Annotated in this window: 55 protein-coding genes, 1 tRNA gene and 1 riboswitch (1 of these 57 cut by a window edge); of the genes, 27 read left to right on the top strand and 29 right to left on the bottom strand. The window is 70.8% G+C overall.

Annotated features, from left to right (window positions below; genetic code table 11):
• Window positions 1-410 carry the 5' portion of a hypothetical protein gene (locus AB0K82_RS11950; RefSeq protein WP_364395626.1) on the bottom strand. 184 nt of this gene lie to the left of the window's left edge, so the window shows 410 of its 594 coding nt (coding positions 1-410); the start codon lies at window positions 408-410; its stop codon lies beyond the left edge, outside the window.
• A gap of 210 nt (window positions 411-620) precedes the next feature.
• Between AB0K82_RS11950 and AB0K82_RS11945 the strand changes: the two genes are divergently transcribed.
• Together AB0K82_RS11945 and AB0K82_RS11940 are read left to right on the top strand one after the other, a co-directional pair.
• Complete coding sequence (locus tag AB0K82_RS11945) at window positions 621-1,139, top strand: peptidylprolyl isomerase (protein WP_364395739.1); 519 nt, start codon at window positions 621-623, stop codon at window positions 1,137-1,139.
• A gap of 50 nt (window positions 1,140-1,189) precedes the next feature.
• A complete protein-coding gene (locus tag AB0K82_RS11940) occupies window positions 1,190-2,071 on the top strand; it encodes a rhomboid family intramembrane serine protease (protein ID WP_364395625.1) in 882 nt (293 codons plus the stop codon).
• Between the two features lie 210 nt (window positions 2,072-2,281).
• Here the strand turns inward: AB0K82_RS11940 and AB0K82_RS11935 are convergent, their stop codons facing one another.
• Entirely contained in the window at window positions 2,282-2,539 is a 258-nt protein-coding gene (locus AB0K82_RS11935) for a cell division protein CrgA (protein ID WP_345366451.1), read from the bottom strand.
• 146 nt (window positions 2,540-2,685) lie between these two features.
• Between AB0K82_RS11935 and AB0K82_RS11930 the strand changes: the two genes are divergently transcribed.
• From AB0K82_RS11930 to AB0K82_RS11920, 3 genes are read left to right on the top strand one after another with little or no spacing between them, the layout of a single operon-like run.
• On the top strand, window positions 2,686-3,438 hold the full coding sequence (locus AB0K82_RS11930; RefSeq protein ID WP_364395624.1) for a DUF881 domain-containing protein: 753 nt from the start codon (window positions 2,686-2,688) through the stop codon (window positions 3,436-3,438).
• On the top strand, window positions 3,419-4,072 hold the full coding sequence (locus tag AB0K82_RS11925; protein ID WP_364395622.1) for a class E sortase: 654 nt from the start codon (window positions 3,419-3,421) through the stop codon (window positions 4,070-4,072). Before AB0K82_RS11930 ends, AB0K82_RS11925 begins: the two co-directional genes overlap by 20 nt.
• On the top strand, window positions 4,072-4,278 hold the full coding sequence (locus tag AB0K82_RS11920) for a hypothetical protein (RefSeq protein ID WP_364395620.1): 207 nt from the start codon (window positions 4,072-4,074) through the stop codon (window positions 4,276-4,278). Before AB0K82_RS11925 ends, AB0K82_RS11920 begins: the two co-directional genes overlap by 1 nt.
• 215 nt (window positions 4,279-4,493) lie before the next feature.
• Here the strand turns inward: AB0K82_RS11920 and pknB are convergent, their stop codons facing one another.
• The 7 genes from pknB to AB0K82_RS11885 are packed head-to-tail and all read right to left on the bottom strand — an operon-like array spanning window position 4,494 to window position 13,485.
• Window positions 4,494-6,281 carry a Stk1 family PASTA domain-containing Ser/Thr kinase gene (gene pknB, locus AB0K82_RS11915; protein ID WP_364395618.1) on the bottom strand — a complete coding sequence of 596 codons (1,788 nt, stop codon included), beginning with the start codon at window positions 6,279-6,281 and terminating at the stop codon, window positions 4,494-4,496.
• Window positions 6,282-6,323: 42 nt separating this feature from the next.
• A complete protein-coding gene (locus AB0K82_RS11910) occupies window positions 6,324-7,754 on the bottom strand; it encodes a serine/threonine-protein kinase (RefSeq protein ID WP_364395616.1) in 1,431 nt (476 codons plus the stop codon).
• 2 nt (window positions 7,755-7,756) lie between these two features.
• Window positions 7,757-9,205 (bottom strand): penicillin-binding protein 2, encoded by a 1,449-nt coding sequence (locus AB0K82_RS11905; RefSeq protein WP_364395614.1) that lies wholly within the window; start codon window positions 9,203-9,205, stop codon window positions 7,757-7,759.
• Window positions 9,202-10,698, bottom strand: coding sequence for an FtsW/RodA/SpoVE family cell cycle protein (locus AB0K82_RS11900; protein ID WP_364395612.1), 1,497 nt, complete (start codon window positions 10,696-10,698; stop codon window positions 9,202-9,204). Before AB0K82_RS11900 ends, AB0K82_RS11905 begins: the two co-directional genes overlap by 4 nt.
• Window positions 10,698-12,251 carry a PP2C family serine/threonine-protein phosphatase gene (locus tag AB0K82_RS11895; protein WP_364395610.1) on the bottom strand — a complete coding sequence of 518 codons (1,554 nt, stop codon included), beginning with the start codon at window positions 12,249-12,251 and terminating at the stop codon, window positions 10,698-10,700. The genes AB0K82_RS11900 and AB0K82_RS11895 overlap by 1 nt, the downstream gene beginning before the upstream one ends.
• Window positions 12,248-12,733, bottom strand: coding sequence for an FHA domain-containing protein (locus AB0K82_RS11890; protein ID WP_364395608.1), 486 nt, complete (start codon window positions 12,731-12,733; stop codon window positions 12,248-12,250). The genes AB0K82_RS11895 and AB0K82_RS11890 overlap by 4 nt, the downstream gene beginning before the upstream one ends.
• 11 nt (window positions 12,734-12,744) lie before the next feature.
• Complete coding sequence (locus AB0K82_RS11885; protein WP_345366472.1) at window positions 12,745-13,485, bottom strand: DUF3662 and FHA domain-containing protein; 741 nt, start codon at window positions 13,483-13,485, stop codon at window positions 12,745-12,747.
• A gap of 107 nt (window positions 13,486-13,592) precedes the next feature.
• Between AB0K82_RS11885 and AB0K82_RS11880 the strand changes: the two genes are divergently transcribed.
• Both AB0K82_RS11880 and AB0K82_RS11875 read left to right on the top strand, forming a co-directional pair.
• Window positions 13,593-13,675 (top strand) — tRNA-Leu (locus AB0K82_RS11880).
• A gap of 323 nt (window positions 13,676-13,998) precedes the next feature.
• Window positions 13,999-14,505, top strand: coding sequence for a serine hydrolase (locus AB0K82_RS11875; RefSeq protein ID WP_364395606.1), 507 nt, complete (start codon window positions 13,999-14,001; stop codon window positions 14,503-14,505).
• A 165-nt stretch (window positions 14,506-14,670) separates the two neighbouring features.
• Here AB0K82_RS11875 and AB0K82_RS11870 read toward each other — a convergent pair whose 3' ends face one another.
• Window positions 14,671-15,435 (bottom strand): NYN domain-containing protein, encoded by a 765-nt coding sequence (locus AB0K82_RS11870; protein WP_364395604.1) that lies wholly within the window; start codon window positions 15,433-15,435, stop codon window positions 14,671-14,673.
• Between the two features lie 189 nt (window positions 15,436-15,624).
• Between AB0K82_RS11870 and AB0K82_RS11865 the strand changes: the two genes are divergently transcribed.
• Both AB0K82_RS11865 and AB0K82_RS11860 read left to right on the top strand, forming a co-directional pair.
• Complete coding sequence (locus AB0K82_RS11865; protein WP_364395602.1) at window positions 15,625-16,143, top strand: RICIN domain-containing protein; 519 nt, start codon at window positions 15,625-15,627, stop codon at window positions 16,141-16,143.
• A 29-nt stretch (window positions 16,144-16,172) separates the two neighbouring features.
• On the top strand, window positions 16,173-16,718 hold the full coding sequence (locus AB0K82_RS11860; RefSeq protein ID WP_364395600.1) for an RICIN domain-containing protein: 546 nt from the start codon (window positions 16,173-16,175) through the stop codon (window positions 16,716-16,718).
• A gap of 5 nt (window positions 16,719-16,723) precedes the next feature.
• Here the strand turns inward: AB0K82_RS11860 and AB0K82_RS11855 are convergent, their stop codons facing one another.
• The 3 genes from AB0K82_RS11855 to AB0K82_RS11845 form a co-directional block, all read right to left on the bottom strand.
• Complete coding sequence (locus AB0K82_RS11855) at window positions 16,724-17,731, bottom strand: winged helix-turn-helix domain-containing protein (RefSeq protein ID WP_364395598.1); 1,008 nt, start codon at window positions 17,729-17,731, stop codon at window positions 16,724-16,726.
• Between the two features lie 116 nt (window positions 17,732-17,847).
• A complete protein-coding gene (locus AB0K82_RS11850; RefSeq protein WP_364395596.1) occupies window positions 17,848-19,533 on the bottom strand; it encodes an AMP-binding protein in 1,686 nt (561 codons plus the stop codon).
• A complete protein-coding gene (locus tag AB0K82_RS11845; RefSeq protein WP_364395594.1) occupies window positions 19,530-20,240 on the bottom strand; it encodes a sulfotransferase family protein in 711 nt (236 codons plus the stop codon). Before AB0K82_RS11845 ends, AB0K82_RS11850 begins: the two co-directional genes overlap by 4 nt.
• A gap of 100 nt (window positions 20,241-20,340) precedes the next feature.
• On the opposite strand from AB0K82_RS11845, the gene AB0K82_RS11840 reads away from it, so the two are divergent.
• Entirely contained in the window at window positions 20,341-21,174 is an 834-nt protein-coding gene (locus AB0K82_RS11840; protein ID WP_364395592.1) for a sulfite exporter TauE/SafE family protein, read from the top strand.
• A gap of 32 nt (window positions 21,175-21,206) precedes the next feature.
• Here AB0K82_RS11840 and AB0K82_RS11835 read toward each other — a convergent pair whose 3' ends face one another.
• Complete coding sequence (locus AB0K82_RS11835; protein ID WP_364395590.1) at window positions 21,207-22,304, bottom strand: alpha/beta fold hydrolase; 1,098 nt, start codon at window positions 22,302-22,304, stop codon at window positions 21,207-21,209.
• A gap of 105 nt (window positions 22,305-22,409) precedes the next feature.
• Window positions 22,410-23,378, bottom strand: a complete 969-nt coding sequence (locus AB0K82_RS11830; RefSeq protein WP_364395737.1) for a CapA family protein — start codon at window positions 23,376-23,378, stop codon at window positions 22,410-22,412.
• A 161-nt stretch (window positions 23,379-23,539) separates the two neighbouring features.
• Here AB0K82_RS11830 and AB0K82_RS11825 point away from each other — a divergent pair, with 161 nt between their 5' ends.
• Complete coding sequence (locus AB0K82_RS11825; protein WP_364395588.1) at window positions 23,540-24,400, top strand: DNA-formamidopyrimidine glycosylase family protein; 861 nt, start codon at window positions 23,540-23,542, stop codon at window positions 24,398-24,400.
• A 163-nt stretch (window positions 24,401-24,563) separates the two neighbouring features.
• Here AB0K82_RS11825 and AB0K82_RS11820 read toward each other — a convergent pair whose 3' ends face one another.
• Entirely contained in the window at window positions 24,564-25,109 is a 546-nt protein-coding gene (locus AB0K82_RS11820) for an SSI family serine proteinase inhibitor (RefSeq protein WP_364395586.1), read from the bottom strand.
• A gap of 63 nt (window positions 25,110-25,172) precedes the next feature.
• Here AB0K82_RS11820 and AB0K82_RS11815 point away from each other — a divergent pair, with 63 nt between their 5' ends.
• Together AB0K82_RS11815 and AB0K82_RS11810 are read left to right on the top strand one after the other, a co-directional pair.
• The gene (locus AB0K82_RS11815; RefSeq protein ID WP_364395735.1) at window positions 25,173-25,490 is read left to right on the top strand and encodes a rhodanese-like domain-containing protein; all 318 of its coding nucleotides are present in this window, start codon (window positions 25,173-25,175) and stop codon (window positions 25,488-25,490) included.
• Window positions 25,491-25,513: 23 nt separating this feature from the next.
• Window positions 25,514-25,630: riboswitch (TPP riboswitch) on the top strand.
• The gene (locus AB0K82_RS11810) at window positions 25,621-26,985 is read left to right on the top strand and encodes a cytosine permease (protein ID WP_364395584.1); all 1,365 of its coding nucleotides are present in this window, start codon (window positions 25,621-25,623) and stop codon (window positions 26,983-26,985) included. It overlaps the preceding riboswitch by 10 nt.
• A 51-nt stretch (window positions 26,986-27,036) precedes the next feature.
• On the opposite strand, the gene AB0K82_RS11805 is transcribed toward AB0K82_RS11810, so the two are convergent.
• Window positions 27,037-28,317: a serine hydrolase domain-containing protein gene (locus tag AB0K82_RS11805; RefSeq protein ID WP_364395582.1), complete on the bottom strand. Its 1,281-nt coding sequence runs from the start codon at window positions 28,315-28,317 to the stop codon at window positions 27,037-27,039.
• Between the two features lie 403 nt (window positions 28,318-28,720).
• On the opposite strand from AB0K82_RS11805, the gene AB0K82_RS11800 reads away from it, so the two are divergent.
• On the top strand, window positions 28,721-30,586 hold the full coding sequence (locus tag AB0K82_RS11800; protein WP_364395733.1) for a PAS domain S-box protein: 1,866 nt from the start codon (window positions 28,721-28,723) through the stop codon (window positions 30,584-30,586).
• A gap of 140 nt (window positions 30,587-30,726) precedes the next feature.
• Window positions 30,727-31,233: an ATP-binding protein gene (locus tag AB0K82_RS11795; protein ID WP_364395731.1), complete on the top strand. Its 507-nt coding sequence runs from the start codon at window positions 30,727-30,729 to the stop codon at window positions 31,231-31,233.
• Window positions 31,234-31,263: 30 nt separating this feature from the next.
• Here AB0K82_RS11795 and AB0K82_RS11790 read toward each other — a convergent pair whose 3' ends face one another.
• Window positions 31,264-32,457, bottom strand: coding sequence for an arginine deiminase (locus AB0K82_RS11790; RefSeq protein WP_364395580.1), 1,194 nt, complete (start codon window positions 32,455-32,457; stop codon window positions 31,264-31,266).
• A 131-nt stretch (window positions 32,458-32,588) separates the two neighbouring features.
• Between AB0K82_RS11790 and AB0K82_RS11785 the strand changes: the two genes are divergently transcribed.
• On the top strand, window positions 32,589-33,236 hold the full coding sequence (locus AB0K82_RS11785; protein WP_364395578.1) for a hypothetical protein: 648 nt from the start codon (window positions 32,589-32,591) through the stop codon (window positions 33,234-33,236).
• 56 nt (window positions 33,237-33,292) lie between these two features.
• On the opposite strand, the gene AB0K82_RS11780 is transcribed toward AB0K82_RS11785, so the two are convergent.
• The 6 genes from AB0K82_RS11780 to AB0K82_RS11755 form a co-directional block, all read right to left on the bottom strand.
• On the bottom strand, window positions 33,293-34,294 hold the full coding sequence (locus AB0K82_RS11780; RefSeq protein WP_364395576.1) for a CU044_5270 family protein: 1,002 nt from the start codon (window positions 34,292-34,294) through the stop codon (window positions 33,293-33,295).
• Window positions 34,291-34,938, bottom strand: coding sequence for an RNA polymerase sigma factor (locus AB0K82_RS11775; protein WP_364395574.1), 648 nt, complete (start codon window positions 34,936-34,938; stop codon window positions 34,291-34,293). The genes AB0K82_RS11780 and AB0K82_RS11775 overlap by 4 nt, the downstream gene beginning before the upstream one ends.
• 57 nt (window positions 34,939-34,995) lie before the next feature.
• Window positions 34,996-35,664: a helix-hairpin-helix domain-containing protein gene (locus AB0K82_RS11770; RefSeq protein ID WP_364395573.1), complete on the bottom strand. Its 669-nt coding sequence runs from the start codon at window positions 35,662-35,664 to the stop codon at window positions 34,996-34,998.
• Between the two features lie 264 nt (window positions 35,665-35,928).
• Window positions 35,929-37,464: a long-chain-fatty-acid--CoA ligase gene (locus AB0K82_RS11765; RefSeq protein ID WP_364395571.1), complete on the bottom strand. Its 1,536-nt coding sequence runs from the start codon at window positions 37,462-37,464 to the stop codon at window positions 35,929-35,931.
• A gap of 45 nt (window positions 37,465-37,509) precedes the next feature.
• Window positions 37,510-37,677, bottom strand: coding sequence for a hypothetical protein (locus AB0K82_RS11760; RefSeq protein ID WP_345366530.1), 168 nt, complete (start codon window positions 37,675-37,677; stop codon window positions 37,510-37,512).
• 449 nt (window positions 37,678-38,126) lie between these two features.
• Window positions 38,127-38,696, bottom strand: a complete 570-nt coding sequence (locus AB0K82_RS11755; protein WP_364395569.1) for a hypothetical protein — start codon at window positions 38,694-38,696, stop codon at window positions 38,127-38,129.
• 63 nt (window positions 38,697-38,759) lie between these two features.
• On the opposite strand from AB0K82_RS11755, the gene AB0K82_RS11750 reads away from it, so the two are divergent.
• From AB0K82_RS11750 to mptB, 3 genes are read left to right on the top strand one after another with little or no spacing between them, the layout of a single operon-like run.
• Window positions 38,760-39,095, top strand: coding sequence for an STAS domain-containing protein (locus AB0K82_RS11750; RefSeq protein WP_252785280.1), 336 nt, complete (start codon window positions 38,760-38,762; stop codon window positions 39,093-39,095).
• A gap of 20 nt (window positions 39,096-39,115) precedes the next feature.
• Window positions 39,116-39,844, top strand: coding sequence for a glycosyltransferase (locus AB0K82_RS11745; RefSeq protein WP_364395567.1), 729 nt, complete (start codon window positions 39,116-39,118; stop codon window positions 39,842-39,844).
• Window positions 39,831-41,432, top strand: a complete 1,602-nt coding sequence (gene mptB / locus AB0K82_RS11740; RefSeq protein ID WP_364395565.1) for a polyprenol phosphomannose-dependent alpha 1,6 mannosyltransferase MptB — start codon at window positions 39,831-39,833, stop codon at window positions 41,430-41,432. Before AB0K82_RS11745 ends, mptB begins: the two co-directional genes overlap by 14 nt.
• Here mptB and AB0K82_RS11735 read toward each other — a convergent pair.
• A complete protein-coding gene (locus AB0K82_RS11735; protein ID WP_364395563.1) occupies window positions 41,317-43,353 on the bottom strand; it encodes a hypothetical protein in 2,037 nt (678 codons plus the stop codon). The two genes, mptB and AB0K82_RS11735, sit on opposite strands and share 116 nt — an antisense overlap.
• On the opposite strand from AB0K82_RS11735, the gene AB0K82_RS11730 reads away from it, so the two are divergent.
• The 4 genes from AB0K82_RS11730 (at window position 43,343) to pheA (ending at window position 46,592) form a co-directional block, all read left to right on the top strand.
• Window positions 43,343-43,618 carry a hypothetical protein gene (locus AB0K82_RS11730; RefSeq protein WP_364395562.1) on the top strand — a complete coding sequence of 92 codons (276 nt, stop codon included), beginning with the start codon at window positions 43,343-43,345 and terminating at the stop codon, window positions 43,616-43,618. The genes AB0K82_RS11735 and AB0K82_RS11730 overlap by 11 nt on opposite strands.
• Window positions 43,619-43,825: 207 nt before the next feature.
• Window positions 43,826-45,076: a glycosyltransferase 87 family protein gene (locus AB0K82_RS11725; protein ID WP_364395560.1), complete on the top strand. Its 1,251-nt coding sequence runs from the start codon at window positions 43,826-43,828 to the stop codon at window positions 45,074-45,076.
• Window positions 45,073-45,528 (top strand): DUF4446 family protein, encoded by a 456-nt coding sequence (locus AB0K82_RS11720; protein ID WP_364395558.1) that lies wholly within the window; start codon window positions 45,073-45,075, stop codon window positions 45,526-45,528. The genes AB0K82_RS11725 and AB0K82_RS11720 overlap by 4 nt, the downstream gene beginning before the upstream one ends.
• 89 nt (window positions 45,529-45,617) lie before the next feature.
• Window positions 45,618-46,592, top strand: a complete 975-nt coding sequence (pheA, locus tag AB0K82_RS11715) for a prephenate dehydratase (protein ID WP_364395556.1) — start codon at window positions 45,618-45,620, stop codon at window positions 46,590-46,592.
• A gap of 54 nt (window positions 46,593-46,646) precedes the next feature.
• Here pheA and AB0K82_RS11710 read toward each other — a convergent pair whose 3' ends face one another.
• Both AB0K82_RS11710 and AB0K82_RS11705 read right to left on the bottom strand, forming a co-directional pair.
• The gene (locus tag AB0K82_RS11710) at window positions 46,647-47,078 is read right to left on the bottom strand and encodes a hypothetical protein (protein ID WP_364395555.1); all 432 of its coding nucleotides are present in this window, start codon (window positions 47,076-47,078) and stop codon (window positions 46,647-46,649) included.
• A gap of 202 nt (window positions 47,079-47,280) precedes the next feature.
• Entirely contained in the window at window positions 47,281-48,105 is an 825-nt protein-coding gene (locus tag AB0K82_RS11705; RefSeq protein WP_364395554.1) for an inositol monophosphatase family protein, read from the bottom strand.
• Between the two features lie 130 nt (window positions 48,106-48,235).
• On the opposite strand from AB0K82_RS11705, the gene AB0K82_RS11700 reads away from it, so the two are divergent.
• The 3 genes from AB0K82_RS11700 (at window position 48,236) to AB0K82_RS11690 (ending at window position 52,090) form a co-directional block, all read left to right on the top strand.
• On the top strand, window positions 48,236-49,879 hold the full coding sequence (locus AB0K82_RS11700) for a hypothetical protein (RefSeq protein ID WP_364395553.1): 1,644 nt from the start codon (window positions 48,236-48,238) through the stop codon (window positions 49,877-49,879).
• Window positions 49,880-50,039: 160 nt separating this feature from the next.
• On the top strand, window positions 50,040-51,299 hold the full coding sequence (gene serS / locus AB0K82_RS11695; protein WP_364395551.1) for a serine--tRNA ligase: 1,260 nt from the start codon (window positions 50,040-50,042) through the stop codon (window positions 51,297-51,299).
• Window positions 51,296-52,090, top strand: coding sequence for an HAD family hydrolase (locus AB0K82_RS11690; RefSeq protein ID WP_364395550.1), 795 nt, complete (start codon window positions 51,296-51,298; stop codon window positions 52,088-52,090). The genes serS and AB0K82_RS11690 overlap by 4 nt, the downstream gene beginning before the upstream one ends.
• A 75-nt stretch (window positions 52,091-52,165) precedes the next feature.
• Here the strand turns inward: AB0K82_RS11690 and AB0K82_RS11685 are convergent, their stop codons facing one another.
• Window positions 52,166-52,702 carry a bacterial proteasome activator family protein gene (locus tag AB0K82_RS11685; protein WP_364395548.1) on the bottom strand — a complete coding sequence of 179 codons (537 nt, stop codon included), beginning with the start codon at window positions 52,700-52,702 and terminating at the stop codon, window positions 52,166-52,168.
• A gap of 13 nt (window positions 52,703-52,715) precedes the next feature.
• Complete coding sequence (locus AB0K82_RS11680; RefSeq protein WP_364395547.1) at window positions 52,716-53,675, bottom strand: NAD(P)H-quinone oxidoreductase; 960 nt, start codon at window positions 53,673-53,675, stop codon at window positions 52,716-52,718.
• An 82-nt stretch (window positions 53,676-53,757) separates the two neighbouring features.
• On the opposite strand from AB0K82_RS11680, the gene AB0K82_RS11675 reads away from it, so the two are divergent.
• Window positions 53,758-55,827: an AAA family ATPase gene (locus AB0K82_RS11675; protein WP_364395546.1), complete on the top strand. Its 2,070-nt coding sequence runs from the start codon at window positions 53,758-53,760 to the stop codon at window positions 55,825-55,827.
• Window positions 55,828-55,923 lie beyond the last annotated feature (96 nt).

Below are 55,923 nucleotides of genomic sequence, written 5' to 3'. Positions count from 1 at the left end.
CGCGGCTTCGGCGGCTCGAGTCGGGTGGCCATCTGGCGCATCATCGAGCCGACCCGGGGGGCGAGCTCCTTCTCGATGTACGCGCCGGCGCGGTCGAGGCGCGGCGCGCCCCAGGTCCGGGCGTTGTACAGGCCCGTCGCTGCCATGTCGCGAGCCTGACCGGCCGGTGGGCCGAGCCGGTCAGCGGTCCGCTGCGCGGCGTTCTGGGCGGTCTGTGCCGCGGTCTGGGCCGACTGTGCGGTCCGCTGAGCGGTTTGCTGTGCCGATCGCATGGCACGCTTCTGCGCCCGGCTGAGCTCGGAGAGGCGCAGCTGCCGCGCGCTGCGCATCGCGCGCTTCTGCGCCCGGGTCAGCTGTGAGCCGCTGAGCTTGACCTGCGGCTTCTTGCGAGTCGTCGATCGTAGGGACATGTATACCCCTCCGTTATGTGCGGTCTCGACCAACCTCTTCCCCCAGTAAGCGATGTCAATCACCGGATCGGTGAGGACGCCGTTCGGCCGTCGGCGCCGCTGGTGGAGGGTCGTTCGGAGGACCGGTGGAGGCCAGTAGCGTGGGCTACCTCAGTGACGTATCCGAACACGCCCACCGAGGGCGTACTCCGAAACGAGGAGGCGGTCTTCATGGCCGGAGAGCTCATCGCGACCCTGAGCACCACCATGGGTCCCATCGTCATCCGCCTGTTCCCCGAGCAGGCGCCCAAGACGGTCCAGAACTTCGTCGGCCTCGCCGAGGGAACGATCGAGTGGACGCACCCCGCGACCGGTCAGCGGTCGCGGACCCCGCTCTACAACGGCACGATCTTCCACCGGGTCATCGACGAGTTCATGATCCAGGGCGGCGACCCGCTCGGCCAGGGCATCGGCGGCCCGGGCTACGAGTTCGAGGACGAGATCGACAAGACGCTGCGGTTCGACCGGCCGTACCTCCTGGCGATGGCCAACGCCGGGCCCGGCACCAACGGCTCGCAGTTCTTCGTGACGGTCGTCCCCACGCCGCACCTGAACGGCCGCCACACGATCTTCGGTGAGGTCGTGCAGGGCAGCGAGGTCGTCGACGCGATCGCCAAGACCAAGACCGGGCGTAACGACCGTCCGATCGAGGACGTCGTCCTGGAATCGGTGACGATCGAGCGTCGTTAGACGGGTATCCGGACCTAGACGGGTATCCGGCCACAGACGAGAAGGCGACGATGAGCACCGATCCGGCGCAGGCCCCGGCCCCCGAGGCACCGATGTGCTACCGGCATCCGGGCCGGGAGACGTACGTCCGCTGCACGCGGTGCGACCGGCCGATCTGCCCGGACTGCATGCGCGCGGCCTCGGTCGGGCACCAGTGCCCCGAGTGCGTCCACGAAGGCAACCGCACGGTGCGCGAGCCGCGTACGGTGTTCGGCGGCCGGGTGCGGGGCCGCCCGGCGATCACGCTGACGCTCATCGCCCTCAACGTCCTCGCCTACCTCGGGGAGCTGGCCTCGCCGGCGTTCGTCGACCGCTTCGAGATGGTGGGCGGAATGCCCGCGCGCGGCCGGTTCCCCGGGATCGGCGTCGCCGACGGCGAGTGGTACCGCCTGATCACCGGGGCGTTCCTGCACGTGCCGATGAACGCCGGCGGGCTCGGCATCACCCACATCCTGTTCAACATGTGGGCGCTGTGGGTGCTCGGCCCGCAGTTGGAGCACGTGCTGGGCCGGGTGCGGTTCACCGTGCTGTACGTCCTGTCGGCGATCGGCGGGAACGTCCTGCTCTACCTGGTGGCCCCGCTGCAGCCCGCCGTCGGCGCGTCCGGGGCGATCTTCGGGCTGTTCGCGGCGTTCTTCGTCGTCGGTCGCCGGCTCGGTGTCGACACGCGCGGCATCGTCTTCCTCATCGTGATCAACCTGCTGTTCACGTTCACCTTCTCCGGGATCTCCTGGGAAGGGCACGTCGGCGGACTGGTCACGGGCGCGGTGCTCGCGGTCGCGTTCGCCTACGCCCCGCGCCGGCGGCAGAAGGCCGTCCAGGTCGCCGCGTCGGCGGTCGTCGCCGGGGTTCTCGTGATCCTCACCGCCGTGGCCACCGCGCTCGCGTCCTGACCCGCGCGCGACACGGCGGGAAGAGCACACCGCATCGACGTCCCCACGCGTACGTGACGCGCGAGGGAACTCACTCCGCCGACGTCAGCGCACGCGCAGGCGGCCACGGACGTGCCCGCCCGCGGCGCACGGCACGAGAGAAGGCTGGGGACTACTCCTGTGGATAACACACAGGGCAGTCCACAGGCTGTGGATAACCGTGTGGGGAAGTCAACGCCAGCGCGTCGACAGCACCACGCCGACCACGATCACGCCGAACCCGATCAGCAGGTTCCAGTTGCTCAGCGACGTGATCAGCGGCACCGTCGCGCTGACGCTGGCCGTGATGTAGTAGACGGCGATCCAGGCCAGGCCGAGCAGCCAGCAGCCCACCATCGTCGGCACCAGCCACCTCGGGCTGACCGAGACCTTCTGCGAGCGCTGCGGCGGAGTGTAGACGGCCTTCTTGCGTACCTTCGACTTGGGCACGGGGTCTCTCCTCGGGCGGAACGCGGCCGCACGCCGGGTCCGCGCATGGGTCAATTTGTCAGTTAGCGTAGTCGCTGGTGAGCAGCGTACGACCTTATTGGGGGCGGTGGGGTGTCGCGATGCGGCGAAAACCCGGTAATGGCGGGATGACCGGAGGCGGCCGGCCGTGGCGTTACGCGATCCCCGCCCTGACGATCTTCGCCGGCACCCTGTTCGCGGCCAGCGGAAGCACCGCGCACGGAACGGACCTGCGGGGCGGCGGCCGTACGAAGGTCACCGAGCTCATCGCCCAGGAGCAGCGGCAATACCAGGGCTCCCAGGCGAGCTACCGCCACCTGCGGCGGCAGGTGGAGGGCCTCGTACGGGCGGTCGCGCAGCGCGACGCCCGGGTCAAGGCCGCGCAGGAGAACGCCGACCGCCTCGCGGCCCGTACGGGGTTCACCCCCCTCACCGGACGCGGCCTGCGCGTCACCCTCGACGACGCGCCCACCGGCCGGCGGATCGCCGGCGACCCCGGCCCGGACGACCTCGTCGTCCACCAGCAGGACGTCCAGGCCGTCGTCAACGCGCTGTGGACCGGCGGTGCAACGGGCGTGCAAATCATGGACCAACGTCTGATCTCCACCAGCGCCGTGCGTTGCGTCGGCAATACGCTCATCCTCCAGGGCGTCGTCTACTCGCCGCCGTTCCGGATCACCGCGATCGGAGATCCGGGCCGGCTGCGAGCCGCCCTGGACGCCTCACCGGCCATTCAGGTCTACCGGCAGTACGTCGCCGAATACGGACTCGGGTACACCGTGACAACCCTCAAGAAGACCAGGTTGCCCGCCTACACGGGCAACGTGCAGCCCAAGTACGCCACCGCGCTGGAGCCCGACGGTGCGAACACTCATCCGTAGCCTCGGCGAGCTGTTCATCACCGCGGGAGCCGTCCTGCTGCTGTTCGTCGCGTACGAACTGTGGGGCACGGGCGCGTACACGCAGGCCGCGCAGCACAAGCTCGACGGCGAGCTCACCCGCGCCTGGGCCGCGCCGCCGCCGCGCAAGGCGCCGGGCGCCGTGACCGCCGAGCGCGTCAGCCTCGGCCACGGCCTCGCCCTGATCCGGATCCCCCGGCTGGGCAAGGGCTTCCACTACGTGATCATCGAGGGCGTCTCCATCGCCGACCTGCGCAAGGGGCCCGGTCACTACCCCGGTACCGCGATGCCGGGCCAGATCGGCAACTTCGTCGTCTCCGGGCACCGTACGACGTACCAGGCGCCGTTCAACCGCCTCGACCAACTGCGCCCCGGCGACAAGATCCTCATCGACACCCGGACCCGGCAGTACACCTACCAGGTCACCGGCAAGAAGGTCGTGTCGCCCAGCGACGTCAGCGTCGTCGCACCGGTGCCGGAACACCCCACCAAGGATCCGACCCAGCGGCTGATCACCCTCACCACCTGCCACCCGAAGTACTCCGCCGCCGAGCGGCTCATCGTCTTCGGGCGGATGGTCGGCTCGATCCCCCGGGTGAACGGAGCGTCCTCCTGATGTACACCTGGCTGTGGCGGCACCTTCCCGGCGACACGGTGACGCGCGTCTACACCGCCGTCGTCGGTCTGCTCGTGGTCGGCGTCCTGCTCTGGTACGTCGTGTTCCCCTGGTTCGAGCCGCAGATCCAGTTCGATCACGGAACGGTGGACGACGGCGGCACGTCGGCTACGGCACCCCCGACCCCGGCCGCAAAACATCGGTAAAAAGATTCTCGGCGGACCGTGTAACGCCATAGGGGGTCAAGACGGATCAACGAGTGAGGGCTTCCGCCGTTGCCCCCGAGCGGCGGAAGCCCTCCCTCACGTCCAGGCCCGGCCTCGTCGCCGGTGCCGGTGTTAGTGACGCGTACCGAAACGACGCGGCCCCCGCGCCCGGGGACGGGCGGGAGGCCGCGGTCGGTGTTCGCCGGATCGGTTCGCTAGAAGCCCGGCCATCCGTGGGACTGCGACGCGCTCGGGTCCGGACTCTGAGGACCGCCCGGCTGCTGGGTCTGCTGCTTGGCGACCATCAGGGTCACCGTGCTGCCGCGGTTCGCCGTCTCGCCGTCACCGGGGCTCTGGTCGACGACCGTGCCCGGCGCCTCGCCGTTCTCCGGGTCGACGTAGGTCACGCGAACCTGGAACCCGTTGCTGCGCAGGTCGGCCTTCGCGTCGGAGAGCTGCTTGCCGACCTCGGAGGGCACCGTGGTCTTGCTGGGACCGTCGGAGATGGTCAGGTTGACCTCGGTGTCCTTGGCGACCTTCGTGCCGGAGCTCGGATCGGAGCTGATCACGTAGCCCTTCGGCACGGACGAGCTGTTCTCCTTGTCCGTGCTGCCGACCTTGAGACCGGCGTTCTCCAGGGCGTTCTTGGCGGAGTCCTCGCTCTTGCCCCGGACCGAGGGGACCGTGACCTTCTGCTTGCCGGTCGACACGACCAGGGTCACCTCGGTGGTGGACACCTGGGTCTTCTCGATCTTGGTGTTCTCGGTCGGGGTGACGCTGATGACCTTGCCGCTGTCGACGCTGTCGCTCGGCTTCTTCGTCGTCTTGATCTTCGTGAAGCCGAGGGCCGTCAACTGCTGTTTGGCGGTGTCCTGGTCGTCGCCGACGATGCCGGTCGGGATCGCGACGGTGTTGCTGTCCTTCGCACTCCCGCCGTTACCGCTGAACATGAAGTACAGCGCCGTCACCGCGCCCACGGCGAGCAGCGCGACGACCACCCCGAGCGCGATCTTCTTGCCGCGCCCCTCCGGTTCGTCCGGCTCCGCGTAGTTGACCGGCGGCAGGTCGTAGCCCATCGTCGCGGGCCGGGTCCCCTGGGTCGGCGGCCCGCCCTGCATGACCTGGGTGCCGCCGTTCATCGCCATGGTCGGTGCGGAGACCGGCATGCCCTGCAGCGCGCGCTGGATGTCACCGCGCATCTCGGCCGCGCTCTGGTACCGGTAGTTGGGGTCCTTGGTCAGCGCCTTCAGGACGATCGCGTCGGCCCAGTGCGGGATCGACGGATCGATCTGCGACGGCGCCGGCGGCTCCTCCCGGACGTGCTGGTACGCGATGGCCACCGGCGAGTCGCCCTGGAACGGCGGACGGCCGGTGAGCAGCTCGAACAGCACACAGCCAGTGGAGTACAGGTCGCTGCGGGCGTCGACCCGCTCGCCCCGGGCCTGCTCCGGCGAGAGGTACTGCGCGGTGCCGATGACCTGCGCGGTCGCGGTCATCGTGGCGGCCGAGTCGGCCATCGCACGGGCGATGCCGAAGTCCATGACCTTGACCTCGCCGCCGGCGGTCAGCATCACGTTGGCCGGCTTGATGTCCCGGTGCACGATCCCGCCGCGGTGGCTGTAGTCCAGCGCGCGCAGGATCCCGTCGGTCATCTCCATCGCCCGCTCGGGCCGCAGCCGCTGCTCGTCCCGCAGCACGTCGCGGAGCGTGCGCCCCTCGACGTACTCCATGACGATGTACGGCACCGGGTTGCCGTCCATGACGTCCTCGCCGGTGTCGTACACGGCGATGACCGATGGGTGGTTCAGCGATGCCGCGGACTGGGCCTCCCGGCGGAACCGCGCCTGAAACGTCGGATCCCGGGCCAGGTCCGCCCGAAGCGTCTTGATCGCGACAACACGATCAAGACGGAGATCCCGGGCTCGGTAGACCTCGGCCATGCCACCACGCCCGATGACACCATCGAGCTCGTAGCGACCACCGAGTAGCCGAGGCTGAGTCATGTCTCGCACTTTCCCTCGTCGTCTACACCATGCTCTCCGAACCTATCCGCCTGGAGAGCTGCTCACAGGCGGCTGTTCCGGAGAGGTCGACGGCGAATCCGCCGCCGGTGTGGTAGGCGTCGTTGTCGGGGTACTCCTCGTCCTGGTCGGTTTCGTGACTGGCGTCGAGCTCGTCGCCGAACTCGGCGTCGGGCTGGGAGTCGTCGGGTCGAAGGTCGAACCCGAGGGTACGGGCCGATCGGTCGGCACGCCAAGACGAGGCCGCCTGGTGTGCTTCGTCGGAGCGATCCCACTGGCGGGCTGGACCCGGTTGCCGTCCACGAGCTTAGTGTGACCGGGGCTCTTCCACAGCGCTGTGACGGTGAACACGCCCGCGCCGAGGACGACGACGACCGCGGCGCTCACGAGGACCAACCGGCCGACGTGCCGCCGTCGGCGTGCGCGGGCCCGATGCGACCGCTGCGGTGCGGGCGCGCGCATCTGTTCGGTCGCGGGACCGGCCGGCGCGGCTTCGGCCTGGGCGAACGCGGCGGGCGCCGCGGGGCCCTGTCCCGGTGGGTCGTTCCCGGCGGCGTCCGCCGCCCAGTCCCCGGCGAGAGGGGCCTCGACCGTCCACCCATGGGCGAGGGCGGTCTCCTCCGCGGCGTCGGCGTCGCCGACGCCCAGCGAGTGGCGGATCGCGTACGCGCCCTCGGCGATCTGCGCCGCCGAGCGCGGGCGATCGTCCGGATGCTTGGCCAGCATGGCGGAGACCAGGCCGCGGACGGCCGGCGACACCGACGACGGCAGCGCCGGAGGCTCCTCACGCACGTGCTTGAGGGCCAGCGCGACCGGCGTGTCGGCGACGAACGGCGGACCTCCGGCCAGGCATTCGTACGCCACCACGCCGAGGGAGTACAGGTCCGCGGCCGGGGTCACCTTCTTGCCGGTCGCCTGCTCCGGCGAGACGTACTGCGCGGTGCCCATGACCATGCCGGTCTGCGTCATGGAGCTGTCACCGCTGCGCGCGATGCCGAAATCGGTGATCTTCACGGTGCCGTCGTCGGTCACCATCAGGTTGCCGGGCTTGATGTCCCGGTGGATGATGCCCGCCGAATGGGCGACGTGCAGTGCCCGCGCGGCCTGGCCGACGAGGTCCAGGGTCGCGTCGGCGGAAAGCCGCCCGTCGCGGGCGAGGATCTGCGACAGCGTCTCGCCCGCCACCAGCTCCATGACGAGGTAGGCCAGGTCGTCCTGCTCGCCGTAGTCGAAGACCTGCGCGATGCCGCTGTGCTGCAGCGCCGCGGCGAACCGCGCCTCGGCGCGGAAGCGACCGCGGAACGTCTCGTCGTCGAGGTACTGCTGTTTCAGCAGCTTGACCGCCACCGGCCGGCCCAGGAGCCGGTCGGTGGCCTTCCAGACCTCGCCCATCCCGCCGACGGCCAGCCGCTCGTCGAGCACGTACCGGTCGTTCAGGACGTCTGGGGTGGTCATGGTCAGCGCACCGCCTGGACGATGCGCAGGGCGATCGGCGCGGAGTAGGTCGCGCCGCTCGAACCCCGCGGCCCCTCGGTGACGACGGCGAAGGCGATCTTGGGGTTGTTCTTCGGGGCGAAGCCGACGAACCAGTCCTCGTTGATCCCGCCGATGCCGGTCTCGGCGGTCCCGGTCTTGCCGGCGATGTCGTGCCCGCCGAGCGTGCTCGTCGCCGTGCCGCGCTCGACGACCGCGCGCATCATCTCCTGGAGCTGAGCGGCGGTGTCGGCGCTGATCGGCTGCCCGAGCTGCTTCGGCTCGGCGGTGACCAGCTCGGACTGGTCCTGGGCCACGACGCGCTTGACGAGGAACGGCTTCATCATCTTGCCGTCATTGGCGACCGCCTGCGCGACCATCGCCATCTGCAGCGGCGAGGCGGTCACGACCTCCTGGCCGATGCCGCTGCGGGCCAGGGCGTCGCCGCCGATCTGCTTGGTCGGGTAGACGCTGGTGGCGCTGGACATGCCGTTCTCGACCTCGGTGGGCTTGTTGAAGCCGAACTTGGCCGCCATCGCGCCGAGTTGCTCCTGGCCCTGCTTGATAGCGAGCCGGCCGAACGTCGAGTTGCAGGACGCCGCGAAGGAGTTGATCAGGGGCGGCGAGCCGTTGCACTTCTCCTCGTCGCCGTCGGAGTTCGGCAGTGTCCGGCCCGACTCGGGCAGCCTCAGCTCACTGGCGTCGACCCCCGAGTCCTTGCGGTACTGCCCGCTCTCGATGGCGGCGGCCGAGTTGACGATCTTGAACGACGAGCCCGGTGCGAACGTCTCGCGCATCGCGTAGTTCAACATCGGGTCCGGCTTCTGCTTGTTCAGCGCCGTGAAGGCCTTGTTCGCCTTCGTCCCGTCGTGGACGGCGACGTCGTTCGTGTCGAACGACGGGAAGGAGGCCATCGCCAGGATGGCGCCCGTCTTGACGTCGAGGGCGACCGCGCCGCCGCGCCGGATCGTGCGGTTCTTGATGCCGGCGTAGGCCGCCTGCTGCGCGTCCGGGTCGATCGTCGTCTGCACGGTGGCGCCCGCGGCCTTCTTGCCGACCAGCATGTCGAACCAGTTGTGCAGCGCCAGCCGCTTGTCCGTGCCGTCCAGCAGGCCGTTCTGCGCCGACTCGAGGCCCGTACGGCTGAACACGCTGACGTACCCGGTGATGGGCGAGTAGATCGTGCCCTGGTTGTAGTGCCGCTGGTAGTTCTTGCCGTCGTCGCCGCCGAGCTTCTGGGAGTAGGCCAGCGTGACCTTCCCGGCCATGATCGGACCCCGGTTGTGCTCCCACTGCTGGGCGAACTGCCGGGAGTTCAGCGGGTCGGTCCGCAGCTTCTCCGCCTGCGACCCCTGGAGGTAGTTGATGTTCACGATCAGGACGACCAGCAGGAGCATGCCGGCCACCGCGATCTTGCGGAGCGGCTTGTTCACTGCGTCCTCACCACCTGGGTCATCCCTTCGTCCTGGATCGGCTGCGGCGCGGGCCGCCGCGCGGTGTCACTGATGCGGATCAGAATGGCGATCAAAATCCAGTTCGCGAGCAGCGACGACCCACCCTGGGCGAGGAACGGCGTGGTCAGACCGGTCAGTGGGATGAGCCGCGTCACACCGCCGACGATGACGAAGACCTGCAGCGCGAAGACGAACGACACGCCGCCCGCGAACAGCTTCGCGAAGTTGTCCTTCGTGGCCAGCGCCGCCTTCATGCCCCGCTGCACGATCAGGCCGTACACAATGAGGATCACCATCGCGCCGGTGAGCCCCAGCTCCTCGCCGAACGAGGTGAAGATGAAGTCGCTGTAGGACAGCGGAGTGCGCCACGGCTCGCCCTGGCCGAGGCCCGTGCCGAGCACGCCGCCCTGGCCCATCGAGAACAGGCCGAACATCAGCTGGCTGCTGTCGGCGAGGTACACGCCGCCCTTCTGCTTGCAGACGTCCCAGTGCGTCTGGTTGACGATCTTCCCGCCGATCCGACAGCCGCCGTCGAAGTACGCCTGCGGGTCCAGCCAGGTGTCGATCCGCTGCGCGACGTGCGGGATCTCCGGGGCGATGAGGCAGGCGCAGGCCAGCAGCAGGACGCCGATCAGCACCCACATGAAGCGCTCGGTCGCGACGTAGAGCATGCTGACGAACAACCCGAAGAACAGGATGGCCGTACCGAAGTCGTTCTCCAGCGCCAGGACGCCGAGGCAGATCACGAAGATGACGAGAATCGGGCCGAGGTCGCGGGCGCGCGGGAGGTTCGCCGGGCCGAGCTTCTTGCCGACGATCGACAGGCTCTGCCGCTTGTTCACCAGGTATCCGGCGAAGAACGCCACCAGCGCGAGCTTGGAGAACTCGCTGGGCTGGATCGAGAACCCGCCGATCCGGATCCAGATCTTCGCGCCCAGCGCGCCACTGATCGACGAGGGCAGGAAGCCCGGGAGGGCGAGGAAGAACAGCCCGACCGCGCCGATCGTGTACATGTACCGCTGGAGGAGCTTGATGTCCTTCAGCACGAGCAGCGTGACGGCGAAGAAGATCATCGCCAGCGCGGTCCAGGTGAGCTGCCCGGTCGTCGACGGCCCGATGTAGGAGAGATCCTTGCCCTGTTGGAGGGCCTTCTTCCAGTCGGCGCTCGTTCTCAGGTCCAGCCGGTAGATCATCGCCAGCCCGAGGCCGTTGAGGAAGACGGCCAGCGGAAGCAGGAGCGGGTCGGCGTACGGCGCGAACCGGGCGACGACGAAGTAGGCGCCGGCCGCGAGGATCCCGAGGCCGATGCCGTATCCGTACATCCCGGCGGGCAGACTGCCGTCACGCGCCAGCCCGACCTGGGCGAAGCCCGCGACGGTGACCACCAACGCGAAGATCAACATGCCGAGCTGGGCGCTCCGCCGGGGGCGGGTCGCGATCTGCACCTCGGATTCGGCGGCTGCGGAAGTCATCAGTGTGTGGTGTTCGGCTTAGAAGGGCAGCCTGACTTGCCCGGTTGCTTCTTGCAGAGGTCGGCCTGGTCGCGGAGCTCCTGCACCTTGGCGCGGGCCTGCGTCAGGTCCGTTACGGAGATGCCATTGTGCACGGTGTCCTTGTCCTGCTTGGGCAACAGACTGGTCTGCACCGGCGGGTTCGACGGCTCGACGACCGTCTCCTCGCAGCCCAGCGTGCTCTGCTGGCCCTTGCCCTTCCAGATCGTCACGACGCCCTTGTTGTCGGCGACGACGAGGTGGCAGACCTGCTTGCGCAGGGTGTTCACCGTGGTGTGGGCCTTGCCCAGGCTGCCCAGGCCGTCGATCGTGTGGTTCACCGAGTCCCGTGCCGAGGGCGCCAGGTCGGCGACCTTCAGCGCCGGGCTGGGCCGTTCCTTCACGTGCGACAGCTTGAACCCCAGAAGGTCCTGGTTCATCCCCTGGTAGATGACGACCTGCCCGCCGTCCGCCGCGACGTAGTACTGCCCCTGGACGGTGTTCCAGGCGACGTACGACCCGCCGGCGGCCAGCAGGACGACCACCCCGGCCACCGCCACCAGCCAGGGCCAGCGACGCCGTCGCCGGCCGACTGCCATCTGCGGCAGCGTGTCCTCGTGCTGGCGGCCGACCGCCGGGATGTCCGCCACGGTCACCGGCGCGGGCTGCTGCTCCCGCAGCGCCGCGGCCCGCTGGGCCGGCGTCTCCGCGGCCATCGCGCCGGGCGGCGGCATGTCCGCCTCGCCGCGGCCCCGGCCGGCGTTGTGCGCGGCGCCCGCGGTGATCGAGGCCGGCGGCGGGCCCTGCTGCTGCTCCAGTTCGACCACGTCGGCCACCACACAGGTGATGTTGTCCGGGCCACCACCGCGGTTGGCCAGGTCGATGAGCTGGCGTACGGCCTGGTCCGGCTCTGCCGCCGTGCTCAGCGCGTGGTGGATGGTCTCCGCGCTCACCACCGTGCTCAGCCCGTCGGAGCACAGCAGGTAGCGATCGCCGAGCTGCGCCTCGCGCAGCGAGATGTCCGGGTCGACCTCGCCGCGGCCGTCCAGCGCCCGCAGCAGAAGGGAGCGCTGCGGGTGGGACGCGGCCTCGTCCAGGCTGATCCGACCCTCGTCGACGAGCGACTGAACCAGTGTGTGATCATGAGTGATCTGGAACAGCTCGCCGTTCCGCAGGAGGTACGCGCGAGAGTCGCCGATGTGGACGAGGGCGACCTGCGCGCCGTTCCACAGCATCGCGGTGAGGGTGCAGCCCATGCCCTGCAGCGACGGATCACCCTCGACGATGCTGTGCAGGGTCCCGTTGGCCCGGTGCACCGCCTGCTCGAGGGCGCCGACGAGCTCGTGCGGCGGGAAGTCCCGGTCGAGTGGCTTCAGGGTCTCGATGGCGGCGGCACTGGCGATCTCGCCGCCGACATGGCCGCCCATGCCGTCGGCCACCGCGAGCAGCCGGGAGCCCGCGTACGCCGAGTCCTCATTGCCCTCGCGGAGCATGCCGACGTCCGACCGGGCGGCGAAGTGAATTCCGATGGTCATTTGCGCAGCTCTATGACGGTCTTCCCGATGCGGATCGGTACGCCGACGGGGACGGGTTCCGGCCTGCTCACCTTGGCGCGCCCGAGATAGGTGCCGTTCGTCGAACCGAGATCCTCCACGAACCACTGACCGTTCTGCGAGAAGAGCCGGGCATGCCGTCCCGAAGAGTAGTCGTCTCCGAGGGGGAGCGTGACGTCATTCGAGCGACCCATCGTTATCTCCGTCCCGACCAGGTCCATCGTCGTGCCGGCCCGGGCACCCTCGGTGATGACCAGCTTGGTCGGTTCCGACCGCCTGACGCGCGGCGCCGCCGCCTGTCGCGGCGGCCGGGCGGGCTGGGCGGCCTGCCGAGGCCGCTGGGCCTTGGCGGCGGCCTTCGAGCCCCACAGATCGGCACGGATGACGCCCGCGGCCGCGATGACGAACAGCCACAACACGGCTAGGAACGCCACCTTCATGAGCGTCAGGGTGATTTGGTTCATCGGAGTCGGAGCTACTCCCTATCGCGGCGGAACACCAGGGTTGTCCGGCCGAGCGTCACGCGTGAGCCGTCATGCAGGGTCACACGGCGGATCGGCTGGCCGTTCACGAAAGTGCCGTTCGTCGACCCTAGATCAACCGCAACCACCTCCGGGCCCTCGACTCTGATCTCGGCATGGTGCCGGGAAACGCCCGGATCGACAAGCCGAAGATCACAATCGGTGCCCCGGCCGAGCAACGTCACCGGAGTGGTCAAATCGTACGTGTGGCTCTGCTGGCCCTCCGTGCTCACCAGCAACCGCGGCCGGCCGCCCGCGAACCCGCGCGGCGGAGGCGGCATGTCGCTCATCGGCTGGCGGATCTCGCCACCCTCCACGGTGGAGCCACGGATGACCCCGGACCGGATCCGGAACATCCCCGTGCGCAGGTCATCGGCGTTCTCGAACCGCACCCGCACCGGCCCGACGAAGGAGTAACCCTGCTCCTTCGCGTGCTCACGGGCGAGATTGGCCAGCTCCTGGCTCAGGCTGTCGGCGTAGACCTCCAGTCGCTCGCCGTCCGGATGTGAGATCTCGACGACGAAGTCGTTCGGCACCAGCGTGCGACCCTGCGCCACGATCGCGGCGCGCTCGTCCATCTCGCGCTGAATCGCGCTGGCCACCTCGACGGGCTGAAGCTCCGACTTGAAAGCCCGAGCGAAGGCACCCTCGACCATGCCTTCGAGCCGACGCTCGAAGCGCTGTAGGACACCCACGTGCACCTCCCCTCTCCACTGCTAGACGATCGTATCTGTGAGTAGGTTCGCCCCGAGCAACCGATTCGGACCACCGCCGGAATGGTGCTAACCTTTGGACGCGCCCGGGGCGGGTGGCGGAACGGCAGACGCGCACGGTTCAGGTCCGTGTGTCCGCAAGGACGTGAGGGTTCAAATCCCTCCTCGCCCACTCGGTGTTGGGGTCGGCTGGTCGGAAGCTTCGCTTCCTTCCCGTCGACCCTTCGTCGTTTTTTCGGGGGGACGACCCCCCGGGCCCCCCGGGGTGGGGGGCTGCGTCCCCCACGCCCCCCATGCGGTGGGCTGGGGTTGTCGTGAGGTGATCCTGCGCCCGCTGCGCGGGCTTGGATTTGGGGGGCTTCGTCCCCTGGGTTGGGGTGGCCTGTGGGCATTGGGGTGGAGAAGATCTACCGAGACTTGGTCGGACGTCGGTGTTCCGGGGGCTGTACGGCCTAGAGCGGTTCCTCGCCGGCGCTCTCCTACGCACCTGGCGGTTTGCACAACCGCCTGTTCGGCCCGCTCGGGATGGCCAAGACCTACTTTCTCGTCAAGCCGCCGGATGGCATCAAGGGGCCGCACGGCCACGGCTACTACCCCGACGCCGACGGCAAGCCGCGCGACGTGGACCGGTTCAACGCCGGCTTCGGCTCGGGGGCCGGAGGGGTGGTCGCCACCGCGCACGACGTGAGCGCCTTCTACCGGGCGTTCACCCAGGGCAGACTGCTGCCGACGGAACGCCAGCGAGTGCTGACCGACCCGCTGCCCAATGACCCACCCCAGAGCAGCGGCCCCGACTTTTGCCGCGGCGAACTCGATGGCTGGATATGGGGCGGGACGGCCCCCGGCTACTTCACCATGACCTTCTACTCAAAAGACGGCCGCCGCCAGTTCGCGAGGTCGGCCATGCTGAGCGTCAAGGACACCACCGCGCCATCGGCGCCCGATTCGGCTTCCGCGCCGTCGTCACCGCCGGGCTGGCCCTCGCGGCGATCGGGCTCCTGACACTGCCACGGTCCAGCACGCCACCGGCTACGGCGACGTGTGGTGGCGGCTGGCCGTCGTCGGCGTCGGCTTCGGTCTGGCGATGTCACCGCTGACCGGCGCGGTCTTGACGGGCCTGTGGCTCGTGCGGAAACGTCCGGTTGGCGCCGGGGCCCGCGGGAGGGGCTAGGGCTGGCGGCGTCGGTCGCGGGCGTAGACGACGCCCGGTTTTCCGTCGCCGGGGCTGCGGCGGTCGAGCTCGAACAGCTCTATCGCGGCCATCAGTTCGCTCAGCTTGGGATAACCGTAGTTGCGGGAGTCGAAGTCCGGCCGTTGCTTGATGACGATGTATCCGACGTTCGCGAGGTTGGCCCAGCCGTCCTCGTCGGATGCCGCCTCCACGGCGTTGCGGAGCTGGCTCAGCAGTCCGGCGTCCGCCATGAGGGCGGCGGCGGAGGAGTGCTCCGTGGGCACGGGCGTCTCGTCGGCGGGCGCGGCGGCGCGGTTCGCGTACGGAAGGTTCTCGATGTAGACGAACTTGTCGCATGCCGAGACGAAGGGCTTGGGGGTCTTGCGTTCGCCGAATCCGTACACGGTGAGGCCGGATTCTCGGATGCGCGCGGCCAGGCGGGTGAAGTCGCTGTCACTGGACACGATGCAGAATCCGTCGAAGCGCCCGGTGTAGAGCAGATCCATCGCGTCGATCACCATCGCCGCGTCGGTGGCGTTCTTTCCGACGGTGTAGGCGAACTGCTGGATCGGCTGGATCGACTGGGCGAGCAGGTGATCCTTCCAACCCTTGAGGCTGGTTCCGGTCCAGTCGCCGTAGGCCCGTTTGACGTGGGCGGTGCCGTACTTGGCGACCTCGGCCAGCAACCCCTCGGTGATCGTGGGTCGCGTGTTGTCCGCGTCGATGAGGACCGCGAGCTTGGCGGCGTTCTCACTGACCATGCTGCTTCTCCTTGTCACACCGTCAGCCGGCCCTTCTGGTGGTCTTCGTGTTCCGGACCGTAGAGCAGGGACAGGTCTACGTACAGCGATACAGGTGCCTGTCTGTCCTTATTCGGCGTAGACCGAACGTTCTTGAGCGTTCATTCCGACGCGTGAAGAGTTCCTCACATGCCAGAGAGGACTCGAAGCATGAACGTACGACCGAGCCTGATCGCCGTCGGGTCGGCGGCGGCACTCGTCGGGGGGATCGCCGTGGCGGGGCCCGCGAACGCGCAGCGGCCGGCGGCCGCCATGTACCGCTCGGCGCCGCGCTACATCGTCAACAGCGCGACCGGCCTGTGCATGACCGTCCACGGCGGGAGCAGGGCCAAGGGCGCCAAGGTCGATCTGTACCGCTGCGTCGGCGCGGCGAACCAGAGATGGACCCTCGTTCCCATGCGCGACACGCAGCAGATCGTGAACGTCAAGAGCGGCCTGTGCCTGGACGTCCTCGGTGGGCGGAAGGGCAACGGGGCGCTGCTGGGTCAGTGGACCTGCAACGGCAAGTCCAATCAGCGGTTCCTCATCAACAGCATGGCCGGTGGCGGCTTCATGATCGTGTCCGCCGTGAGCCTGCGAGAGGTCCAGCCGAAGTATCACGACCGGCGCGCGAACAACCCGATCCACCAGTGGGCCGCCAAGGGGAAGTGGGCCCGGTGGCACCACTGACCGTACGAACGTCGGGAAAGGAGCCCGCGGTGTCGGGACATCACATCAAGGCGCGTGTGCTCACGGTGGTCGCGCTCGGAGTCGCGATGGCCGGGTCGGCGGTGGGGCCGGCCTGGGCGGAACCCGGGTCGAAGGCGTCCCCGCGCGGGGTGCACGCCCTGTCGGGCCCCACATACTTCGTGAACAGCGCGACGGGCCTGTGCATGACCGTCCACGGGGCCAGCAGGGCCAAGGGCGCCAAGGTCGATCTGTATCGCTGCGTCGGCGCGACGAACCAGAAGTGGACCATCCTCAGCACCACGGGTGTGCTCTACCAACTCGTCAACCAGCACAGCGGCCTGTGCCTCGACGTGCTGGGAAGCAGCAAGAAGAACGGCGCCAGGCTGGGTCAGTGGCCGTGCAACGGCAAGGCCAACCAGTCGTTCCAGCTGTTCGGCGCCGCGGGGAAGCGGGACTTCTATCTCCTGGCGCCCCGCGGTAACAAGTACGTGCAGCCGAAGTATCACGATCGGCGGTCGAACAACCCGGTGCATCAATGGGGCAGCAAGGGCACCTGGGCCAAGTGGCATCACTGAGCCCCTCAGCGGAGACCGAGGAGGCCGATGCCGAGATCGGTCGGGCTGTGGCGCACGGTGTTGCGGTGCCGCACCGTGTGGATCAGGCCCGCTTCGCGGAGGACGGTGGCGTGTTCGCTGGCGCTTGCGGGGGCGACGCCGGCGAGATCGGCGAGTTCCTTCGTCGAGCAGCCGGCGTGCTCGGCGATGACGTTCAGCACGGACGAACGGGTCTGGCCGAGGAGGGCCGCCACGGCGCCTCCCGGTCGGGCCCTGGCCGGTTCCGGAGTGAGGACGGCCATCCGGCGAAGGGGATCGTCGCCGCACGCCGGATACGTGATGACGGGCTGGGGCTCGGTCTCATAGTCGATGATGGTGCGGTCGCACAACGCCGACGGATGCAGCAGCACGCCTTGGCCTTCGAGCACGTGATCGTGCTGAGCCCCGTTCACCATCTTGATCTCCAGCACCGGTGGGTCCCACCGCATCCACTGGGGGTTCGCCTCCGCCAGGACACGCTCCACGCCACCGGTGAGCCACTGTTGGGCCCGTACGGCGCGGTCCTGCGCGAACAGGCCCTCGATGTTCGCCCAGTAGGGGCCCAGCAGGTGGTCGTACAGCCCGCGGAGTTCGATCCCCAACTGCTTCAGGAGCGCTCTGTCATCGGCCAGTCGCTGGGTCCAGGACGGCACGGGCTGTACTTCGGCGATCGCGCTCATCTGCGCCCGGATCTCCGCGCGCGGCGTGGCGAGCACGCGGTCCGGTAGTTCCTCCGGATCCCCGGCGCACGTGGGAGGGAACAACGACTGCGCGTAACCGACCACGGGAACGAGCGACAGAGCCATTCGGGCGGGGGCGGTCAGCCGGGCGTCGACGCTTCGCCGCCAAGCGTCCAGAGCCGCACGCCGCGTGCGGCTCTGCACCGCCCGCATGGCGATGTGCAGCTCGAGGAACGGCATCGCCTTGTCGGCTATACGCGTCCGCGCCAGGTCTTGCGCGGTGAAGTGGAGGCGATAGGCCACGTCTTCCCCCAACCACGTTCGTTCTCTCGGGGAGCATCGGCTCGACCGGACCGGGATCGCGGAAAGCAGCCCCATTCCGTGCAGAACATCGTGGCAAATACCGATCCCGCCCGTGCGGCTTCTCGGATCTAAGGGTTGCGGGCCGGGTCGTTCTCCGGTGGGCGGAGGCGGTCGCGCAGCTCGGTCTTGCGTACCTTGCCCAGCTCGTTGCGGGGCAGCGCGGCCACGCACTCGAGGCGGGTCGGGAGGTACCACTCCGTCATGCCCGTGCCGAGAAGGTGCGCTCGCAGGTCGTCGAGGGTGGGGGCGGGACCGGTGGGGACCACGAACGCGCACACGGTCTCCTCGCCGCCGGGGTTCTGCCGGCCGACGATGGCGACCTCGGCGACGGCGGGGTGGCGCAGCAGCTCGTCCTCGACCTCCAGGATCGGGATCAGGAGGGGGCTGCCGATCCGGTCGGCGTCCCGGGAGAGGTAGCGCAGACCGCCGCTGCCGTCCTCGCCGACCAGGTCGCCGGTGTCGTACCAGCCGTCCGTGGCCTCCGGGTCCCACGTCGGCCGCCGGTCGTGCAGCCGGAAGGTGCCCGCGCACACCGAGGGACCGCGTACGTAGAGCCGGAACGCCCGGTCCTCGGCGGTCGGCTCGTCGGCGACCAGGCGGATCTCGCAGCCGGGAACGGGGCGGCCGATGCTGTGGCCCGTCCAGTCGGGCGGGTCGTCGACGGCGGTCGCGGTGATGCCGCCCGTCTCCGTCATGCCGAAGCCGTTGACGAGGCCCGGGGACAGCCACCGGTGGACCGGGGCGACGAGCGAGACGGGGAGCGGGGCCCCGGTGCTGATGATCAATTGCAGGCAGGGCAGGGGGCGGTGGTGCCGCCGCTGGGCCTCGACGAGCCTGGCCAGCATCATGGGCGCGCCGAGGAAATGGGTGACGCGGTGCCGGGCGAGCAGGTCCAGCCAGACGTCCGGGTCCCGGGTGTCGGCGAACACGGAGCCGCAGCCCGTGACCAGGGGCATCAGGACGTTCGTCCGCATCCCCACGGAGTGGGTCAGGTTCGCCGGCGTGGCCGTCCGCGGTTCCGGGATGTCGCATACGGCGCGGTGCCTCGGTCGGGTGCAGGCGTACTGCGTGTTGGCGGTGTGGAGCACGCCCTTCACCTCGCCCGTCGTCCCGGAGGTGAACAGCACCAGGGACACCTCGTCCGGGTCCCGGGCGACGTGCGCCCGGGGACGGGGGTCGGATCCGAGGAGGTCGGCGAAGGCCAGCGCGCCGGTCGCCGCCGCGTCGCCGAGCACCACGCGGTGGCGCAGCCTCGGCAGGCGGGTGTCCAGGTCGGCGAGGAGACGGGCGGGGCGCGCGGTCTCCCACCGGTCGACGACCACGCAGGCGTTCGCCTCGGTCCCGGCCAGGACGCGCTCCACCTCACGCGCGCCCAGGGTCGCCATCATCGGCACGGCGATCAGTCCCGCGTCCAGGCACGCGAGGCCTAGCGCGGCCGCCTCCCACCAGTTCGGGAGCTGGTAGGCGACCACGTCACCGGGGCGCAGCCCGAGGTCGCGCAGCCCGGCGGACAGCCGGTCGACGTACGCCGCCAGTTCGCCGAAGGTCACGATGACCTCGCGTCCGAGGTCGCGGCGCCAGTTGACGAACACCGTACGGTCGGGCAGGTTCGCGGCCGCGGCCCGGAGATCGTCGACGAAGGACTCCCGGCGCCATCGGCCGCCCGCGTAGTACGGCTCGGCCCGCGAGCGAGACGGCTCCAGTGACGCGGCCAGGTCGCGCATGCCGTGGCCGGGGCGCGACCGCCCGTTCACCGGACCGCCGTGTGCTCGTCGGGACCGAGCGGACGCAGCGTGAGCAGCCGCCGGCGGCGCCGGGACGCCATCCGGCGGAACGCGGCCGTGTCGTTGAGGTGCGGGAACGGCTCATCGGGCCGGGGGACGCCGAGGAACTCGCACAGCGGCCCCCAGCCCTGGCCGACGTCGTACACCAGGAGCCGGTGATCGGGTATCACCGCCTGTACGTGGGCGTTGTGCCATGCGAAGACCCGAAGGGCGAAGTCGGGGTCGTCGAAGCGGGAGCCGAAGGTGCCCTCCCAGATCACCCGTTCACACATCCGGCGTCGGACGCGGAGCCCCGCGCAGACCCGGTCCTCCAGCCACATCGCGAGGCCGTGCCATCCCGGCTGCCGGTGGCTGGAACGGTAGATCGTGTCGCGGACGCTCGCGTACCAGCGGGCGGGGTCGCGCACGGTGAGGATGACCGGTGCCTGCCGGTAGACGTCCGCGAGTTCCTGCCAGAAGAAGCACGAGGGCCAGTCGACGGTCGCGCGGTAGCCCGCCAGGAGGTCGTCCCACGCGACCGGTTCGCCGCGGGCGGCCGCTTCCCACTCGTGGATGCGGTCGAGGTCTCCGCCGAGCGAGGACATGTGGTGACAGGGTCCGTGGCCCAGGCGTTCCAGAGCCGCTTTCAGCGAGTAAGTGCCGGTCCGTCCCAGTCCAGCCCCGATGACCTGCAGCATGTGTCACCCCCGTGCGGTGCGGTACGGCTCTTCTGTGTGAAATCTCCCTGTTTGAGATTGGTTGTCTTAATCGTCGAGACGTGTTCTAGAGTCGCCGACCATGAGGTCCCCCAACCCCTGGGCCTTGATCGGCCTGTTCCTCGCCGTGGCGGTGGCCGGATGCGTCGCCGTGTTCGCGCTGTCCGCGCGGCCGTGGGCGGTACTGGCGGTGCTCGCCGCCGGGGTCGCGGCCGGCACCATCAACACGATCGTCGGATCGGGATCGCTGATCACCTTCCCCACGCTGCTGGCCGTGGGGCTGCCGCCGATCACGGCGAACGTCTCGAACAACATCGGCCTGGTGCCCGGCGGCGCCAGCGGCGTGCTGGGGTACCGCGCCGAGCTGGCGGGCCAGCGCGGCCGGATCGCCCGGCTGGCCCCGGCCTCGGTGCTGGGCGCGCTGGTCGGCGGACTGCTCCTGCTCAACCTGCCCGAGCAGGCCTTCACCGCGGTGGTGGCCGTGCTGATCGGGCTGTCCTGCGTGCTGGTGCTGACCCAGCCCATGATCAGTCGCCGGCTCGCCTCCCGGCCCCGGCGGGCGCACGGCGGGCCCTGGCTCCTGCTCGGCGTGTTCGCGGGCGGCGTCTATGGCGGCTATTTCGGCGCGGCGCAGGGCGTCCTGCTGGTCGGCCTGCTCGGCATCTTCCTCGACGAGGATCTGCAGCGCGTCAACGCCGCCAAGAACCTGCTGACGATGCTCGTGAACGCCACGGCGGCGATCCTGTACATCTGCGTCGCGAAGGTCGACTGGTGGGCCGTGCTGCTCGTGGCGCTGGGCTCCATGGTCGGCGGTGTCCTCGGCGCCAGGGTGGGGCGCAGGCTGCCGCCCGCGATCCTGCGCGGAGTGATCGTATGTGTGGGCGTCGCGGCCATGATCAAGCTCGTCAGCGGCTGACGGGCGGTGGACCGCCGGCCGTCCCGGCCGGCTCATCGATCGGCCTGCCTGCGCCGGAGCAGGTGGTGCGGTCGGCGATGCCGGCGGATCTCCTCCGCGGGTTCCGCGCCGTCGACGGGGGTGGGCTCGGTGGCGGGCCGGATGCCGGTCGTGCGCCGGAGCAGGCCCCACAGGTGGTGATTGACCTCGGCGGCGCGCTCGAGGGTCAGCAGGTGTCCGGCGCCGGGGATCACCACGAGATCGGCGCCGGGGATCTGCGCGGCGAGGGCCTCGGCGTGCCGCATCGGCGTGATGAGGTCCCGGTCGCCGACCATGACCAGCACGGGCACGCGGCCGAGCGCGGGCAACGCGGTCCGCTTGTCGTACGCGATCAGCTCCGCGTAGAAGTCGGCGATCACTTCAATGGGGACGGACGCCATCAGCCGGGCGGTCACCTCGGCGACCTGCTTCGACACGTGGGCGCCGAAGAGGTACGAGCGGGTCAGCAGGAAGGACATCCCGCCGAGCGGTCGGCGCGCGGCGTCCACGAGCCTGGCCTGGTGACGGAGCGTGCTCAGCGTGACGGGGACCATCCGGTGCAGGACCCGCGCGGTGCGCTCGGGGAGTCCGATGGTGACGGAGGACAGGTCGCCCGAGGAGGTCGAGGCGAGGAGCACCCCGACGATCCGGTCGCCGAACAGCTCCGGATGCGCGTCGGCGAGCCCGAGGATCGCCATGCCGCCCATTGAGTGGCCGACCAGGACGATGGGGCCCCTCGGCGCGGTCTCCTTCAGCACCGCGTACAGGTCGCGGCCGAGCTGGTCGATCGTGGCGTTCGGCGGAGATCCCCACCCCGATCGGCCGTGGCCGCGCAGGTCCCAGAGCACGACGCGGACCCGGCCGGCCAGCGCGTCCCGCTGGAGGTGCCAGCTCGTGGAGTTCAGCAGGAATCCATGGCAGAACACGACGGTCGCCTTCGCCCCACGAGCCTCACGCACCTCGACGTGGAGCCGGACGCCGTCGTCGGCCGTCACCGTCAGGGTGCGCACATCACCGGGTACCGAAGGCCGGGTCTCCCGCGTCTCCTCGGAGGATCCGTTCATCCACCAGCTGTGCCTGCTCAGGACCTTGGTGATTTCCGCGAACGACATGGCCACCTCCGCCCGTTGCCGCTCCCAGTCTTTTACGGTGGCCCCTAACTCCAGTTTGAGTCATGGTGAAGGTATTTTCAAAGGCAGGGGCCCTGCCGAAGAACCTCACGACGGTCCCGGGCAGGCCACCGACAGCCGGCCGTCCTCCTCGACGACCTCCGTCCCGAACGCCGCGCAGGCGGTGATGAACCGATCCCGGATCCAGGCGTGGTCGGTGCCGGTGGCGAGGCGGGTACGGGCGTACTCCAGGGTGAGTGGGGACGCCCGCAGCCCGGTGATCGCGGATCCGGTGATGGCGACGAGGAAGACCAGACCGAGGTCGTTGCGCAGGGCCGGGTCCACGGCGTAGTCGTCGACGAGGTCCCCGAGGTCGTACAGCACGCGACCCGACATGCCGTGGAAGACGTGTGCGGAGTGCCCGGCGACGAGGGTCGCCCCGGCGTCGACCAGCGCGCGGGCGGCGGCTCGTACGTAGCGCGGGGGCTCCGTGGTCATGTTGGGACCCCAGTGCGCCAGCACGAGCACGCGGGCGCCGTCGGCGGACAGTTCGCGGATCCGGCCGGTGAGCCAGTCCGGGACGTCATGGCGCAGGTCCGCGTACGCGACTCCGGGCCGGTTCTCGCGGGCGGCGAACTCGGCGGGATGGTCCGTGACGCCGAGGACCGCGACCCGCCCGTCCACGGTCTCGAACAGGGCCGGCTCCCGCGCCCGGCGCACGTCGGGACCCGCCCCGACGACCCGGATCCCCACCCGGGCCAGGTGACCGAGCGTGTCCGCCAGCGCCTCGGGGCCGTAGTCGAGCGCGTGGTTGTTGGCGAGCGTCACACAGTCGATCCCCAGATCGGCGAGGGTCTCCGCGGCCGCCGGTGGGGCGCGGAAGTGGAACGGTTTGCCGGGGGCGCGCCACGGCGCGCCGCGGGCGGAGACGCAGCACTCGAGGTTGACCAGGGACAGGTCGGCGGACCGGAAGATCTCCCGCACCTCGTCGGCGAACATGCCGTACGGGCCGCACGCCGCGATTCGTTCCGCGACCCCGCGTCCCAGCATCGTGTCGCCGCCCAGGGCGACCGTCATGGTCACACCGAACTCCCGCCTCCAGGATGGCCGGGGCGACCGCGCCCGGCCAAGGGACCAAGGTCCCCGCCGGGGTCGCCCGCCGAGGTCCCCGCGCGCGATCATCCGGCCGAGGTCGACGGTCGTCCACAGCCTGTGGATGGAGTCGTACTCTTGGACCCATGCCGGAGCTGCCCGAGGTCGAGTCCCTCGCCGCCTTCCTCCGCGAGCACGCCGTCGGGCGGGCGATCGCACGGATCGACGTGGCGGCCATCTCGTCACTGAAGACGTACGATCCGCCGATCACCGCGCTGAACGGTCTCACGATCACGGGCGTCGCCCGCTACGGCAAGTTCCTCGACCTCGACGTCGACGGGATCCACCTCCTCATCCACCTCTCCCGCGCCGGCTGGCTGCGGTGGAAGGACGCGCTGCCGCCCGCGCCGCCCCGGCCGGGCAAGGGCCCGCTCGCCGTGCGGGTCCACCTCGACGACGGCTCCGGGTTCGACCTCACCGAGGCGGGCACCCAGAAACGGCTCGCGGTGTACGTCGTGCGCGACCCCGCAGAGGTGCCGGGCGTCCGGTCCCTCGGCCCCGACCCGCTCGGCGCGGACTTCACGGTGGAGACGCTGAGGGGGATCCTCGACGGTCGGCGCACCCAGATCAAGGGGCTGCTGCGCGACCAGAGCGTGATCGCCGGAATCGGCAACGCCTACTCCGACGAGGTCCTGCACGTGGCGCGGATGTCGCCGTTCAAGCTGGCCGCGAGCTTCACCGACGAGGACGTCACGACGCTGTACGACGCGATCGTCCGCACGCTCGGCGAGGCGGTCGAACGCTCCCGGGGCGTGGCGGCCAAGGACCTCAAGGGAGAGAAGAAAGAGGGTCTGCGGGTGCACGGCCGGGCCGGACAGAAGTGCCCGGTCTGCGGCGACACGATCAAGGAAGTGTCGTTCGCCGACTCCGCCCTGCAGTACTGCCCGACGTGCCAGACCGGCGGCAAGCCCCTGGCGGACCGCCGGATGTCCCGCCTGCTCAAGTGAGCGCGCGCCCGGTAAGGGCCATCCGCACCCGGCGGATAGGACTCCGCCCACGGCGCGGCCGCCTGGTCCGCGCTCGGTAAGGGCGTCACCCGGCTCGGCCCACGGCACGGTGACGTGAGCGTCCGGTCCGCGCTCGCCCGTACGGGCGGTGGTCCCGTGCCGCTCAGCGCGCGGTCGGCACCGGGCCGAACAGGGAGACGAGGTTGCCCCACCGTTTGATCTCGCAGCCGTTCTTCCGGTTGAACGTCGCGTCGACCTTCTTGCCGTTCCAGGTGCCGGTGACCGTGGCGGTCTGCGGGCCGCCGAAGATCTGGGTGCACATCTGGCCCTTCGGCGTCGGCGCGAACGGGTCCTCCCCCTTCGCGGCCGCCGCGGCCAGCGCCGCGCACGCATGGTCGGCCCTGGGCAGGGTCCCGCCCACGGGATCGCAGGTGAGCGTCCAGGTCTTCGGCGCCGACGTCTCCGACGCGCGTACGGTCACGGTCAGCCGGGTCCCGGCCGCCGACCCGGTCGGTGCGGGCGTCGTCGGGGAGGCCGTCGGCGCCGGGGTGCCGGGCGCCGCCGACGCGGTGGGGGTCTCGGAGCCCTTGCTCGGCGCGGCCGTCGCGGAACCGTCCCCGTTCTTGCAACCGCCCAGCGCGAGGGCGGCGACGACGATGCCGGGGATGGCGAGGGTCGCTGGTCGCAGTCTGGATGGAGATTGCCTCATGACGATTCGACTCCGGGCGATGGCTCGTGGTTCCTTTGACATGTGAACTCTTTCAGGGAACAGATTCCCGCCGTGGAGGTCGCCAAGGTTCCGGACGACGCGTTCCTGCTGGACGTGCGCGAACTGGACGAGTGGAAGGCCGGCCACGCGCCCCGTGCGGTGCACATCCCGCTGAGCCAGCTCGGCGCCCGCGCCTCCGAGGTGCCCACCGGTGAGGACGTCTTCGTCATCTGCCGGTCGGGGGCACGCTCGGCGTCGGTGGTCGCGGCGTTCAACAACGCCGGCTGGAAGACCGCGAACGTCCAGGGCGGCATGCACGCCTGGGAGGCGGCGGGCCGTCCGATGGTCAGCGAATCGGGCGGGGAGCCATACGTCGCCTGACGAGGTACATTTACGGCGGAAAAGTTAAGACCCGCGGGAGCTCGGACCAAGACCGGGCTGAGAGGGCGGCTTCACAGGTGCCGCCGACCGCTCGAACCTGACCGGGTAATGCCGGCGTAGGGAGTGTGCCTTGAGCGCCGCCGTCGAAGAGCGTTCCCCTGACAACGAGGCCCCGTACACCCTCGACCAACCCGCACCGAAGGTCCTCAGCTTCTGGGATCAGAGCGCGTTCTGGGCGAACCTGGGCGTGAGCCTTCTCGCCTTCTCCGGGGCGTACACGGTGCTCGCCCCGGACGCCCAGGGCACGCCCCGGCTCCCCATCGTCGCCGGGATCCTCGCCATGGTCGTCGGCACCGCGATCGGCGGGATCATGCTCGGGCTGGCCGCCGTGCCCGGCACCCGCGCCGGAGTTCCCGCGATGATGCTGCTGCGCGGCCTGTTCGGCACCCGCCTGTCGTACGTCCCCACCGTGCTGAACATCCTGCAGATGGTCGGCTGGGGGACGTTCGAGCTGGTCACGATCGCGGGCGCGGCCAAGGAACTCGCCGGCGGCGGCCCGCGCTGGGCGTACGTGGTCGTGGCGGGCGTGATCACGACCGTGCTGACGCTCTGGCCCCTCGGCTCCGTGCGGGTGCTGCGCCGGTACGTCACCGTCGCGGTCGTCCTCGCCCTCGGCTACTTCTACGTCCAGCTCGCCCGGCAGCCGCTGCCGAACCTCACCCACGGCTCGTGGAGTCACTTCTGGATCGGCGCGGACGCCGCGCTGGCCGTCTCCATCTCCTGGGTGCCGATGGCGGCCGACTACACGCGGCACTCGCGCTCGGAGCGGGCGGCGTTCGGCGCCGCGAGCGTGGCGTACGGCCTGACGCAGGTCGTCGCGTACGTCCTCGGGCTGCTGGCGCTCGCGCTCGTCGCCGGCGACTCTTCCAAGGTGTTCGGCCCGTTCCAGCACGTGGCCCTCGGCACGCTGTTCTTCGCGGTCTTCGTCCTGCGCGAGGTCGACCAGTCGTTCGCGAACGTCTACTCGACCGCGGTCTCGATCCAGAACCTCGTGACCCGCGCGGACCGACGAGTGCTCACCGTGGTGCTGGGCGTCCTGACGACGGTGCTCGCGCTCGTGCTGAACATGGACAACTACTCCGGCTTCCTGACGCTGATCGGGTCGGTGTTCGTGCCCATGCTCGGCGTGCTGGCCGTGGACTTCTTCTGCTTCACCGGGCGGCGCGGCTGGGACGTCTCCGACCGCGCCCCCGCCCGCTGGGGGATGATCGTCGCCTGGGCGGCGGGCGTCGCGGCGTACCAGCTCATCAACCCCGGCCAGGTCGGCTGGTGGTCCCGGCTGTGGACGCACGCGCAGAGCGCGCTGCACTTCACCCCGGCGGACTGGATGAGCGCCTCCCTCCTGTCCTTCGCCGTCGCCGCGGCCGTCACCGCCCTGATCGGCGCCCTTCACCGCCGCCGGCCGACCGCCGATCCTGACACCGCGCGCGCCTGAGTGCCCGCGCGGGCGCCCGCGCTTTTTCCGGAGCCGGGCGCCCGGGCGAGATCAGCCGGTGGCGGGGATGGGCTTGTCGAGCATCGTGCAGATGGCCGCGGTGACCAGATCGTCCTCGGCCGTTCCCGCCGCGGTGTCGAGCTTGAGACCGAAGTGGGTCGTGCTCAGTACCGAGACGGTGCGCCGTCCCGACGAGTCGGTGTAGTTGTCGCTGCGGTATCCGGGGAGTGCGCCGTCGTGCCCCCACACGGTGCCGCACGGGGTGTGGACCTCCTCCAGGCCCAGCCCGTAGAAGCGGTTCCGTCCGTTCTCCTCGTCCTCCTGGGTGGTGACTCGCATCTGGGCGAGCAGCGGCTTGGGGAAGAGCCGGCCGGACATCAGAGCCTTGTCGAAGCGGGCCCAGTCACTCGTGGTGGAGACGATGGAACCGGCCGCCCCGTCCCACGACTGGTCGATCCCGGTGACGTCGACCCGCTCGCCGCGGGCCGGTCCGACGAAACCGAAACCCGCCGGCGTACCGGGCGGCAGGATGGGCGCGAGGTGCGCCGCGTCGGGCTCGTACCCGTGGGCGAACCGGCGGTCGGCGGGGTCCGGCGCATCGGTGGACAGATAGGTGTGCCGAAGCCCCAGCGGCCCGGCGATACGGTGCTGGATCAGATCCGCCACGCTGTGTCCGGTGACCTTCTCCACCAGCAGGCCGAGCGCGATGTAGTTGGTGTTGCTGTAGGTCCAGCCCTGACCGGGCGGGAACTCCACCGGCAGCCTCGTGCCCACGGCGAGCAACTGCGCGGCCGTGGGCCGCTCCGTCTGCCGACCGGTCATCAGCGCCAGCGCCTCGGGTTCGTACGCGTAGTCGGCCAGGCCACTGGTGTGGTTCAGCAGCATCCGCACGGTGATGTTCCGGCCGTTCGGAACGGCTCCGGGAAGCCGATTCTGGATGGGATCGTCCAGCGCGACGCGGTGTTCGGCGACGAGTTGCAAGACCAGAGTCGCGATGATCGTCTTGGTGTTCGAGCCCATCCGGAACTCGTCGTTCTCGGCCAGTGCGTGATCAGGGATGCTCCACGGTGCCTGCCGGACGACGTTCACGACCGGGCCGTGCCCGTCGTCCACCCGGACGATGACCCCGGGAACACCGGCCGTCGTGGCCTTGTCGGCGCTCTCGATCAACTGCCGGGCCAGCGACGCCTGCGCGGTGTCTCTTCCGCCTCTGTGCACCTGCGCCGACGCCGGACCGGCCGCCACGAGACCGACACCGAGTGCCAGCCCCAGCACCGCCACCATCCGCCGGGAGCCCGTCGAGCCGAGCCCCTTGATCTTCCGTCGTGCCACGCCGGTTCTCCTTCGAGTGCGGTCGTCCATGTCGAAGACGCTAGAAGCCACCGTGATGCGCTTCGATAGGGTGAGGCCCCCGTCGATGGTGGCGCCAGCACCACCCCGGCGCGCGCAGGGCACACCACGCCTCCGCGGCGGCTGTGGACCATCGAGAGCGTCCATGTCGCGCCCGCGAGCGGGAGCGGCCGCCGGCCTTCTGCGCAGCGATCAGCAGTCAAGAGTGCCGAACAGCCGGGCGCGGCGGCCGTATGGCGGTCATCATGGAGGTACGGAGCGCGGGGAGGCGATCACCATGGCGCAGTGTGAGCACGACTGGGTGCAGACGGCCCCCAACCAGAAACGATGCCGTAAGTGCGGATTGGTGCTGACCTTCGCGTAGGTGTCCCGCGCGAGTGGCACTATGGGCCCCGTGGGCGCCTCGGATGCGATGATGCGCGCGGCGGTGGCCTCTTCCGCCGACGCGATGATCGCGGTGGACGCCGACCTGACCGTCCGGCTGTGGAACCCGGCCGCCGAGCGGGTGTTCGGCTGGGCCGCGGCCGACGTCCTGGGTCGACCGCTGCGCACCATCCCCGATGAGCACACCGCGGAGCACCGCGCCGTCCTCGAACGCGTCCGCGAGGGCGGCCACATCTCGTTCCTCACCAGGCGGGTGCACCGCGACGGCCGGCTGCTCGACGTCCGGGCGGTCGTCAGCGCCATGCGCGACGACGACGGCGGGTTCCTCGGCTGGGTCGGCCTCTACCGCTCGGTGCGGGAGGACGAGGCCGTCCAGCGCCAGACCGCCGAGCGCATCCGGCTCGTCCGGCGACTCAACGACGTGGTCGCCGACCTCAACACCGAGCCGGCGCTGTCGGCGGTGCTGGACCGGGTGACCTCGGGCCTCATCGAGCTGACCGGCGCGGACGCCGCCGGCTTCGTCGTCATCGAGCAGCAGACCAACACGCTGAAGCTCGTCAGCATGACCGGGCTGCCGCGCAACCTGCGCGACTCGACCGCCGACCTGCGCGCCAGCCTCGTCGGCGAGCTGCTCCGCTCCGGGCGCACGGTCATGCTGGCCACCTCCGACACGCGCGCCCTCGGCGACCTGATCTGGTCCGAGCTGGAGGGCCTGCACACGATCGCCGTCGGCATCTCCAACGTCCGGGGCAGCCCGTACGGCGCGCTGTACGCCCTGTTCTCCGGGCGGCGGGCGGGCCACATCGAGCTGGAGCTGCTCGAGCTGTTCGCCGGGCACGCGGGCGTGGTGATCGGCAACGCCCTGCACTACGACGAGGCGGTCCGGCAGCGCCGGCACGAGCAGGCGGTGATCGAGGCCAGCGCGGACGGCATCGCGGTGCTGGACCGCGACGGCGTCGTCAAGCGGTGGAACCCCGCGGCGGAGCGGATCACCGGCCTGGCCGCCGAGGACGTCATCGGCCGGCCGCTGCCGTTCCCGCTGCCCGATCTGGACGGCGAGCCGACCATCCAGCTGGAGTCCGGCATCTGGCTCAACGTCCTGCACACCGAGATCGAGAGCCACGCCGAGGTGGTCGTGGACTTCCGCGACGTCACCGAGGCCAAGTCGCTCGAGGCGGCCAAGGACCTCTTCCTGTCCATGACCAGCCATGAGCTGCGGACGCCGATCACGGTCGTGCGGGGGTTCGCCAAGACGCTGGTCGACCGCTGGGAGAAGCTCGACGAGGCGGACCGGCGGCGGGCGGTCGCGACGATCGCCGACCGCGCCGACGCCCTCGGCCGCCTGGTCGACAACCTGCTGTACTCCCGTGCGGTCCCGAACGGGCTCACCGTCACGAGCGAGCCGTTCGACCTGGCCGGGCTGCTGCGCGGCGCGGCGTACGGCTTCCGTGGCGTGTCCGAGCGCCACACCGTGGAGCTGGAGGTCGCCGCCGACCTGCCGCCGGCCCTGGGCGACTCGATGGCCACGGACATCATCGTCGGCCAGCTCCTGGAGAACGCCGTCAAGTACTCCCCGGACGGCGGCGTCATCACCGTACGCGCCGGCGTCGAGGGCGACGTGATCGCGGTGACGGTGGAGGACGACGGGATCGGGATCAGGGCGAACGACCGCGAACGGGTCTTCGAGCGCTTCGTGCAGGGGGAGGCGGGGGACCGCCGCCGGTTCGGGGGGCTCGGACTCGGCCTCTACATCGTGCGCCGGCTCGCTCGCGCCCAGCAGGGCGATGTGTCCGCGCATCCGCGCGCGGACGGGCTCGAGGGCACCAGCATGCGCTTCACCCTCCCCTGCGATCGTGACAATGCGTAACCGGTCATACTTGGGCATACCGCTCAGCGGGGTGATACCTTCGCCGCGTGTCCGAGGTCACAGTTACACGTGGTGTTGGTAACAGATTCCTGTGGCGCGGTTTCCGCGTTTTTTAAGTGGGCATTTCGGTCGTTACCGGGGTGACCAAGTTACGGGGAGTATCCGGGACCCAACGGCCCGGGGAGGTGAGGGTGTCGAGCGTCGTGTTCCTGCCACATGCGCCGTCCAGCGTCTCGGACGTGCGAAAGCGCCTGTGTTCCGAACTCCGCGCGGCCGGTGTGTACGAGGAGGTCGCGGATGACGCAGCCGTCATCATCAGCGAGTTGATCAGCAACGCGCTGCGGCACGCACGTCCTCTGCCGTCCGGTGACATCCGCGTGTCCTGGGCTCACGAAGGAGACCTCATCCAACTGGCCGTCAGCGACGGTGGCTCGATGACCGAGCCGCGTCGCACCCGCGCCGCCCTCTCCTCGCTCGGCGGCCGCGGTCTCAGCATCGTCGAGGCGCTCTCGGACGGGTGGGGGGTCTCCCACGAGGCCGACACCACCACCGTCTGGGCCGAGCTCCGTGCCGTCCAGCCGTCCGACAACGGCCATGCCGTCCCCCTGATGCAGCCGCTGCGGATCGCCTTCGACCAGTCCGCCTGAGCCCGCCATCCGTCAGGAGGCGAGGTCCGGCTACACCGGGTCGCGGAGGATGGGGCAGGACATGCAGCGCGGGCCGCCGCGGCCGCTGCCCAGCTCGCTGCCCTGGATCCGGATGACCTCGATGCCCGCCGCCTCCAGGCGGGCGTTGGTCTCGACGTTGCGCTCGTACGCGACCGCCAGGCGCGGGCCGATGGCCAGGGTGTTGTTGCCGTCGTCCCACTGCTCGCGTTCGGCGGTCACCGGGTCGAGGCCGGTGTCGATGACCCGGAGCCGGTCGATGCGCATCGCGTCGGCGGCGGCCTCCAGGAACGGCCGCGCCCGCGAGACGCGCAGGTCGCCGTTGTCCTTGGTCACCGTGTAGGCGACGAGGGAGTAGGCGACGGCGGGGTACATCACGACCTTGTCGACGTCGACCATCGTGCAGATCGTGTCGAGGTGCATGGTCGCGCGTTCCTGCGCGATCGGCACGGCGAGGACCGTGTGCGCCAGGCCGGCGTCGAACGCGCGGCGCGCGATCCGCTCCACACCCGCCGGGGTCGTACGCTCGCCGGTGCCGATGGCCAGGACGCCGGGGGCCAGCAGGAGGACGTCGCCGCCCTCGATGTGCTCCAGGTCCGGGTCGTACAGGTGCCTCGTGCCCTCGAACCGCGGGTGGTGGCGGTAGATCACCCGGGTGAGGGCGGTCTCGCGGCGGCGCGCGTCCATCGCGAGGCTCGTGACGGCCACCTCGTCGCCGACCCACACGCTGGAGTCCCGGGTGAACAGGAGGTTCGGCAGCGGGTCGATGACGAAGTCGTGCCGGTCCATCAGCCGGTAGACCAGGCCGCGGCCGGTCTTCAGCTCCTCGTGGGCGAGGCCGGCGACGAGCACCTGGGTGAGGTCCTCGGTGGTCAGGTCGGCGAGGTGGCTCTCCAGGATGACGCGGAGTTGGTCGCCGAGCCGCTGGTCGCTCAGGACGTCGGCGATGGCCTCGCTGCGCGCGTCCTGGTACTCCAGCGTCTCCTGCAGCAGCTCGGTCAGGTAGAGGACCTCGACGTCGTGGTCGCGCAGCGCCTGGGCGAAGGCGTCGTGCTCCTGCTGAGCACGGCCGACCCAGGGGATGCCGTCGAAGAGTAGTTGATCATTGTTGCGCGGCGTGAGTCGCTTGAGCTCTGGGCCCGGCCGGTGGAGAAGGACCGTACGCAGACGACCGACCTCGCTGTCGACGCGATGCACATGAGTCACACGAGGAGCTTAACCCGGATATTCAGCCCCTGACCTCTTCAGATCGTCTTGAACAGACCAAAGACCCCACAATGGAACAGTTGCCACAACTGCGGCTGTCCGCGCCGGGTTGGGTACTAAGGTCACCGACAATGGCGAACCGGTCCTATCTGCTCGTCGGCGACTACGACGGGATCAACCCGGGGTGGCAGGGCGGCATCCCCGGCCTCGAGCATCAGGTGCTCGCCGAGGACGTCTTCTGTGTGCCGTTGCTGTGGCTGGCGATGTTCCGGCCGGCGGACCTGGTGACCGCGACGTTCCCAGCGGAGGACGAGGACGACGAAGAGGACGGGCCGATCGAGGCCACCGCGCCGCTCGCGCCGAAAGAACGCGCGCTCGCCCAGCTCGACGCCGCGATCCCGGCGCTGAACCGGGTCTTCGACGGCGCCGGGCCGCTGGAAGACCACGCCGCGCTGCTGCGGGAGGGCCTGGCGTCCATGCCGGGCCGATCCGTGACGATCGAGCTCTACGAGATCGCGGTGCTGAACGACGAGGAGCAGTTCTACCGGGACCTGCGTACCGCGCTGGGCAGCCTCGACCGGCCCGGCGACCTCGCAGCCGACCGGACCCGCCTGGCCGACCTGGCACAGCTGCGCGAGGGGCGGCCGTTCCCGCCCGCGCGGCTGGTCCTCGACGGCCTCGACGCGCCGGACGACGACCAGTGGAACCACACCAGACTGCTCGGAACGCGCTTCCTCCGCCCGGTCCCGTGGGAGACCGCCGCGGGAACGCCGGCCTGAGACGTACGGGACCGCCGGTCCCGCACGTCTCAGGTTCCGCCCGCTGCCGGGACGGCCTATCGGGGCGCCGCGTTCGTCCACTCGGCGGCGTCGACCTTGTCCGTGCCGCTCTTCGTCTTCTCCCCCTTGCCGGTGAAGCTGGAGCTCCGGATCCGCGAGGTGGCCGGGTCGATGACCATTCTCAGCGTGCCGTCGGAGTTGGTGATCTGCAGGCCCTGCCCGCCGTCGACACGACCGAGGTTCCGGACCTCGGGGAGGGAGGCCAGCGCGCGGAACGCCGCGGCGCGGACCGCCGGCGGAGCCGGAGTCATCTTGAGCAGCCCGGACAGCCCGCCGACGATGACATCGTCCACGGACACGGTGGCGCCGTGGCGTTGACCGACGGCCTTCATCAGCTCGCTGTGGTGGGTGATCCACTTCTTCAGTGCGGCCGGGTCGGCGGGCAGCCGCTGGATCTGCCGGTAGCTCAGGTGGGTGGTGCCCACGGTGAAACCGTCGTTCCAGGAGCCGTACTTGCCGCTGTTCTCCTTGACCGGGCTGTTGGGCGAGCCGGACCTGACCCAGGATCGGCCGTCGCGCCGGGTCCACGTCTCGATCACCGAGGTGCCCGTGCCGCCGCTGGAGGTCTTGGCGTTGTACTCGATCTTGACGTGCCAGTACGTGCCGGAGCCCGCGGGCGCGCGCTCCGCCGTGCTCGCCGCCGCCAGCAGTACCTGGCGGCCGGACAGCGACCCGGCCGAGTGACCGGGCGAGCTGTGGGCCTGGGAACCTCCTGAACTCACGGAACCCCCGCTGCCTCCGGTGGTGCCGATGACCACGGCGGCGGCGGTGGCCCCGGCCACGGCCGTCAGCGCCGCGCCGATGACGAGGGGGCGGTGCCCGCGCGTACGGCGCGGGGCCGGTCCGGCGGACTGAAGATCTTCGCGGATCTGTGCCATCACGAACTCCTGGACTTCTCGGTGACGGCCGCTCGGCAGATCCCGCTCCGCCGGGGGCGGAAGCAACCGGGCCAGTTCCTCGCGATCGTCGCGGCCGGGCTGAATCGGGGTGGCGTTCATCGGGTGTTCTCCTGAGCGGACCGGACCGCGATCTTGCGGTCACCTGCTTCCTGTCCATGGCGGGGCTGCGGTTCCCGATCTTTTTCGGGCGGTCGAAGCCTCCCGGCGTCGACGAGTCTGTGCAGCTTCTTGCGGGCCCTCGACAGGCGGGACCGCACCGTGCCGATCGGAATGCCCAGCGCCTCGGCCGCCTCGCCGTAGTCGAGGCCGGACCACACGCAGAGGGCCAGCACCTCTCGCTCGGGCTTACGCAGCGCGGCCAGCGCCGTACGGACGAGGGCGAGCCGTTCCCGGTCATCGATGCGGCCCGTGACCTCCTCGGCGAAGTCCGGCACCGAATCCGGGCGAGGAAGACGCGCCAGCGCGCCGTCGTACCGGCGGGCGGTGCGGCGTACGTTCCGCGCGACGTTGGTGGCGATGCCGAACAACCACGGGCGCAGTGACCCGTCCTCGCCCTCGACGTCGACCCGGTCGCGCAACCGCCATGCCTCCAGGAAGGTCAGGGAGACGATCTCCTCCGCCGTCGACCAGTCCCCCGTCAGGCGGAAGCCGTGGTTGTAGATCAAGCGGACGTGTTCGTCGAACAGTTGCCGGAACGCGTCCGGATCCCCGGACCGTACCCGGGCGCGCATACTGATCTCCACGGCACGGGACTGTCCGGCCGGCCCACCGAGTTCCGGTGACCTGGGTCACATCGACGGTCAGGGCAGGAAGATGGCGTACTCCGCGATCTCCGGCATGAGGTCCGGGTGCAGATCGGCCGTTGCCGCGAGCTCCTCCGCGGAGGAGAAGCCGCCGACGTGCTCGCGGACGGCCGCGATGTGCTCGGCGAGCTCCGGCGTCACCCCCGAGAACAGGGTCAGCGCCTGCGCGGGCACGTGGTTGACGTCGATCAGCCCGCCGTCGTCGTACTGTCGTGGCAGATCCGGGCGGCCGATCCGCAGCTCACGGGCGAGGACGACGTCGGCCGCGGCCTGGTCCCGGGCCTTGCGCCGGAGGTCGCGCCGCTGGTTGGCGGCGGCGACGGCCTGGGCGTTGACGTTGCCGGGCGGCGGCCCGGGAGGAACGGGCATCGGCGGCCCGAACGGGGCCACCGGACGGCCGTTGTAGAGCAGCACGCCGTACGGGTCGACCGTGATCGTGATGCGTTTCTCGTTGCCCGTGATGGCGAGGATGATCCAGACGGGCAGCCACAGCCCGCACAGGAAGATCGTGATGAGCAGGTGTACAACGTGGTTGACCTGGCCGCCGCTCGCCATCACCGCCTGGGTGTCGGACTGCGCCTGCACGCGCCAGCCCATGGCCGCCTGACGCATGATCGCGCTGTGCAGGATGGCACGGAGCTGGTCGGGAGGAAGCGTCGGCCGCATCGGCGGCGGTGCCCCGGGCGGTCCCGGCAGCGGGGGCGGTCCCGGCGGTGCCGACGGCGGAGGCGGCCCCGGTGGTGCCGGCGGCCACGACGCGGAGTCCGACGGCCCCGATGGGGGCTCGGGCGGACCCGGTGGCGGTCCTGGCGGGAACGCGTTCATCTCTCCCCCTGTACGCGGTTCGGTGTGCCCTACCGACGTCGACCGGTCCGGCGGGTCGCGCGGCGACTCCTCTGGGCTTCGTACGACCCCGTCCGTCGCCCCGTATCAACGAACGGACCGGCTCTCGTGCTCCCAGTACGGCCGGCGAAGATCGCGCTTGAGCACCTTGCCGGTCGGGTTGCGCGGAACGGCGTCCGTCCACTCCACCGAGGTCGGGCACTTGAAGTGGGCCAACCGGCCCCGGCAGTAGTCGATCAGCTCGCGTTCGCCGACCTCGCCCTCGCGGACGACGATCGCCTTCGGCGTCTCACCCCACTTGGCGTCCGGCACGCCGATGACGGCGCAGTCGGCCACGGCCGGATGGCTCATCAGGACGTTCTCCACCTCGGCGGGGTAGATGTTCTCCCCGCCCGAGATGATCATGTCCTTCACACGGTCGTGGATGTAGAGGTAACCGTCCTCGTCGAGGTAGCCGGCGTCACCGGTGCGCAGCCAGCCGCCGGGAAGCGTGGCGTCCCTGGTGGCCTGGTCGAGCGACCAGTACCCCGACATGTTCTGGGCGGACCGGCAGACGATCTCGCCGACCTGCCCGGGCGGCAGCGGCTCGGCGGTCGCCGGGTCGATGATCTTCAGCTCGGTTCCGGGGTTCGCGATCCCGGCGCTGCGCAGCCGGCCGCCCTCGGGAACGTGATCCGCCGGGGGCAGGTGCGTGATCGCCCCCGTCGTCTCCGTCAGGCCGTACACCTGCATGAACTCGCAGTCGGGCAGCATCCGCATCGCGCCGTGCAGCACCTCCTCGCTGATCGGCGAGGCGCCGTAGATCAGCAGGCGCAGGCTGGTCAGGTCGGCGTCGCGCACCTGCGGGATCTGCTGCATGAACAGCATGATCACCGGGACGAGGAAGATGTGGGTGACCCGGTGCGCCTCGATGCCCCGCGCGATCCCCACCGGGTCGGGCTCACCGGCGAGCACGCAGGGGATGCCGTCGTACACCGCGATGACCGCGAGGATGCACCCGGCGATGTGGTACATCGGCATCGCGACCATCAGCACGCTGTCGGAGCGGAGGTTCCACAGCGCCTCGGTCATCGGCACCGCGGTCAGGAAGTTCTCGTGGGTCAGCACGACCCCTTTCGGGCGGCCCGTGGTGCCCGAGGAGTACGGCTGGACGAAGACCTGACCGGGCTCGTCCACACGCTCGGCGTCCCGGTCGGTCCAGGCGTCGTAGTCCGTGTAGCGGTGACCGGTGCCGCCGCCGACGACGATCAGGTGCTCGGTGTGCTCGAGGCGGTCCGCGACGGCGTCCAGCACCGGAAGGAACTCCTGCCCCACGACGAGCACCGGCGCCTTCGCGTCGTCCACGATGTAGGCGACCTCGTCGGCGGCCAGCCGGTAGTTGATCGGGACCTGCACGGCGCCGATCCGTGCCGCGCCGAACAGCAGCTCGACGTAGGCGAGAGAGTTCTTGTCGAGCACGGCGACCCGGTCGCCCGGCCGTACTCCAGAGGCACGCAGGGCCGCCGCGACCTGGTCCACCCGGCGGTCGAACTCCGCGTACGTGACGCGGAGGCCGCCGTAGAGAAAGGCGGTCGCGTCCGGCTTCTCGGCCGCGCGGCTCCGCAGGATGCCCGTCAGGTCCATGCGCGAATCATCCGCGCCCTCCGTGCGGAGGCACAAGACCCGCTGTCAGCTCTTCGACAATTTGCTGATCACCGTGACGATGATGGCGCCGGCGACGGCCAGCAGGCCGAGCCAGATCAGGAACTTCAATGCGGCGACGAGCATTCCGAGGACCGTGAAGAACAGCCAGATCGCCAGCAGGATCCCGATGATGGTGAGAATCGTCCGCCCCATGGGAGTGAGCGTACGCGGTCAGGCCGTGGGCACGGGGCAGACCAGGCCGATCCCGGTCACGATCTCGTATCTCCCTCGGCCTCCCGCGTTCGTCCACCGCCGACCCCCGCCCTGTGGACAACCGGTGGACAACTCGTGGACAACGGCGGCGTGCGGCCGGACGGCGTACGCGTTCCGGCCCACGCGTTCCTGGTCAACGCGCTTGTCCCCCTGCTGTGCATCCTGTGGAAGACGGAACCCACACCCTGTGGATAACCGTGGTCCAGTCAGAAGCCGACGCCCTGTCCGGTGTCGGCCGTCCTCGGGGCGCCCGTGGACGGCCGGTTCCATCGGCGGCCGCGATTCCCGGGAATCGCGCTCGATCGGCACGCGACTGCTCGCGCGCGCAATTTTCGCGGACCGTTTTCTGGAAGGCTGACGGCGGCGGAACAATCGCCGACAGGAATCTGTCAGACTCCCGGAGTCCGGTCGACGGCGTCCTGAATGGCGCGGAAGGTCGGGCACGGCCAGCGCCACATGCAGGCCCGGCACCGGCACATCGGATTACCGATGTCGCTGGTGATCCCGCCGGCGTCGCGCGGCTGGTGCAGATCGATGAGGCGCAGGGTCATCTCGCAAAAGGCGATCACGTCGTCGCGGGCGGCGGCGAGAAAGACGATGTCCTCGCGGGCGAGCCGGGCCTTCACCGGCACGTATCCCTCACGGTTGACCAGGCGGGAGACGTACTGGGTCATGGAACGCCATGAACTGGACTTCTCGGATCTGGTGCGGATCGTCTCCAGACGTTCGCGGACACGGCGGTGTCCGAAATCGCCGGACAGGTGGGCGGTCATCGCGCGTCGTGTCACCATCCCAGCTTCTCGCATGGCGACGCGCCGGTGGACGGATTCGCGGACTTCGACGGCGATAATTGAGAAGATCTCCATGTCGCCGCGCCAGGGCCAGAATTGACGGACATTTCCCGCATAAGGTGCAGAAGTCGCGGGCCTGTTGGCAAAGTGCCGCCCATAGCCCGGCAATGTGCAGGACCTAATCCCGTTCGGCTCTGGTTCGCCCGCTCCGAGGGCGCTAGTGTGCGGCTCGTGGAGCTAAAGGTCTCGACCGCATCTCAGGGGGGACACGCCGTCGTATCCGTCTACGGCGAGGTCGATCTCTATACGGCACCCAGATTGCAAGCCGAGCTGGCCTCGCTCGTACGCGACGGAGCCGGCCGGGTCGTGGTGGATCTGAGCGGGGTCGAGTTCTGTGACTCGACCGGGATGAACGTCCTGCTCTCGGCCATGAAACGACTCCGTGAACACGGCGGCACACTGGAGCTGGCGTCACCGCGCCCGGCGGTGCGCCGCATCCTCCAGGTCACGGGTCTCGACACGGTCTTCTCCGTGCACGATGCCCTACCGGCCCTGGAAGGCACCTGACCGCCACTACCATCGCCTTCATGCAGGCGGACACGGCCGTCATCATCGCGGCCAAGGATGAGCAGGACCGGATCGCCGCGACGGTGGAGGCGGCGGCGTCGTTGCCGGGCGTGGACCTCGTCGTCGTCGTCGACGACGGGTCCACCGACGCGACGGGACGGCTGGCCGAGGGCGCGGGCGCGAAGGTCGTACGACACTCGCGCAACCGCGGCAAGGGCGCGGCGATGGAGACGGGTGCCGCCGCCGTCCGGTTGCTGGACGGCGACGTGCCCCGCCATCTGCTGTTCCTCGACGCGGACCTCGGCGACACCGCCCGGCAGGCGGGGCCGCTGATCGAGCCGGTCCGGGCGGGCACGGCCGCGATGACGATCGCCGCGTTCAGCGATCGGGTCAAGCTCGGCGGCCATGGCTTCGTCGTCCGCCTGTCCCGGGACGGCATCCAGCGGCTCACCGGCTGGACGCCGACGCAGCCGCTGAACGGCCAGCGCTGCCTCACCCGTCAGGCGTTCGAGGCCGCCCTGCCGCTCGCGCCCGGCTTCGGGGTCGAGACCGGCCTCACGGTCGACCTGCTGCGCCAGGGTTTCAAGGTGACCGAGGTGGAGGTCCCCCTCGCGCACCGTGCCACCGGCACCGACTGGCGGGCCCAGGTCCACCGCGCGCGGCAATTCCGGGACGTCGGGCGGGCGCTCGCCGCCCGGGAGCCCGCCGTGGCCCGGCAACTGGCCCGGCTGCGTCGTGCCCCGCGCTGACCGACTGGGCTTCGGCGGGCTGTCGGCCGGCGCGCTCGGCCTGGCCTGCTTCCTGACCGTGGCGCTGCTCGGACCCTCGGTGATGGAGCCCGTCCTGCCCGGATCGGCCGGACAGCCGCCGTACTCCCTCACCGTGCGTCCTCCGGCGCACCTGGTCATCGGGCTCACCGCGGCCGGCGTCGGGCTGTCGGCGCTCGGCCTCGGCGCGTGCCTCTACGCGTCCCGGCGCGGCTGGTGGATCCGACCGCGGATCCTGCTGATCGCGGGTGCGGTCGCGGCGGTCGCGTTCATGCTCATGCCGCCGATCGGCTCGGCCGACCACCTCAACTACGCCGCGTACGGCCGCATGGCGGTCACCGGCAACGACCCGTACGCCACGGCGGCGCGCGACCTGCCCGCGGACCCGGTGATCGGCGTGGTGCAGGACTGGCGGAACGCCCCCACCCTGTACGGGCCGATCGCGACGGCGCAGCAGACCCTCGCCTCGCTGATCGGCGGGGACTCCGCCCGGCTCACCGTCTTCGTGATGTCGGTGACCGAGGTGCTGGCCTTCCTGGCCGTCGGCCTGCTGCTGTCGCACGCCGCCCGCGGCGACCGCGACCGCCGGCTGCGCGCCGCGCTGCTGTGGTCGGCCAACCCGCTCATCCTGTACGCGGTGGTCGGCGGGGCGCACAACGACGTCCTCGCGCTCGCGTTCGCGGTCGCCGGGCTGGTGGTGTTCGCGCTGCCCGACCCCCCGTGGTCGAGCCGGCAGGACGCCCGGACGCTGGGCCGCTGTGCCGCCGCCGGGATCCTCATCGGCGCCGGGGCGGCCGTGAAGCTCAACGTGGCGATCGTCGGCGCCGGACCGGGCTGGATCCTGCTGCGCGAGTGGTGGGAGGCCCGCCGTGCCACCGCCGCCGCGCGACCGGCCGGGCGGCCGGGCGCCCGTGCGGCGGCCGTCCGGCTCCTGGCGCTGCCCGGCGCGGCGCTCGCCGTCACCGGCCTGGCCTACCTCATGGCCGGGCCGCACGCGTTCGACCAGCTCGACCGCGCGTCCAAGTCGGTCGCGCTGGCCACGCCCTGGCACCTGTTCGCCGGGACGAACGGCGGGCTCCTGCTGACGCTGCCGCGCTCGGTCGTGCAGGACGCCGCCATCCTCCTGACCGCCGTCCTGGCCGCCCTGCTCCTGCGCGCCGCGCCCCGGCCGCGCGTGCGGGACGTCCGCGTCGCCGCCGATCCGGCCGGCGAGGACGCCCTGCGGATCACCGCCGTGCTGGCGATCGCCTGGCTGTTCGCCGCGCCGTACGCCCTGCCCTGGTACGACGGCCTGGGCTGGGCGACGCTGGCGCTCGTGCCCTGGTCGCGGCTGGACGGGCTGCTCCTGGCCCGTACGAGCCTGCTGGCCCTGGCCTACCTGCCGGCCCGCGACCCGCGGCTCGCCGGGCTCCCGCGCCCCCTGGACTGGCTGATCACCGACGTGCGCTCGCGGGTCACCCCGTGCTTGCTGACGGCTCTTCTGATCGCTCTGGTCGTGGTGGCGCTTCGGGCCCGGCGAGTTCCAGCGCCCGTACGCTCGCCGCGAGCGCCAGCGGAACCGCGACCGTGAACGCCATCGCGGGGATCGCCGCGCCGGAGTCGTTCACGAGCATGCCGACCACCGCCGTGACCAGCGCGGCGGCGAGCGTGGCCCGCAGCGCGGGGGCGTGCTCATAGGCCATGTTCAGCGCGGCGGCGCGCCAGGCCAGCGGCCGCAGCAGGGCGAAGAACAGGAACCCGATGCCGAGCACGATGATGATGGTCAGCTGCCAGTGGCTGAGCGTGCCGATCATGCCGAGGAACTTCCGGTAGATCACCGTGTCGGCGCCCCCGCCCGTCAGGCTCTTCCAGAACTCCCCGATGTGGGTCGGGTTCGCCCGCAGCGAGTCCAGGAACGACAGGCCCAGCACGAACACGGCCCCGGCCACCAGCACGGCGATGACCCGTGTGGGCCGAACCCGGCGCCCGGTGAGCATGAACGCGAACACGGTGAACCCGGGGATCACCGCGATGATGCCGCCGAAGTCCGCTCCCCACATCGGCCCGCCGTCGATGAGGAGCGCGGCGGCTCCGCCCGCCACGACGACGGCGAGCGGAAGGAGACGCCGGTCACCTCGCCTGGCGATCAACAGGCCCGCGAGCGCGCCGACCGCGATGATCAATCCGGTGACCCACAGGGCGTACGTCGTGTTGCCGAAGCCGTAGAACCGGCCGGCGACGACGGGCGTGTAACCGAGCACGCTGCAGTTCTGCAGGTGGTTGCCGGTCATCACGTCCAGGCTGAGGAACAACGCGGTCGCCCCGGCGACGACCGCGCCCGGCCCGGTCACGGACCGGCGCCACGGCCCGGCCAGCGCGGCGGCGGTGATCACCGCGACACCGGCCAGGATCAGGAGCGTCAACGTCAGGGCGGGCTGTCCGCTCCGCCACCACGGGACGGCGTTGGCCAGGAACGACGCCACCGGCAGCGCGCCGGCGGCCAGGGCCAGCACCTTGGTCGCCGCGAGCCGCCGGTCGCTCTTGCGGCGCAGTGCCCCCGTCGCGAACGCGTACAGGGCGACCTGCACCACGATGAGCACCACGTAGAACGGCATGAGGAAGCGGCTGTAGATCCGCGCGTGGGTGTCGCGGTCCGCCATCGCGTGCACCACGCGGGACACGGACGCCGACTTCCGGCCGTCCGGCCGCCACGGCGAGCCGACCGCGTCCTTCGGCTGCGCGACGCCGAGCGTGTGCAGGATCGTCGACGTCACGTCGGTCAGCGTGACCAGGCCGACCGTACGCGTGGAGTTCGCCGTCAGGTACCGCGGGGTGTAGCCCGGCCCGGTGGCCATGGCGACGTGCAGGCGTGAGCTCCCGGTGTTGTCCGACAGGCCGGCCAGCAGCACGGTCGTGCCGGCGGGCGTCGCCCGCAGGATCCGGCCGACCTGCGCGTCGGCGGCCGACGCCGCCGTCGCACGGTCCTTCGAGGTCACCCGGACCTGGTGGCCGTCCACGTCGACTCCGGCGTCGATGTAGGCCCGGACGACGTCGTCGACGTCGACGACCGTGAGCGCGCAGTGCGACCACGCGTCGGCGGGCGTCTTGTCGACCGAGGGGAAGTAGCCGTCCACGCGGCCGGTACGGTCCGCCGCGCCGACCGCCGCGCCGGGGCCGATCGCCATCGTGCAGCCCCTGGCGGCGTGCACCGCGTCACCGAGGAGGCCCAGCTTCGAGCCGTACTTGCTGTTCGCGTTGTCGTCGCGCATGCCGGGGAAGCCCGGGACGGTCGTGCCGGTCGGCGCGGGCGGCAGGCCGCAACTGCCGTGGCGCAACTGGGAGCGCTGCCCGGCCGACACCGTCAGCCAGCCGTCGATCGGGCAGGTGTGGCCGGCCACCGTCTTCACCGAGAGCGTGCCGACGGCGGCCTGGCCGGTCAGGTTCGAGAGGTTCGGGGTGCCGGTCCGGCGGATGTCGCTCCAGCGCAGCCCTGGAACGCCGATGAGCAGCACCCGCCCCCGGCCGTTCGCGGACGCGCCCGCGGTCGTCGTGGCCGGTCCGGTGGAGGTGGTCGGCGTGGGACTCGCGGTGCCCGGTGTCGGCGACGCGGTGGCGGCCGTCGGGCCGGGGGTGGGGGGCGGACTCACGACCGGGCCGGTCGGGTCGGCCGGCGCGGCGTTCGACGTCACGGTCGAGGCGGCCGCCACGCCGGGCAGCAGACCCAGCGACACGGCCGTGAACACCACCAACGCGGCGACCGCCGTGCCCAAACGGTGACGTTCCGCCTTTCGTGGCCGTGCCACGATCACCTCCGGAATCTTGGGACGTCCCCAGGCTAGTGCCGTGTCCACCATGCTCGCCGGGGTACGCCGCTTTGCGATCTTCGGGTTCCGGCCGGCCGCCCACCGGCCCTCGGCCGACGTGCCGCCGGGTCCCCCGACCGGGTCGCTCCGAGCAGTATTCGACGTGGGACAGGATGGACCCATGGCTGAGCGAAGGACGAAACGCGAGATCGCGATGGTCGTCGCGGGTCTCGCGATCGTCGTGGCCGCGGTGGGGCCGCTCGCGCTGCAGTGGCTGACCAACGCGCCCGACCAGCGGATGGTCGATCTGGACGTCTACCGCTCCGGTGGGCAGGCCGTGCTGCGCGGCGCGCCGGTCTACGACTTCATGACCCAGCCACCGCAACTGTTGCCGTTCACCTATCCGCCCTTCGCCGTGCTGATCGCGGTGCCGCTCGCCTTCGTCCCGTGGAGCGTCGCCCAGTGGCTCTGGGCCGCGCTGATCCTGCTCGCTCTGACGATCACGGTCCGCTACGCGTTCCGTCCCCTGCTCGCGCGCTTCCCCGGCTGGGCGCCCGTCCTCACCGGGATCATCGTCGCGCTGTGCGCGTACCCGATGCCGCTGCGGGACCAGTTCCGGTTCGGGCAGGTCGACGTCTTCCTCATGGCGATGTGCGTGGCGGACTGCGCCGCGCCGCGTACGCGCTGGCCCCGGGGCCTGCTCGTCGGGCTCGCGACCGCGATCAAGCTGGTGCCGGGCGTCTTCATCGTCTACTTCCTGGTCACCGGCCGCCGCCGGGAGGCGGTCACCGCCGTCGTCGGCGCGGCGGTCGTCTCGCTCGGGACGTTCCTGATCCTGCCGGCGGACTCGGCCGACTACTGGTTCCGTGCCCTGTTCGACAGCGAACGGCTCGGTTCGAACACCGCCACGACGAACCAGTCCATCCGGGGCATGCTGCTGCGGGCGTACCTGCCGGACTCCGTCGCGAGTGCGCTGTGGCTGCTGTGCGCGGCCGTGATCGCCTACGTCGGCTTCCGCGCCGCGCGCCGTACCGCGCTCCGGGGCGACGAGATCGGCGGGATCGCGATCACCGGGCTGGTGGGGGTGCTCGTCTCGCCGGTGTCCTGGATCCACCATTTCGCCTGGCTGGTCGTTGTCCTGGGCGCACTGGTCGGGACCGGTCGCGACTGGAGGGCGCTCGCGCTCGCCGCCGGGGCGTGGCTGTTCTACGTCCTGACGATCCCGTGGTGGGGGATCGACCTGCTCGCCTACCACACCGGCCCCCGCCCGATCGGACGGATCGTCCAGGACGCGTACGGTCTCGGGGCGCTCGGACTCCTCTTCGTGTTCCATCGGCGACGGTCCGTGGGGAAAATTCCGGAACGAGAATCCGAAAGTGATCGCGTGGATGCGTCGCGTGACGAGCCTCGGGTGGGTACGCTCGGACCGTGATCCTCATCACGGTCGCCCTGGCCTCCGTCGGCATCGGGCTTCTCGGCCTCTACACCGGGCTGGCCGCTCGGCGCCGCGCCGCGCAGGCGGTCGAGGAGTGCGTCGAGATGGTGCGCCGTCGTCTGGAGACGAGCGCCGACGTCACCGACGGCCGGGCCATCCGCGATGTCGCGATCGTCCACTATGACGCGCTGCGCGAGGACGCCGGCGGCCTGTCCTTCTCGCTGGCCATGCTCAACGCCGCGGGGGACGGCGTCGTGCTCACATCGATCAACGGGCGCACCGAGACCCGCACCTATGCCAAGATCGTAAGCAGTGGCCGCAGTCTCCAGTTGCTCTCTCCGGAAGAGGACCAGGTCGTACGCGCGGCCAGGCTCGGCCAGGGGCCGCAGATCCGGCTCGACGACGGGCGCGACATCGGCGTGAACGGGCGACCCTCGACGTCCACGTGACGGGCGACCGGTGCTCATCCGCACGAGACCGCCCGTAACCTGGGATGACGCCGGATCTGTTCAGCGATTCAGCGGCATGAGGGGAATCCTTGATCGACGAGAGCCCGCGCAACGCGGCGGCACCGGCCGACCGACCCGAACGCTTCGCGTATTTCGGCCCTGAGGGCACCTTCACCGAGGCCGCCCTCCTCACCCTGCCCGAGGCGCGGCAGGGCATCCGCGAGCCGTTCACCACCGTGCCGATGGCCCTGGACGCCGTCCGCCGGGGTGACGCCGACGCCGCGATGGTCCCCCTGGAGAACTCCGTCGAGGGTCCGGTGCCCACGTCCGTCGACGAGCTCGCCGACGGCGACATGCTGCTCATCACCGGCGAGGTGCTCCTCCCCGTGGAGTTCGCGCTGCTCGTCCGGCCGGGCACCGCGCTGGAGGACATCAAGAACATCTGCACCCACCCGCACGCGCACGCGCAGTGCCGTCGCTGGCTGGCCCGTACGCTCCCGCACGCCCACGTGGCGACCGGGACGTCCACCGCCGGCGCCGCCATGGCGGTCGCCGACCCCACCTCGGGCTACGACGCCGCGATCGCCGCGCCGATCGCGGGTGAGCGGTACGGCCTGGTGCCCGCCGCGGAGAGCATCGCCGACCGCCCGGGCGCGGTGACCCGGTTCGTCCTCGTCCGGCCGCCCGGCCCGCCCACGGCGCCGACCGGCTTCGACCGCACCTCGCTGATGGCGTACCTCACCGACGACCATCCGGGCGCGCTGCTGGAGTTCCTCACCGAGTTCGCGGTCCGCGGCGTCAACCTGACCCTGATCCAGTCCCGGCCGACCGGGGACGGCTTCGGCCGCTACCGCTTCTGGATCGACTGCGAGGGCCACGTGGCGGACGCGCGGGTCGGCGAGGCGCTCATGGGCCTGCGCCGCATCTGCTCCGACGTACGGTTCCTCGGCAGCTACCCGCGCGCCGACCAGGGCCGCATCGAGATCCGCCGGGGCACCCACGACAGCGACTTCGCCGAGGCGTCCGCCTGGCTGCACGCCATCCGCTCCGGCCACGACCTGTGAGGCGGGGCGGCGGTGACTCCGGGCCCCGCCCGAAGTCACCGCCGGTGAGTCGCGCTACCGGACCTCGACGTAGTCGCCGCTCGTGGCGATCGACAGGTAGGGGGAGTCGTCCGGGAAGTTGGCGATGGCGTACCAGATGCCGGACTTCTTGGCCTTGAACTTCTTCGACCACCGCCCGTACCGGTCGGTGGTCACCGTCGCCGCCGTGGTCAGCGGGGCCTTCAGCCCCGGCCTGAACACGATCTTCACCTTGGCGCCCCGCAACGGATGCCAGGTCTTCCCGTGCCACTGCAGCGTCCCGTGGACGGTCAGTGCCCTGCCCTTCTTCACCGGCTCCGGCCCGGCGTTGAAGCCGATGATCCGGGTCCGGTGATAGGTCTTGGGGGCGGCGGTGGACTGCGTCCGGGTCGACGCCGCGTCGGCCGTGCCGGAAAAGGTGAGTGCGGCCAGGGCGAGGCCGGCGGCGATCGCCAGCGATCTGCGCATGCGGTCTTCCTCCGAAGAGATGTCTCGAGTCCGGACATCATCGGCCACGGGTGAGTACAAGATCAATCCATCGGACCGGGCGTCATCCGAGCACGAGGCTCGGCGAACGAGACGCTGAAACCGGAAGCTCCCTCACCTGCCCGGCACCCGTCGGCGCCACCGCCGAGACCTTCGCGCGCGCGGCCGCAGGATCGGCTTCGCGTCAGGGCCGGAACCCGCCCGTTCCGCCGACCGGGCCGGACAGCCGCGCCAGGATGTCGTCGTGCAGGAGCCCGTTCGTGACGACGGCACAGTTCTGGTCGGGGCGCGGCGCGCCCGCCAGATCGCTGAACCGCCCGCCGGCCTCCTCGACGATCACCTGGATCGGAGCGTTGTCCCAGATCTTGCCGCGCGGGTTGAGGCTGACGTCGCAGCGGCCCTCCGCGACGAGCATCTGGCCCCAGAAACAGGCCGAGGCGAACTCGTACCGCGCGGCCTTCGACAGTTCGAGCAGGCCGGGGACGAGGCCGCGCCGCTCCCAGTGGTCCAGCGCGGCGTACGAGAGGTGGACGTCCGCCAGCTCGTCGACCGTCGACACCCGGATCCGCCTGCCGTCGCGCGCGGCCTCGGGGGCGTCGAGCCAGGGCGGCCCGCTGGTGTACGCGCCGTGGTCCCGCGCGGCCCACCAGCGGCGGCCCATCGCGGGGGCCGACACCACGCCGACCGTGATCCGCCCGTGCTCCTCCAGCGCGATGAGCGTCGCGAAGACCTCGATGCCCCGCGTGTAGTTGTCGGTGTGGTCGACGGGATCGAGGATCCAGCGGCGCCCTTCCCCCGGCGTCTCGTCGAGCTCCTCGCCGAGGACGCCGTCGTCCGGCCGGTGTTCGGCGATCAGCGACCGCAGTTCACGTTCGGTCGCCAGGTCCGTCTCGGTCACCGCGGTCCGGTCGGGCTTGGTCCGCACGTCGAGGTCGGCACTCCGGAAGCGGTTCATCGTGACGGCGTCCGCCCGGTCGGCCAGGAGGAGCGCGAATGAGAGATCGTCCATGCCCGTGACTCTGCCATCCGCGACGGAGCCCCGACCGTGATCGAATCGTGTCCTCCGCCGGGACAACAGGTCGGCCGCACCCTGCGTCCTCAGTGCGCAACCAAGATCTTTCTCAGTTGGAGACGATCACGTGCGCAGACTTTTCGGCCTTCTGGCCGCGCTGGTCATGTCGGTGTCGTTCCTCGCGACGCCCGAGCCGGCGATGGCGGGGGTGGTGTGGAAGATCAAGAGTGCGCGGGCCACGAACACGACGCCCGGCCAGAGCGCACAGATCGAGGTCGCCGCCGCCGCCGACTCGGGGGTGGCGGCCCTGGTCGTGCGGCTGCGCCTGGTCGACGCCTCGAACGCGATCGCCACGCTGACCACGTTCGACCTCGTATCCGGGACCGCAGAGGACGGCGTCTGGCGGAGCACCGAGGCGGTGACGATTCCGGACGGGCGGGTGGCGATCGAGGTCAAGATGGCCACCGGGTCCACCGAGCCGGGAAAGTACACGGGGTACGTCACCGGCGGAATCATCGACAACGGCCGGGACGTGAGGGTCAGCGAGCTCACGGCCTCCCCTGACTCCCTCGATTCGGACCACCGGGACTTCCGCCTCACCGGTCGCGTCGTCACCCGGGCCGCCGGCGGCACCGAACAGGGCGCCGCGCACCAGACGATCGACCTGCGCGACACCACGTGGGATCTGGAACTGGGCCGCACGAGCACCGATGACCAGGGGTACTTCTCGGCGGCGGCGCGGCTGAGCCACGCCGCACACGTCGACGCGGTCGCGGTCGCGGACGGGACCTACCGCTCGGCCAAGATGGAGACGGTCGTCCACTACACGGCGCTCCCCACCCGGTTGACGATCAACGCTCCGGCCGAGGGCGTCGTCGGGGGGACCGTGACGCTGTCCGGCCGCCTCGAGCACCAGAGCGTTACCGGAGAATGGTCCGGTCTGGGGGGTGCCACGGTCCGCGTCCTGTCCTCCGGCGGGTCCGGGGCCGAGAGCGACGTGGTGACCGGCGCGGACGGCGCCTACAGCGCTCGTGTCACGGTCCGGCCCGGTGACATCGGCTGGGATGCGATCTTCGACGGTGACATGGGCGCCTTCGGGATGTACAAGTCCGCCGGCGCGACCGCCCACGGCGTCGTGATCCGTACCCAGCCGCGGATCGTCGACTTCGACGCCGGACCGGAGCCGGCCGGGCGGGGCGCGACGGTGACCGTTCGCGGCCGCGTCCTGCGGCCGGCCGCGAACGGCGGGACGGAGGCCGCCCCACTGGCCTATGTCGGCGTGCGGTTCTCCTCCGACGGCAAGAAGTGGTCCGGTGCCTACGGCACCGCCCTGACCGATTCGCACGGCATGTTCAGCCTGAAGATGCCGGTCGAGCGGGACGGCTACTGGCGTGCCTCCGTCGAGCAGGACGACTCCTACCTCGGCGTGACCGGACCCTCCGACTACGTCGACACGAAGTACCGGACGCGGATCTCGGGGCTCAACGCGTCCCCGGAGCCGGTCCGGAAGGGCAAGCGGATCACCGTGACGGGCCTGCTGCAGCGGAACACCACGTCGTGGAAGGCGTTCACGAAGCGGAGCGTGAAGATCTACTTCCGGGCCAAGGGCGGCACGAAGTGGACCTACGCCGGGAGCGCCGAGTCGGACGGTCGTGGCCGGTTCACCTTCGGCGCGAAGGCCTCGAAGGACGGCTACTGGCGTGCGACGTACGCCGGCGATTCCGCCTACCTGGGCGCGACGAGCGGCTCCGACTACGTCGACGTGCGCTGATCGCGGACGCCGCGCCGGACGATGACCTGAACGAGCGTCGGAGGACGGCCGCTCTGGCGGCCGTCCTCCGTGCGGCGCGACCGCTCCCGGCCCGTATTGGCTTCCGGATGATCGCTTATCCGGTCGGCTCCGGGACGGGCCGGGCGGTAGCCTCGTCTCTGTGATTGACCTGCGAGCCCTTCGAAACGATCCCGACCGGCTGCGCGCGAGCCAGCGCGCCCGGGGCGAGGACGAGGCCGTCGTCGATGAGCTGCTCGACCTGGACGAGCGGCGCCGATCCGCGCTGAGCGCCTTCGAGTCGCTGCGCGCGGAGCAGAAGAGCTTCGGCAAGTCGGTCTCGAAGGCGCAGGGCGACGAGCGGCAGAAGCTGCTGGACCGGGCCAAGGAGCTCGCCCAGCAGGTGAAGGAGGCCGACGCGGAGGCCCAGCGGCTCGAGCAGGACCTGCAGACCCTCCTGCGGACCGTGCCGAACATCGTGGAGGAGGACGCGCCCGCCGGTGGCGAGGAGGACTACGTCGTCCTGGAGACGGTCGGCACGCCCCCCGCGTTCGACTTCGAGCCGAAGGACCATCTGGAGCTCGGCGAGCGGCTCGGCGCCATCGACACCGAGCGCGGCGCGAAGGTCTCGGGCGCCCGGTTCTACTTCCTGACCGGGGTCGGCGCGCAGTTGCAGATGGCGCTGCTCAACCTGGCGATGGAGCAGGCGATCCAGGCCGGGTTCGTCCCGATGATCCCGCCGGTCCTGGTCAAGCCGGAGTCCATGGAGGGCACCGGGTTCCTCGGCGCGCACGCCTCGGAGGTCTACCACCTGCCCGAGGACGACCTGTACCTCGTGGGCACCTCGGAGGTGCCGCTCGCGTCGTACCACCGCGACGAGATCATCGACGCGCTGCCCCGCCGCTACGTCGGCTGGTCGTCCTGCTTCCGGCGGGAGGCCGGGTCGTACGGCAAGGACACCCGCGGCATCATCCGCGTGCACCAGTTCGACAAGGTCGAGATGTTCTCGTACTGCGATCCCGAGGACGCGCACGAGGAGCACCTTCGCCTGCTCGGCTGGGAGAAGGAGATGCTCGCCAAGGTCGAGCTGCCCTACCGCGTGATCGACGTCGCCGCGGGCGACCTGGGGACCAGCGCGGCCCGCAAGTACGACTGCGAGGCCTGGGTGCCGACGCAGAGCCGCTACCGGGAGCTGACCTCGACCTCCAACTGCACCGAGTTCCAGGCGCGTCGGCTGTCCGTACGCCACCGCGACGGTGAGGGCCGGACCCGCCCCGTGGCGACGCTGAACGGCACGCTGGCCACGACCCGGTGGATCGTCGCGATCCTGGAGAACCACCAGCAGGCCGACGGGTCGGTGCGCGTTCCGGAGGCGTTGCGCAAGTACCTCGGCCGTGAGGTGCTCGAGCCCGTCGCACGATGACTCCCCGGGTGGTCGCCACGGACCTGGACGGCACCGTCGTCCGCAGTGACTACACGGTGTCCGAGCGCACCGTGGCGGCCTTCGCCCGTGTCGAGCGGGCGGGCGCCATGCTCGTCCTCGTCACGGGCCGCCCGCCGCGCTGGATGCGGTCCGTCGCGCACGCGGTCGCGCACCGGGGCCTGGCGATCTGCGCGAACGGCGCGATCACCTACGACCTGCACACCGAGCAGGTCGTCGACACGCACCTCATCCCCGTGGACCGGCTGCGCGCGGCGGTCGCGGTGCTCGGGGAGGCGCTGCCGGGGCTCGGCTTCGCGGTCGAGCACGACGACGGGATGGCGTACGCACACGGCTTCGAGCTGTCCTACTGGGACTCCCAGACGACTCCGCCGCCGACCCCGATCGAGGCGCTCCTGTCCCGGCCGGCCGCCAAACTGCTGGCCCGGCACCCCGAGCTGGAGGCCGACGCCCTGCTGGACGAGGCGCGGCGGCTCGTGGGCGACCTCGTGCTGCCCACCCATTCGAACGGCGACCGGCTGATCGAGATCAGTGCGCCGGGGGTGTCCAAGGCCAGCACACTCGCGGAGCTGTGCGCCCGGCACGGCATCGACGCCGACGACGTCGTGGCCTTCGGCGACATGCCGAACGACCTGCCGATGCTGGCCTGGGCGGGCCGGGCGTACGCCGTGGCGAACGCGCATCCCGAGGTGCTGGCCGCCGTGCACCACAAGGTGCCGGGCAACGACGAGGACGGCGTGGCCCGCACGCTCGAGGAGCTCTTCCCCGCCTGAGCCGGCTCGCCGGCCGCGAGGACGAGGATCGGCGCGGGGCCCCGGTGTCGCCCGGTCCCCGCGCCGCCTGGACCGTTAGAGGTACGGGCCGGACGAGCGGCCGTGGCCCGGCTCGTCCTGCTGCGGGATGACGCCCGGCGGAAGGGCGCGCCGCATCTGCTCGAGCTGGGCGCGGGCCGCCATCTGCTGGGCGAACAGTGTGGTCTGGATGCCGTGGAACAGCCCCTCGAGCCAGCCGACGAGCTGCGCCTGGGCGACGCGGAGCTCGGCCTCGCTCGGGGTGACGCCGGTGTCGGTGAACGGCAGCGAGATCCGCTCCAGCTCCGCGATCAGTTCGGGCGCGAGGCCGTCCTCGAGCTCCTTGATCGAACGCTGGTGGATCTCCGCCAGGCGCGCCCGGCTGGCCTCGTCGAGCGGCGCCGCCCGCACCTCCTCGAGGAGCTGGCGGATCATGCTGCCGATGCGCATGACCTTGGCGGGCTGTTCGACCATCTCGGTGACCGGTCGTTCCTCCGACTCGCCGTCGCCCTTGGGCTCCCCGGGGATGATGGGCATGCCGTTCGGCCCGACGACGACGACCTGCGGGTCTTCGCTGTTCAGTGGATTGTTCATAGATATCCCAGTCTCACACCGTTAGTACGATCTTGCCGACGTGCGTGCTCTCCTCCATCACGCGGTGCGCCGCGGCGGCGTCCGCCATGGGAAGCGTACGGTCCACGATCGGGTGTACGGTCCCGGACTCGAGCAGCGGCCACACGTGCTCCCGCACGGCGGTCACGACTTCGGCCTTCTCCTCCAACGGCCGGGCGCGCAGTGAGGTTGCGTGGACCGAGGCCCGTTTCGTCAGGAGCCTGCCCAGATCGAGCTCGCCTACCCCGCCGCCCTGCAGTCCGATGACGACGAGCCGGCCCCCGGTGCCGAGCGTCTCGACGTTGCGGGGGAGGTACTTGGCGCCGATGTTGTCGAGGATCACGTCGACGGGGCGGGCGGCCTCGACGAAGTCCTCCGTGCGGTAGTTGATCGCGACGTCGGCGCCCAGCTCCCGGCAGCGCTCCAGCTTCTCCTCGGTGCCGGCCGTGCACAGCACCCGTGCTCCGTGCGCCTTGGCGAGCTGGATCGCCATGGTCCCGATCCCGCTCGAGCCGCCGTGCACGAGGAACGACTCGCCCGGGCGGAGCCGGGCCAGCATGAACACGTTGGACCAGACGGTGCAGGCGACCTCCGGCAGCGAGGCCGCCTCGACCAGGCTCAGGCCGCGGGGGATGGGCAGGAGCTGACCCGCGGGCACGGCGACGCGGGTGGCGTATCCGCCTCCGCTGAGGAGCGCGCACGCCTCGTCGCCGACCTTCCACCCGGTGACGCCGTCGCCCACCGCGGCGACGCGCCCGGCCGCTTCGAGGCCCGGATACTCGGGCGCGCCCTTCGGAGGTGGATAAAATCCCTGTCGTTGCATGATATCGGCGCGGTTGACACCCGCCGCAACGACGTCGAGCAGCACCTCGTCATGACCGATGACGGGGTCGGGTACTTCGGCCCAGCGCAATACGTCGGGATCGCCCGGTTTTTCGATGACGATGGCATGCATGGGCTTCACGGTAGCCGGGGATGCTGAAGCGACACGGTATTGGTCAATGCCTGTGGTGGCTTAGGCTGCGGATGAACATATCGTGCTGATTCATCCACTGCGCGTCCGCGAGGGGGACCTGGTGGCCAAGAACGATCAGGATAAAACGGGCCGTTCTCTTGAAGAGCAGCTCGCGTCTCTTGATGCCATGAACAGCGAGTCCGCCGAGCCGCGGGACGAGACCGCGGAGGAGACCGGGCCGCCGCCCAACCCGTGGACGAACACCCCTCCGGCACCGATGTTCCCCGCGCCGCCGGCCGACCCGGCGGATGAGGGGCAGCCGGCCGGCGAGGGGCAACCGTCGTACGCCTTCGGAGCGCCGGGGTATCCGCCACCGCCGGAGTTCGGGGTGCCTCCGCAGTTCCCGGGCGCCCCGGCCCAGGAGTACGGCCCCGGCTTCGTTCCCTTCCCGCCGCAGGGCTTCGGCCCCGGCCCCGCACCGGAGTCCCAGGACGACGAGGCGGCCGGGCAACGGGAGGGCGCTCAGCCCACGCAGGAGATCCGTCGGGAGCAGGGGCCCGCCCAGCCGTACGACGCCGGGCCCGCGGACCCCGACGACGGCTCCGCGCCGTACGACGTGCAGCAGCCGTCCCAGCCCGTCGACTCCGCGGACGACCGGGAGCAGGAGTTCGACGAGGCCGAGCAGACGCGATTCGAGCCCCGCGCCGCCGAGGTCACCCACGCGGACGGCTTCGAGATGTACGGCGACGGCGGTTACACCGGCTATCCGCAGTACTCCGCCCCGGCGTTCGGCGGCCCGCCGCCCTATTCGCCGCCGCCGGCCGGTTACCCGGCGGCCGAGCAGGGCCAGCCCTACCCGGGGCCGGCTCCGGACTATTCGGCGCAGTACCCCGGCACACCCGACTACGGCGCCCAGCAGTACCCCGGCCCGCCCGCCGAGCAGCAGGGCTACCGGCCGCCCGCCGAACAGCAGGGCTACCGGCCGCCCGCCGAACAGCCCGGCCGACCCTACGCCGCACCGCAGTTCGGCGGCCGGCCCGAGGCCGCGCCGTACGGCCGGCAGCAGGAGGCGCCCCCCTTCCCACAACAGGACGGACCGCCCTTCCCACAACAGGACGGACCGCCGTTCCCGCAGCAGGAGGCGCCGGCGTACGCCCAGCCGGAGGACGGCCCGCCGTTCCAGCCGCTGCCGGAGGCGTACGCCCAGCAGCAGGGCGGCGCGCAGACCGCCGACAGCCTCAGCGCCGACACGCTGCTGCGCGGCCGTCGGCAGGCGCCCGCGAACGGCTGGCGCCGCGCGCTCTACAAGGCGTCCGGCGGAGTGATCCACCCCGGTGAGTCCCCGGCCGAGCTGCGCCGCCGCGAGCTGCTGGCCCGCGCCCGTACGCCGGTTGCCGGCGGCCACCACCGGGTCGCGGTGATGAGCCTCAAGGGCGGGGTCGGCAAGACCACGACCACCGTCGGGCTGGGCGCCACGCTCGCGTCGCTGCGCGGCGACCGCGTGATCGCGGTGGACGCCAACCCCGACCGGGGCACGCTGTCGGACAAGGTGCGGCTGGAGACGGCGACGACGGTTCGCGACCTGCTCAACGAGCACGAGCAGATCCAGCGGTACGCCGACGTGCGCGCCTACACCTCGCAGGCCTCGTCGCGGCTCGAGGTGCTCGCCTCCGACCGCGACCCGGCGGTGTCCGAGGCGTTCAGCGAGCAGGACTACCGTACGGTCGCGCACGTTCTGGAGCACTTCTACTCGATCTGCCTCACCGACTGCGGCACCGGCCTGCTGCACTCGGCGATGGCGGGCGTCCTCGGCATGGCCAACCAGCTCGTGCTGGTCAGCTCCCCGTCGGTGGACGGCGCCCGGTCGGCCTCGGCGACGCTCGACTGGCTGGAGGCCCACCACTACGGCGAGCTGGTGCGCAACGGCGTTGTCGTGCTGTCCATGGTGCGGTCCCGCAGCCGGAGCACGGTCGACCTCGACCGGCTGCAGGCCCACTTCGAGAGCCGCTGCCGCGCGGTCGTCCGCATCCCGTACGACCCGCACCTGGAGGAGGGCGCGGAGGTCGAGCTGGAGCAGCTGTCCCCCGCGACGAGGGATGCCTACCTCGTCCTGGCCGCGACGGTCGGCGACGGCTTCGCCTGGCCGCGCTGAGGGAGAACATACGCGAGAGGCCGCCGCCCCGGGCGGGCGGCGGGCGCGTTAGGGCGGCGGGGGGGGGGGGGTGGGGGTGGAGGAGGTCGGGGGGGT

This window comes from Actinoallomurus sp. NPDC052274, from assembly GCF_040679475.1.
GTDB classification, from domain to species: Bacteria; Actinomycetota; Actinomycetes; order Streptosporangiales; family Streptosporangiaceae; genus Actinoallomurus; species Actinoallomurus liliacearum.
The sequence above is the reverse complement of the archived record's forward strand: the minus strand, read 5'-3'. Positions and strand labels throughout refer to the sequence as shown.

Bases quoted from the DNA above. Each gene is read 5' to 3' on its own strand.
- AB0K82_RS11900 (WP_364395612.1), bottom strand. From the start codon at position 10,698: ATGACTTCCGCAGCCGCCGAATCCGAGGTGCAGATCGCGACCCGCCCC.
- AB0K82_RS11680 (WP_364395547.1), bottom strand. From the start codon at position 53,675: ATGCATGCCATCGTCATCGAAAAACCGGGCGATCCCGACGTATTGCGC.
- AB0K82_RS11865 (WP_364395602.1), top strand. From the start codon at position 15,625: ATGAACGTACGACCGAGCCTGATCGCCGTCGGGTCGGCGGCGGCACTC.
- AB0K82_RS11845 (WP_364395594.1), bottom strand. From the start codon at position 20,240: ATGCTGCAGGTCATCGGGGCTGGACTGGGACGGACCGGCACTTACTCG.
- AB0K82_RS11820 (WP_364395586.1), bottom strand. From the start codon at position 25,109: ATGAGGCAATCTCCATCCAGACTGCGACCAGCGACCCTCGCCATCCCC.
- AB0K82_RS11760 (WP_345366530.1), bottom strand. From the start codon at position 37,677: ATGGGGCGGACGATTCTCACCATCATCGGGATCCTGCTGGCGATCTGG.
- AB0K82_RS11785 (WP_364395578.1), top strand. From the start codon at position 32,589: ATGGCGAACCGGTCCTATCTGCTCGTCGGCGACTACGACGGGATCAAC.
- AB0K82_RS11770 (WP_364395573.1), bottom strand. From the start codon at position 35,664: ATGCGGCCGACGCTTCCTCCCGACCAGCTCCGTGCCATCCTGCACAGC.
- AB0K82_RS11745 (WP_364395567.1), top strand. From the start codon at position 39,116: ATGCAGGCGGACACGGCCGTCATCATCGCGGCCAAGGATGAGCAGGAC.
- AB0K82_RS11780 (WP_364395576.1), bottom strand. From the start codon at position 34,294: ATGAACGCCACCCCGATTCAGCCCGGCCGCGACGATCGCGAGGAACTG.
- AB0K82_RS11685 (WP_364395548.1), bottom strand. From the start codon at position 52,702: ATGAACAATCCACTGAACAGCGAAGACCCGCAGGTCGTCGTCGTCGGG.
- AB0K82_RS11870 (WP_364395604.1), bottom strand. From the start codon at position 15,435: ATGGTCAGTGAGAACGCCGCCAAGCTCGCGGTCCTCATCGACGCGGAC.
- AB0K82_RS11910 (WP_364395616.1), bottom strand. From the start codon at position 7,754: ATGACCACCCCAGACGTCCTGAACGACCGGTACGTGCTCGACGAGCGG.
- AB0K82_RS11765 (WP_364395571.1), bottom strand. From the start codon at position 37,464: ATGGACCTGACGGGCATCCTGCGGAGCCGCGCGGCCGAGAAGCCGGAC.
- AB0K82_RS11710 (WP_364395555.1), bottom strand. From the start codon at position 47,078: ATGCGCAGATCGCTGGCGATCGCCGCCGGCCTCGCCCTGGCCGCACTC.
- AB0K82_RS11800 (WP_364395733.1), top strand. From the start codon at position 28,721: ATGGGCCCCGTGGGCGCCTCGGATGCGATGATGCGCGCGGCGGTGGCC.
- AB0K82_RS11840 (WP_364395592.1), top strand. From the start codon at position 20,341: ATGAGGTCCCCCAACCCCTGGGCCTTGATCGGCCTGTTCCTCGCCGTG.
- AB0K82_RS11730 (WP_364395562.1), top strand. From the start codon at position 43,343: ATGAGCAGCACCCGCCCCCGGCCGTTCGCGGACGCGCCCGCGGTCGTC.
- pknB (WP_364395618.1), bottom strand. From the start codon at position 6,281: ATGACTCAGCCTCGGCTACTCGGTGGTCGCTACGAGCTCGATGGTGTC.
- AB0K82_RS11945 (WP_364395739.1), top strand. From the start codon at position 621: ATGGCCGGAGAGCTCATCGCGACCCTGAGCACCACCATGGGTCCCATC.
- AB0K82_RS11725 (WP_364395560.1), top strand. From the start codon at position 43,826: ATGGCTGAGCGAAGGACGAAACGCGAGATCGCGATGGTCGTCGCGGGT.
- AB0K82_RS11705 (WP_364395554.1), bottom strand. From the start codon at position 48,105: ATGGACGATCTCTCATTCGCGCTCCTCCTGGCCGACCGGGCGGACGCC.
- AB0K82_RS11690 (WP_364395550.1), top strand. From the start codon at position 51,296: ATGACTCCCCGGGTGGTCGCCACGGACCTGGACGGCACCGTCGTCCGC.
- AB0K82_RS11895 (WP_364395610.1), bottom strand. From the start codon at position 12,251: ATGACCATCGGAATTCACTTCGCCGCCCGGTCGGACGTCGGCATGCTC.
- AB0K82_RS11890 (WP_364395608.1), bottom strand. From the start codon at position 12,733: ATGAACCAAATCACCCTGACGCTCATGAAGGTGGCGTTCCTAGCCGTG.
- AB0K82_RS11940 (WP_364395625.1), top strand. From the start codon at position 1,190: ATGAGCACCGATCCGGCGCAGGCCCCGGCCCCCGAGGCACCGATGTGC.
- AB0K82_RS11835 (WP_364395590.1), bottom strand. From the start codon at position 22,304: ATGTCGTTCGCGGAAATCACCAAGGTCCTGAGCAGGCACAGCTGGTGG.
- AB0K82_RS11830 (WP_364395737.1), bottom strand. From the start codon at position 23,378: ATGACGGTCGCCCTGGGCGGCGACACGATGCTGGGACGCGGGGTCGCG.
- AB0K82_RS11920 (WP_364395620.1), top strand. From the start codon at position 4,072: ATGTACACCTGGCTGTGGCGGCACCTTCCCGGCGACACGGTGACGCGC.
- AB0K82_RS11930 (WP_364395624.1), top strand. From the start codon at position 2,686: ATGACCGGAGGCGGCCGGCCGTGGCGTTACGCGATCCCCGCCCTGACG.
- AB0K82_RS11825 (WP_364395588.1), top strand. From the start codon at position 23,540: ATGCCGGAGCTGCCCGAGGTCGAGTCCCTCGCCGCCTTCCTCCGCGAG.